Here is a 57,671-nt window from a genome sequence, read left to right as displayed (position 1 = left end):
AAATTGCCTTTTGTAAAATGCGCTGTCATCGCAATTTTAGTAGTTTCCCAAAAGTTTTCAGGTACCACCTGATGAATCCCGACATCGCCGATAATGGCAAATTTATGATCGGCATGTGCCAGATAAATCAGTACACCATTTCTTTTTGCTGTTTTATCCATGTCCAGTTTAGCAAAATATTCTGTGGCTTTTTCGTATGGATCGCCTGCGCAATGTTTATCAATAGCAATCCTAATTTCTCCGGAAGTTGCTCTTTCTGCATCGGAAATCGCGTTTGCTATTCTTTCTTGTTCAATATCTGAAAATAACGACATCTGTTTATTTTATATGAAGTAAAAAGGGTAATAAATGTTCAGTTAAACATTCACTACCCTTATATATTGTGTTAAAAATAATTAAAACTCTACTTTAGGTGCATTTTTAGCAGATGCGTCAGCCTCGAAATATCCTTTTGGTTTAAAACCGAACATTCCGGCTGTTAAATTGGTTGGAAACGATCTTATTTTGCCATTATATTCCTGTACTGCATCATTAAAATCTTTTCGGGCAACGGTGATCCTGTTTTCGGTACTTTCTAATTGTGCCGATAAATCACTGAATTGTTGTGTAGCCCTTAACTCAGGATAATTCTCTGTAATGGATAATAATTTACCCAATGCCTGACTTAATTCTCCCTGCGCAGCCTGGAATTTTTTGATGTTTTCAGGTGAAAGATCATCCGTGTTAACAGTCATCTGCGTGGCTTTTGCACGTGCCTCAGTTACCGCGGTTAATGTACCCTGTTCAAATTTAGCAGCACCTTTTACAGTTGCTACCAGGTTCGGAATCAAATCTGCTCTTCTCTGATATTGGGTTTGTACTGTTCCCCATTTCGATTTAACGTTCTCATCCAATTTAACCATGCTGTTATATCCGCATGAACTTAAAGTGCTCACTGCAATTACTGCAGCTAAAATTCCAAATATTAATCTTTTCATTTTTATGATTTTGTCTTTTTAATAGAATTGATTTATGGTCAATTTACGAATTAGATATCAAATTGCATGCCTTTGTTACAGTTTCGGTATTTATCTGACAGGTTGACAAGCTACTCATTGAATTTAACAAGGTAAAATCATGAGATTTGATTGAGTAATTTGTGTATATCGAGCCTGGTTCTTTGTTTTGGAGCGCAGGGCCTTTCGCTTTTTTAATGTTCCTCCCGCTCTCCGCTTTATCCCGATAAAAACCTGGGAAGCAAGCAAGCACACCAAAATATAACATAAACTTGTGCTTAAATCGGGATGCCCGCTCCGATCGGGGCTAGAAACTTCGGCCTGTAGCACGGAAAAACCGAAATAGTAGCAGAAAAATAACCTAATTAAATCTTAAGGATGCCCCCGATCTTTCATCCTACAGTGGGGACACAAATATTCAAGAATAGTTTAGGCATTTTGCTAACCAACTTTAATAGAATACGGATTTTAACGAAGGACGCCGTCAATCCCAGGTGGCAGAAGGATCAAAAAAACAGTTGCAGAATAGAACAAATTGCACCACCAAACCTGAAACGCAGTGGTTTTGTGAAAATACCTCTCAAACTTTCACTTAGCAGAAACAAACAAAACAAAGTGCCGCTGTTTTTTTGATGAGCGTGTGTGGTGAGAAGCCACATTGTTGGATTGACAAAGCGCTTTGGGTACTTTGGCGCTCCAAAGTACCATGCCTCCGCGGCAAAGAGCGGTAGAAAGATTTTGTAATAAAAATCCGTGTTTATCTGTGGTTAAAATCCTTTAACTAACATTGGACAATAGCTAAGGCCTATGAAATAATGCAAATAAATAATTCTGAAAGTACAAATGAATTTTATTATACAGTTGCCTATCTTTGTACTGTTCGGGATAAAAACCTGACATGATATGCAAAAAGACATCGAAATTACTTTACTCCCTGATCAGGTTGAGCAAACTGAAGTTATTAAACAAAAGCTGGCCGAAGGTCTAAAACTTTCTGAAACTAGAATTAAAGGCTACGAAATTCTAAAAAGATCGATCGATGCCCGTTCCAGAAAGGTGATTTTCCGTTTGCAGGTAAAGGTTTTTGTAGATGAAGAAGCCATTCCTGAAGTTTATACCATTAACTATCCCAATGTGAGCGGAGCCAAACCGGTAATTATTATCGGCGCTGGTCCGGCAGGCTTGTTTGCGGCTTTGCAATGCATTGAAAATGGATTGAAGCCCATTATTATTGAACGTGGTAAAGATGTAAAACAACGCCGGAGAGATTTGGCTGCCATAAACAAGCAGGGATTAGTGAATACCGAATCTAATTATAGTTATGGAGAAGGTGGCGCAGGGACCTATTCTGATGGTAAACTGTATACCCGTTCCAATAAGCGGGGCGATATTAATAAAGTGCTTCAGGTTTTTGTCAACCATGGCGCAGAACCTGATATTGCTATCGATGCACGTCCACATATCGGTACCAACAAACTTCCACACATCATTACTGCGATAAAAGATACCATTTTGAATGCCGGCGGAGTGGTGCTGTTTGATAGTAAGATGACCGACATTTTAATCGAATTCGGGAAAATAAAAGGAATTGAGATAAATTTTGAAGAAAAACTCCTTGCTGATGATATTATCCTGGCAACTGGTCATTCTGCAAGAGATGTGTATGAATTGTTAAACAGTAAAAATATCCTGATCGAAGCAAAACCATTTGCTTTAGGCGTACGGATTGAACATCCTCAGGAAATTATTGATTCAGCCCAGTACCACTGCGATATCCGCTCGGAATTCTTACCACCAGCTTATTATAGTTTGGTTGAGCAGGTTGGTGCCCGGGGGTATTTTCATTTTGTATGTGCCCGGGAGGTATTATTGCACCTTGTTCTACTGGCGAAAATGAAATTGTGGTAAATGGCTGGTCGCCATCTAAAAGGAATAATCCTTATGCCAACTCGGGAACAGTAGTTCAGGTTACGTTAAATGATGTTCAGGGTTATGATCCACTTAGAATGTTGCATTTCCAATCGGAGATTGAAAAAATGGCTTTTGAGGCCGGTGGCGGAAATCTGGTAGCGCCTGCACAGCGTATGGTCGATTTTGTGAATAATAAATTATCGATCGATTTACCAAAGAACTCCTATCTGCCTGGTACCAAAAGTTCGATGCTGGATAATATCCTTCCTGAATTTGTATCTGATAGTTTGCGCGCAGCATTGCCTCTATTTGGTAAAAAAATAAGGGGCTATTACACAAATGAAGCTATTTTGGTAGGAGTAGAAAGCAGAACTTCCTCTCCGGTAAGGATTCCACGAGATAAAGAGACTTATCAGCACCCCCAGGTAAAAGGTTTATATCCCTGTGCAGAAGGCGCAGGTTATGCCGGCGGAATCGTTTCGGCAGCAATTGATGGAATTAACTGTGCAAATGCAATATTGAACGCATCTTAACAAACTTTATAGAGTGCCCGTTGTTATTTCGTTATGTTTAATATCACGAATGAAATAAAAAAAGCTTTCAATGGTGATGCATGGCATGGCAATCATGTAATGCAAACATTGAATAATGTGAATCCGGAAAAAGCATTTAGTCATTTTATTCCCGGTGCACATTCTATTGCAGAAATTGCCTTGCATTTAACTGCCTGGACAGAAGAGGTTAGTTCTAGATTAACCGGTAAGCCAGCTGCAGAACCTGCAAGAGGCGATTGGCCTGAACCTGAATCAGGGACACCACAAGCTTGGGAGCGCATCATCTTTGATTTTAAGATTGCAAATGAAGAACTGATCCGCCTTTGCGAAAGCCTGAAAGACAACCAATGGAATGATGAAGTGAAGAGCGAGCGTAATCCTGCTTTAGGTACGGGAGTAACCAATATTGAACTGGTAAGCGGTTTGGCACAACACCATGCCTATCATTCTGGTCAGATTGCTTTATTATCCAAATTTTAATCTGTGTATCTCTCCATCTGTGTAATCAATTTTAAAATGAAAAAGACACTAATTATTGGCGCGTCGCCAGATCCATCCAGGTATGCTTACAAAGCAGCCCACATGCTTAAGCGTTTTAACCATGATATTGTCAATGTTGGCATAAAAAAGGAGAAGTGGCAGGTACTGAAATTGAAAAGCCTGGAGGAATTCACCAGGATATTGATACCATCACCTTATATATTGGTCCTGCTTTACAGCCACAATACCACGATTATATTCTGGCCACCAAACCAAAGCGGGTAATCTTCAACCCAGGGACTGAAAATTACGAACTGGAGAAACTATTGGATCAGCATGATATAGAACCTGTTGAAGCCTGCACTTTAGTATTGCTAAGTACCGGACAATATTAAAAGCGGTATACTACACCCCAATTTACAAAATCTGCCTGGGCAAAGTGCATATAGGTTTTTGCCTGTAAACCAATATGTGGTGTAATATTAAATGTAGGTCCAAATGTCCAGTACCAGGTAGCTTTGTCCATCAACCTATTGTAGTGGATGTATTTTCCAATCTGTGCCGCAACGGTTATTCGCCACAAGTTAATGTCGGCACCAATGCTGATTCCGGTGCGCCAATGGTCGTAAGAAGTACCATAGTTTTGGAAAGTTTCCCCATAATTATTAGGGTCGAAAACTGTAAAATAATAAACTGCATCAGCACCTGCCTTAAGTGTCATCATATCATTCAGATAGAAATTATAACCTGCATATAATCCACTTTTTGTACAAACTTTTATTTCTATTCGCAAATACGCCTCTTGCACCTAAGCCAGCACTAAGCTCAATTGAATTTCGCTGTAAAGTAGTATAAGTGCTTTTCTGCTCCGCAGTTAATGGCTTCTGATTGTTCAACTTCAGACCGATATAAACATTTCCAGTGTTTAAACCTCCGTTTGGAACAGTAGCCCCTCCGTTTGATACATGTAAAAAACCAAAACCCAGTAACAGATCTGCATATTGGCTCATTGGCAGCTCCATTCCTAAATCTGCTTTTATGGTTTCATTAATCGGGCTTCCCAAAAATCTGTTTTTTGTATTATTAAAGTAATACTTGTTTGTGTAACCCAAGCCAACGCCAGGCGTAAAATTAAATTTCGCTTTTCCTACTTTGAATAATTGAAAATCCATCTGGGCCACCAAACCATATACCTGCCCAAAGGCATGTTCCGAAGTATCTTTTGTTCCCTTTAATTTGCTTAGGTCTCTGAAAATAAATCCGATCCCATAAGATTTGGCTCCGCTAAACCCGATCCATTTATCACTGTTCGTGCTGATATCCTTAAAATAAGCCGCGTCAAAACCTATAATCTGGTCCTGGAACAAATGTCCTTGGTCGCTATTTACATGCGTACCGAAAATAGGTTTAAAAATAATCGAATGATTTTCTGATGCAATTTGTGCCTGGGCAAAAGTAGTACAGGTAATCAGGATGATTAGGGATAGGGATAATTTTTTCATTAGTTTTTACTAAAACGGTAAGCAAGACTATAAAAGGCATAACGGTAGCCAATGGCGCTATTTTTAACTTCGTTCGAAGTAAAGGTAGCCGTATAGTTGGCTGTCCAGCGTGCAATAGCAAAAAGTTAACCCCACCTGTGTGGTAAAAACAAAAGGTTTTGGTTTAAAGGTAATCGGTCCCTTATCATTCCTAAATAAACCACCCTGCAGGCTCGAATCAAATACCACAGCATGTAATTGTGGACTAACCGAAAGAAAAAGTTCGTATTTGCGCTGAGCTTTATAGTTGTTGTTATTATTCACCAAGCTGTTAAAAGCTGCTGAGCCTTCCATATCGTTAAATCTTCCCAAACGGAACATGGCACCAAGGTTGGCCTTTGTAATTACGTTGCCAAGCGCAGCCGAAGCCGTTCCCGTAACATCAAATACCTTATTATTGGTGGTTATTAAAAGTTTGTTGTATTCGGCGCCCAGGTTCAGTGCCAGCTCACTGTTTAAACCGTATTCCCATCCTTCAATCTGGTTTTGACCAACCAGTTTATGAAATGCTTTTTGAAACTTTTCGCCCAAGGCATCTTTTCCCGTAACGCCAAGCTGTGCCGAAACTTTTAACAGCTGTTTGTTATCATAAAACCGGCTATAATTAGCCTCTCCATATAAGTATGCTGTGAAAGGCCTGTCATGTAAAGCGGGATTAGGTACGAAACTATAATAGGGATTGTAAATTTTTTGACCAAGCTCAAAGCCTATAATCTCTTTGCTTCTCCCGGTTTTCAGGTTTTCACCGTTTAAAGCGTGCCTAAATTTAATAAAAGCACCGTTTGTATAATAGCGGTCGCTGGTAATATCAATATAAGCATCATTCTCTGAGATAATAACAAGCTCATTTTTATAATTTTGCGCGTAACTAATTTCTGCAATGCCGATAAATAGCAGAGAAAAGTATATTTTGAGCATCAACTTCATTTGTTTGGATGGTTTATTAAGGCTATAAAAGTATTAATTATTGTTCAAAATATTGATACTGCAATCCTTTGTTAAGCTTGGTTTATTTATTTAGTACATATTATGCTATTGTTTTTTCAGCAAAGCAGTTGTTGTGCTACTATATCAGCATGTTCCCGCTTTCCGTTTGTAGTGCCGGCGTGAAGCCTGCAGCTACCACTGCAATCGGGTTTAGATGGGCGGGGGCAGGGGGTAACTTACGAAGTTTCCAAAAGGGCATGTGCGGAGAACTTCGTAAGTCTTCAGATCGCAGATTTCAAAAAACCTGCGAGGTTTATAAGTAGGCTTAAACACCTTTTGCTTCAAAAAGTTTTAACTATAGTAATTTTTTTTCCTGCTGAAAACCATCAACTTACGTCAAAGCCTGCACTATTCCACAAAAACCCTTTGGAAGGAACAATATTTTTCTTACTTTTGCATCCCGCTTCGGAGGAAGGGGTTTAGTTGAAAAGGTGTTATAGAGAGAGAGGAGAGCAGGATTTATTTTAAAATAAATATTGCGGGAGAGAAAAAGATTGTTACCTTTGCAGCCCGGTTCGGAAGAGCGGAAAGCTAAATCACATTAGCATATTGAAAAGCAAACAAGGAAAGAAGAAAGCTTAAAAAATAAAATTTATTTTATTTGCAAGTTCGGAAAAAGATCCTTACCTTTGCACTCCCAACCGAAAGGAAGGGTGAAAAAAATCGGAACGGCGGATGCCGGAAAGATAGAAAAAAGATTGAAACAAATGGAAACACGTTTAAGACGAACACGACTTGAACGAACAGAAGTTTGAAGATATATAAATGACCGGCCGTGAGGTTTACCAGGTCAATAAGTTCTTAAAAGAGATGTCAATGTAGCGTAGCGAGGTAATGAAGTACCGATCAAAGTACATGATTACGTAGCTTTATTTTAAAGGTGGTGTCTAACAGACAACATAAAAAAAGAAGACTATTTTTAACAATAGTTAAAACTGGTCAGCATCTTACAACACATTTTACAATGGAGAGTTTGATCCTGGCTCAGGATGAACGCTAGCGGCAGGCCTAATACATGCAAGTCGAACGATATTTTCCAGCTTGCTGGAAGAGAAAGTGGCGCACGGGTGCGTAACGCGTATGCAACCTACCTTTATCAGGGGGATAGCCCGGAGAAATCCGGATTAACACCGCATAAAAACACAGGATAGCATTATCCAATGTTCAAATATTTATAGGATAAAGATGGGCATGCGTGTCATTAGCTAGTTGGCGGGGTAACGGCCCACCAAGGCGACGATGACTAGGGGATCTGAGAGGATGACCCCCCACACTGGTACTGAGACACGGACCAGACTCCTACGGGAGGCAGCAGTAAGGAATATTGGTCAATGGAGGCAACTCTGAACCAGCCATGCCGCGTGCAGGAAGACTGCCCTATGGGTTGTAAACTGCTTTTATCCGGGAATAAACCTCTTTACGAGTAGAGAGCTGAATGTACCGGAAGAATAAGGATCGGCTAACTCCGTGCCAGCAGCCGCGGTAATACGGAGGATCCAAGCGTTATCCGGATTTATTGGGTTTAAAGGGTGCGTAGGCGGCCTGTTAAGTCAGGGGTGAAAGACGGTAGCTCAACTATCGCAGTGCCCTTGATACTGATGGGCTTGAATGGACTAGAGGTAGGCGGAATGAGACAAGTAGCGGTGAAATGCATAGATATGTCTCAGAACACCGATTGCGAAGGCAGCTTACTATGGTCTTATTGACGCTGAGGCACGAAAGCGTGGGGATCAAACAGGATTAGATACCCTGGTAGTCCACGCCCTAAACGATGAACACTCGCTGTTGGCGATACACAGTCAGCGGCTAAGCGAAAGCGTTAAGTGTTCCACCTGGGGAGTACGCTCGCAAGAGTGAAACTCAAAGGAATTGACGGGGGCCCGCACAAGCGGAGGAGCATGTGGTTTAATTCGATGATACGCGAGGAACCTTACCCGGGCTTGAAAGTTAGTGAATGATTTAGAGATAGATCAGTCCGCAAGGACACGAAACTAGGTGCTGCATGGCTGTCGTCAGCTCGTGCCGTGAGGTGTTGGGTTAAGTCCCGCAACGAGCGCAACCCCTATGTTTAGTTGCCAGCATGTAATGGTGGGGACTCTAAACAGACTGCCTGTGCAAACAGAGAGGAAGGAGGGGACGACGTCAAGTCATCATGGCCCTTACGTCCGGGGCTACACACGTGCTACAATGGATGGTACAGAGGGCAGCTACATAGCAATATGATGCGAATCTCACAAAGCCATTCACAGTTCGGATTGGGGTCTGCAACTCGACCCCATGAAGTTGGATTCGCTAGTAATCGCGTATCAGCAATGACGCGGTGAATACGTTCCCGGGCCTTGTACACACCGCCCGTCAAGCCATGGAAGTTGGGGGTACCTAAAGTATGTAACCGTAAGGAGCGTCCTAGGGTAAAACCGATAACTGGGGCTAAGTCGTAACAAGGTAGCCGTACCGGAAGGTGCGGCTGGAATACCTCCTTTCTGGAGTAGACTCACCTACTCGCCACGCAACATGATATTTCTAATTAAGGTATATGGTAATAAGGTATAAGGCTTAAGGTCTTGATACTGGATACTAAATACTTTAAAAACACAAGAGAAAAAAGAAACACCCAGAAGAAAACGGTGGGCATACTATAAAGGTAAGCTTAACGGAGACAAGAAGGGGAAGCCAAAGGAAGCAGTAGCGGTAAGATACTATATACTGCAAACTATTGCTTACCTGAAATCAAGAAGTCCCGTAGCTCAGCCTGGTTAGAGCACTACACTGATAATGTAGGGGTCTCCAGTTCAAATCTGGACGGGACTACCATTGAAGTTGGGAGTAAAGAGAAAAGAGCCTGGGAGTTATGAATACTCCAGACTAATGACTCCAAACTCAAAACTAATACTCTGGGGGATTAGCTCAGCTGGCTAGAGCGCCTGCCTTGCACGCAGGAGGTCAACGGTTCGACTCCGTTATTCTCCACTGAAGAATGGCAACCGTTTAACGGTTCGTCCCGATAGCTATCGGGACCGTTATTCTCCACCATAAAGGTTGAGGGTCAGAAGGTAGAAGGCAAAGAGGTAAACTTTAAGCCGGTACATAGACCACAACAGAATAAATACCTTATTATCGGGATAGATAATATACATTGACATAAAGATTAAGAAAAGAAGAAACGCCAGGGGGCACATATATAGATATAATAATATCGAAATATGAAACGGTTCGAGACCGCAGTTTTTTACTAACGAAGCTGAAACGAAGCTTAGGTTGGGGACAATGAAACCCTCCGCCTTTATACCTTCGGCCTTCAGCCTCAGTAAAGTTCTTTGACATATTGGAAGAAGTTAAAAAAGAAGAGCAAACAACAATAGGCGACTGTTGTGTTTGTGCTCTCCCGACTTTACGTTGGGAATGAGACATCATAACAAGAGCAAAAAAGCATACCTTGCGGCGCAAAAGGCGCAAGAGTAGAAGAAAGTAATAAAGAGTACACGGGGGATGCCTTGGCTCTCAGAGGCGATGAAGGACGTGATAAGCTGCGATAAGCTTCGGGTATTTGCAAATAGGAATTGATCCGAAGATTTCCGAATGGGGCAACCCGGCATGTTGAAGACATGTCACATATAATGAGCAAACCTGCCGAACTGAAACATCTAAGTAAGCAGAGGAAGAGAAAATAACAATGATTTCCTAAGTAGTGGCGAGCGAAAGGGAAAGAGCCCAAACCTACTTTGTTACGGCAAAGTGGGGGTTGTAGGACTGCAACATGGCATTAGCAAACAGAAGTGGAATGGGATGGGAAGCCCAGCGATACACGGTGATAGCCCGGTACACGTATAGAATGCTAGCCTAGCAGTATCCTGAGTACCGCGAGGTCGGAGACGCCTTGTGGGAATCTGCCGGCACCATCCGGTAAGGCTAAATACTCCTGAGAGACCGATAGTGAACCAGTACCGTGAGGGAAAGGTGAAAAGAACCCCGAACAGGGGAGTGAAATAGAACCTGAAACCGTGTACTTACAAGCGGTCGGAGCGTCCAGGTGGCGTGACGGCGTGCCTTTTGCATAATGAGCCTACGAGTTACTCTTCTCTGGCAAGGTTAAGTGCTTCAGGCACGGATCCGAAGCGAAAGCGAGTCTGAATAGGGCGTATAGTCAGAGGAGGTAGACGCGAAACCTTGTGATCTACCCATGGACAGGTTGAAGGTGCGGTAACACGTACTGGAGGACCGAACCGATAAACGTTGAAAAGTTTCCGGATGATCTGTGGGTAGGGGTGAAAGGCTAATCAAACTGGGAAATAGCTCGTACTCCCCGAAATGTTTTTAGGAACAGCGTCGACGTTGAGTTATATAGAGGTAGAGCTACTGATTGGGTGCGGGGGAGTCAAATCCTACCAAATCCAGACAAACTCCGAATGCTATATAATATAGTCGGCAGTGAGGCGCGGGGTGCTAAGGTCACGCGCCGAGAGGGAAAGAACCCAGACCATCAGCTAAGGTCCCCAAGTTACAGTTAAGTTGAACTAACGAGGTCCGATTGCACAGACAGCTAGGATGTTGGCTTGGAAGCAGCCATTCATTTAAAGAGTGCGTAACAGCTCACTAGTCGAGCGATCGGGCATGGATAATAAACGGGCATTAAACTGTACACCGAAGCTATGGGATTGAAATATATCGGTAGGGGAGCATTCTATCGGCAGCGAAGGTACCTGGTAATGGGTGCTGGAGCTTATAGAAAAGCAAATGTAGGCATAAGTAACGATAAGGCGGGCGAGAAACCCGCCCACCGAAAGGATAAGGTTTCCTGATCAACGCTAATCGGATCAGGGTTAGTCGGGACCTAAGGAGAACCCGAAGGGGAAATTCGATGGACAACGGGTTAATATTCCCGTACTTTTTATAACTGCGATGTGGGGACGGAGTAGTGACACTGCCGCGATCTGACGGAATAGATCGTTAAAGGCTGTAGGTATTAGAACGGTAGGCAAATCCGCCGATCTAGCTGAACGCTGATAGTACCGCAAGCCTTCGGGTGAGTGGATAGTGCAGGTAATCAGACTTCCAAGAAAAACCGCTAAGCTTCAGGTTATAAAAACCCGTACCGCAAACCGACACAGGTATCCGGGAAGAGGATTCTAAGGTGCTCGAGTGAATCATGGCTAAGGAACTCGGCAAAATGGCCCTGTAACTTCGGGAGAAGGGGCGCTGGCAGTAATGTCAGCCGCAGTGAAAAGGCCCAGGCGACTGTTTAACAAAAACACATGGCTTTGCAAAATCGAAAGATGAGGTATAAGGCCTGACACCTGCCCGGTGCTGGAAGGTTAAGAGGGGATGTCATCGTAAGAGAAGCATTGAATCGAAGCCCCAGTAAACGGCGGCCGTAACTATAACGGTCCTAAGGTAGCGAAATTCCTTGTCGGGTAAGTTCCGACCTGCACGAATGGTGTAACGATCTGGGCGCTGTCTCAGCCATGAGCTCGGTGAAATTGTGGTCCCGGTGAAGACGCCGGGTACCCGCAACGGGACGGAAAGACCCCATGCACCTTCACTACAATTTAACATTGACATTGGATACAGGATGTGTAGGATAGGTGGGAGGCTTTGAAGCGGCGTCGCTAGGCGTCGTGGAGCCAACGTTGAAATACCACCCTTTCTGTATTCGGTGTCTAATCCCTCTAAGGGGGAGACATTGTTTGATGGGTAGTTTGACTGGGGTGGTCGCCTCCAAAAAGGTAACGGAGGCTTTCAAAGGTAAGCTCAGTACGCTTGGTAACCGTACGCGGAGTGCAATAGCATAAGCTTGCTTGACTGTGAGACAGACAAGTCGATCAGGGTCGAAAGACGGATATAGTGATCCGGTGGTTCTGCATGGAAGGGCCATCGCTCAAAGGATAAAAGGTACGCTGGGGATAACAGGCTGATCTCCCCCAAGAGCTCATATCGACGGGGAGGTTTGGCACCTCGATGTCGGCTCGTCACATCCTGGGGCTGGAGAAGGTCCCAAGGGTTCGGCTGTTCGCCGATTAAAGTGGCACGCGAGCTGGGTTCAGAACGTCGCGAGACAGTTCGGTCCCTATCTGTTGTGGGCGTAGGAATTTTGAGTGGGGCTGACCTTAGTACGAGAGGACCGGGTTGGACCAGCCTCTAGTGAATCTGTTGTTCCGCCAGGGGCATTGCAGAGTAGCTACGCTGGGAATAGATAAGCGCTGAAAGCATCTAAGTGCGAAACTAGCCACGAGATGAGAATTCCATATAGGACCGTAGCAGACTACTACGTTGATAGGCTACAGATGTAAAGCTGGCGACAGCACAGTCGAGTAGTACTAATCATCCGAAGCTTTCAAAGCAAACAGACTGTTGTTTGTTCTTCAAACTAACTTCTTTCAATAATATGTCATTTAAGGCTGGAAGGCCGAAGGTAGAAAGGCGGAAGGTATATACCCTCCCACCCTAAAACCTTCCTCCCTTTAACCTTAATTAAAAATATTCAGGTGCCTATATCGGTGGTGTCCACCTCTTCCCATTCCGAACAGAGAAGTTAAGCCCACCAGAGCCGATGGTACTGCGGTAACACGTGGGAGAGTAGGTCGGTGCCAGATCTTAAAAGAAACCCTTCAGCAGAAATGTTGAAGGGTTTTCTTGTTATATACAAGGCCTTGTGTTTAAGGTCAGCGAAATTGAAATACTGAAAGGCTAAAAGCTGAGAGACCAAAGGCGGATTACCCTCTACCTTTATCCCCTCCACCTTCTACCTCAATAAAATATTCAGGTGCCTATATCGGTGGTGTCCACCTCTTCCCATTCCGAACAGAGAAGTTAAGCCCACCAGAGCCGATGGTACTGCGGTAACACGTGGGAGAGTAGGTCGGTGCCAGATCTTAAAAGAAACCCTTCAGCAGAAATGTTGAAGGGTTTTCTTCGTTTATGGCATTTTTGAAGCATGTTTTATTTGCTATCATTTGATATTAACAGTTCCAGATTATTCTCACCATTAAGGAGTGAAGAAGGGTTAAGGTATGGGCGCTATTCTTAATGTCCTTAATCCCTTAATGGTAAAGGGAGCCATAAACTTTTTCTCAACATTAAAGAGTTAAGCAAAGTTAAGGGTTTGTTCCCGCAGATCACGCTGATCTCTGCAGAGCCCATTCCATCACCCATTTTACATCTTGCCTATTTTTCTTCTGTCTGGGGTTAAATAGCCCTGATGACAGCGGTATCCCTTTTGGGTAAAGATGATTGTTTATGTTAGCATGGTTTCCCAAAAGGATTCAGCGTACAGCAGGAGGGAACCTAGCCTACAAGCACAGGAAACTGCGCTTCAAAACTAGGAGGTTTTTTTACCATTAAGGAGTTAAGAAAAGTTAAGGGTTTGTTCCCGCTGATCACGCTGATTTCCACATAGCCTATTCCATTATCCGTTTCCCATCTTACCTGTTTTTATCTTCTGGCCAGGGTTAAATAGCCCTGATGGGAGTGAGCACAGAGCCAATTCTTCATTGGCGGAGTAAAACGTACAGCAGGGCCGAACCAAACATAATGGTTACTGCTGCTGCGCTCCAAAAAATACAGTTACTCCTTAATACAAATAGAACTCCCTAATATTAATTCCCCTCTTTCAGTTTCAACATCAATAATTTATTTCTTTTTCCAACAGTTTTAGTTTATTACTGTTATAACCCGTGTTAATAAGTATGATTTGCTTTTAAAAATGTCGGCTTACATAGTTTCAATGCACGGTATAGGTTAAAAGATTTGGTGTGTGATTATCTAAATCTAAAAAGGAATTGATATTTTGCAGCATTAATAAATTTAGATATGGCTTCGGGTTTTTTTGCAATTTTAGATGATATAGGTGCGTTAATGGACGATGTTGCTGTAACGGCAAAGTTGGCGGCTAAGAAAACGGCCGGTATTTTGGGGGATGACCTGGCAGTAAATGCCGAAAAATCTACAGGTTTCCTTTCTTCAAGGGAATTACCCGTGCTATGGGCAATCACCAAGGGTTCTTTAGTGAATAAAATCATCATTGTTCCAATCGCGTTGCTGCTTAATGTTTTTTTTCCGGTTGCGATTAAAGTAATCTTGGTATTGGGTGGCTTGTATCTGGCTTATGAAGGGGTTGAAAAAATTGTTGAATATTTTTTCCATCGGCCTAAGCCCTCGTATGTTGAAGCTAAAGAAGTGATCGAAGAAGGTGAGACAGCAGAAAAGACAAAAATAAGATCTGCTATAACTACTGATTTTATCCTGTCGATAGAAATTGTCATTATAGCATTAGGCAGTGTTTTGGATGAAAAGCTTGTTATCCAGATCATAACTGTTTCCGTTATCGCATTATTGGCAACCATTGGCGTTTATGGTATAGTGGCGCTTATTGTCAGAATGGATGATGCTGGATACCGTTTGGTGAAAGCCTCTGGCGATAAAGGTATTTTTTCAACAATCGGAAAAATCCTGGTTAAATCGCTGCCTGTTATTATTAAAATTTTAAGTATTGTAGGAACGGTTGCACTAATATTGGTATCGGGTGGAATTTTTGCGCACAATATTGCTTTTGTGCATCATATTTTCCCTTCTTTCCCTTTAATTCTCCGTGAATTTGCTTTTGGATTAATAGCTGGATTAGTTTTAGTTCTAGGTCTAAATTTGAGCAAAAAACTTGTAGCCGTTATTAAGGCCTAATAGCCAAAAGAATTATTAAGCCATTCTTTTATAGCTTTTTATTATTTTTTCAGAAAAGCAATTGTTGTGCTACTATATCAGCATGTTCCCGCTTTCCGTTTGTAGTGCCGGCGTGAAGCCTGCAGCTACCACTGCAATCGGGTTTAGGTGGGAGGGCAGGGGGTACTTATAAAGTTTCCAGGTGGCGTGTGCGCCAGGAACTCATAAGTCTTCAGATCGCAGATTTCAAAAACCTGCGAGGTTTGTAAGTGTGTGCAAACACCTTTTGCTTCAAAAAGTTTTAACTATAGTGATTTTTTTCTTACTGAAAACCATTCACTTACGTTAAGCCCTGCACTATTCCACAGGAAACCTTTGGAAGGAACAATATTTTTCCTACTTTTGCATCCCGCTTCGGAGGAAGGGTTTTAGTTGAAAAGGTGTTATAGAGAGAGGAGAGCAGGATTTATTTTAAAATAAATATTGCGGGAGAGAAAAAGATTGTTACCTTTGCAGCCCGGTTCGGAAGAACGGAAAGCTAAATCACATTAGCATATTGAAAAGCAAACAAGGAAAGAAGAAGGCTTAAAAAATAAAATTTATTTTATTTGTGATTTCGGAAAAGATCCTTACCTTTGCACTCCCAACCGAAAGGAAGGGTAAAAAAATCGGAACGGCGGATGCCGGAAAGATAGAAAAAAGATTGAAACAAATGGAAACACGTTTAAGACGAACACGACTTGAACGAACAGAAGTTTGAAGATATATAAATGACCGGCCGTGAGGTTTACCAGGTCAGTAAGTTCTTAAAAGAGATGTCAATGTAGCGTAGCGAGGTAATGGAGTACCGATCAAAGTACATGATTACGTAGCTTTATTTTAAAGGTGGTGTCTAACAGACAACATAAAAAAAGAAGACTATTTTTAACAATAGTTAAAACTGGTCAGCATCTTACAACACATTTTACAATGGAGAGTTTGATCCTGGCTCAGGATGAACGCTAGCGGCAGGCCTAATACATGCAAGTCGAACGATATTTTCCAGCTTGCTGGAAGAGAAAGTGGCGCACGGGTGCGTAACGCGTATGCAACCTACCTTTATCAGGGGGATAGCCCGGAGAAATCCGGATTAACACCGCATAAAAACACAGGATAGCATTATCCAATGTTCAAATATTTATAGGATAAAGATGGGCATGCGTGTCATTAGCTAGTTGGCGGGGTAACGGCCCACCAAGGCGACGATGACTAGGGGATCTGAGAGGATGACCCCCACACTGGTACTGAGACACGGACCAGACTCCTACGGGAGGCAGCAGTAAGGAATATTGGTCAATGGAGGCAACTCTGAACCAGCCATGCCGCGTGCAGGAAGACTGCCCTATGGGTTGTAAACTGCTTTTATCCGGGAATAAACCTCTTTACGAGTAGAGAGCTGAATGTACCGGAAGAATAAGGATCGGCTAACTCCGTGCCAGCAGCCGCGGTAATACGGAGGATCCAAGCGTTATCCGGATTTATTGGGTTTAAAGGGTGCGTAGGCGGCCTGTTAAGTCAGGGGTGAAAGACGGTAGCTCAACTATCGCAGTGCCCTTGATACTGATGGGCTTGAATGGACTAGAGGTAGGCGGAATGAGACAAGTAGCGGTGAAATGCATAGATATGTCTCAGAACACCGATTGCGAAGGCAGCTTACTATGGTCTTATTGACGCTGAGGCACGAAAGCGTGGGGATCAAACAGGATTAGATACCCTGGTAGTCCACGCCCTAAACGATGAACACTCGCTGTTGGCGATACACAGTCAGCGGCTAAGCGAAAGCGTTAAGTGTTCCACCTGGGGAGTACGCTCGCAAGAGTGAAACTCAAAGGAATTGACGGGGGGCCCGCACAAGCGGAGGAGCATGTGGTTTAATTCGATGATACGCGAGGAACCTTACCCGGGCTTGAAAGTTAGTGAATGATTTAGAGATAGATCAGTCCGCAAGGACACGAAACTAGGTGCTGCATGGCTGTCGTCAGCTCGTGCCGTGAGGTGTTGGGTTAAGTCCCGCAACGAGCGCAACCCCTATGTTTAGTTGCCAGCATGTAATGGTGGGGACTCTAAACAGACTGCCTGTGCAAACAGAGAGGAAGGAGGGGACGACGTCAAGTCATCATGGCCCTTACGTCCGGGGCTACACACGTGCTACAATGGATGGTACAGAGGGCAGCTACATAGCAATATGATGCGAATCTCACAAAGCCATTCACAGTTCGGATTGGGGTCTGCAACTCGACCCCATGAAGTTGGATTCGCTAGTAATCGCGTATCAGCAATGACGCGGTGAATACGTTCCCGGGCCTTGTACACACCGCCCGTCAAGCCATGGAAGTTGGGGGTACCTAAAGTATGTAACCGTAAGGAGCGTCCTAGGGTAAAACCGATAACTGGGGCTAAGTCGTAACAAGGTAGCCGTACCGGAAGGTGCGGCTGGAATACCTCCTTTCTGGAGTAGACTCACCTACTCGCCACGCAACATGATATTTCTAATTAAGGTATATGGTAATAAGGTATAAGGCTTAAGGTCTTGATACTGGATACTAAATACTTTAAAAACACAAGAGAAAAAAGAAACACCCAGAAGAAAACGGTGGGCATACTATAAAGGTAAGCTTAACGGAGACAAGAAGGGGAAGCCAAAGGAAGCAGTAGCGGTAAGATACTATATACTGCAAACTATTGCTTACCTGAAATCAAGAAGTCCCGTAGCTCAGCCTGGTTAGAGCACTACACTGATAATGTAGGGGTCTCCAGTTCAAATCTGGACGGGACTACCATTGAAGTTGGGAGTAAAGAGAAAAGAGCCTGGGAGTTATGAATACTCCAGACTAATGACTCCAAACTCAAAACTAATACTCTGGGGGATTAGCTCAGCTGGCTAGAGCGCCTGCCTTGCACGCAGGAGGTCAACGGTTCGACTCCGTTATTCTCCACTGAAGAATGGCAACCGTTTAACGGTTCGTCCCGATAGCTATCGGGACCGTTATTCTCCACCATAAAGGTTGAGGGTCAGAAGGTAGAAGGCAAAGAGGTAAACTTTAAGCCGGTACATAGACCACAACAGAATAAATACCTTATTATCGGGATAGATAATATACATTGACATAAAGATTAAGAAAAGAAGAAACGCCAGGGGGCACATATATAGATATAATAATATCGAAATATGAAACGGTTCGAGACCGCAGTTTTTTACTAACGAAGCTGAAACGAAGCTTAGGTTGGGGACAATGAAACCCTCCGCCTTTATACCTTCGGCCTTCAGCCTCAGTAAAGTTCTTTGACATATTGGAAGAAGTTAAAAAAGAAGAGCAAACAACAATAGGCGACTGTTGTGTTTGTGCTCTCCCGACTTTACGTTGGGAATGAGACATCATAACAAGAGCAAAAAAGCATACCTTGCGGCGCAAAAGGCGCAAGAGTAGAAGAAAGTAATAAAGAGTACACGGGGGATGCCTTGGCTCTCAGAGGCGATGAAGGACGTGATAAGCTGCGATAAGCTTCGGGTATTTGCAAATAGGAATTGATCCGAAGATTTCCGAATGGGGCAACCCGGCATGTTGAAGACATGTCACATATAATGAGCAAACCTGCCGAACTGAAACATCTAAGTAAGCAGAGGAAGAGAAAATAACAATGATTTCCTAAGTAGTGGCGAGCGAAAGGGAAAGAGCCCAAACCTACTTTGTTACGGCAAAGTGGGGGTTGTAGGACTGCAACATGGCATTAGCAAACAGAAGTGGAATGGGATGGGAAGCCCAGCGATACACGGTGATAGCCCGGTACACGTATAGAATGCTAGCCTAGCAGTATCCTGAGTACCGCGAGGTCGGAGACGCCTTGTGGGAATCTGCCGGCACCATCCGGTAAGGCTAAATACTCCTGAGAGACCGATAGTGAACCAGTACCGTGAGGGAAAGGTGAAAAGAACCCCGAACAGGGGAGTGAAATAGAACCTGAAACCGTGTACTTACAAGCGGTCGGAGCGTCCAGGTGGCGTGACGGCGTGCCTTTTGCATAATGAGCCTACGAGTTACTCTTCTCTGGCAAGGTTAAGTGCTTCAGGCACGGATCCGAAGCGAAAGCGAGTCTGAATAGGGCGTATAGTCAGAGGAGGTAGACGCGAAACCTTGTGATCTACCCATGGACAGGTTGAAGGTGCGGTAACACGTACTGGAGGACCGAACCGATAAACGTTGAAAAGTTTCCGGATGATCTGTGGGTAGGGGTGAAAGGCTAATCAAACTGGGAAATAGCTCGTACTCCCCGAAATGTTTTTAGGAACAGCGTCGACGTTGAGTTATATAGAGGTAGAGCTACTGATTGGGTGCGGGGGAGTCAAATCCTACCAAATCCAGACAAACTCCGAATGCTATATAATATAGTCGGCAGTGAGGCGCGGGGTGCTAAGGTCACGCGCCGAGAGGGAAAGAACCCAGACCATCAGCTAAGGTCCCCAAGTTACAGTTAAGTTGAACTAACGAGGTCCGATTGCACAGACAGCTAGGATGTTGGCTTGGAAGCAGCCATTCATTTAAAGAGTGCGTAACAGCTCACTAGTCGAGCGATCGGGCATGGATAATAAACGGGCATTAAACTGTACACCGAAGCTATGGGATTGAAATATATCGGTAGGGGAGCATTCTATCGGCAGCGAAGGTACCTGGTAATGGGTGCTGGAGCTTATAGAAAAGCAAATGTAGGCATAAGTAACGATAAGGCGGGCGAGAAACCCGCCCACCGAAAGGATAAGGTTTCCTGATCAACGCTAATCGGATCAGGGTTAGTCGGGACCTAAGGAGAACCCGAAGGGGAAATTCGATGGACAACGGGTTAATATTCCCGTACTTTTTATAACTGCGATGTGGGGACGGAGTAGTGACACTGCCGCGATCTGACGGAATAGATCGTTAAAGGCTGTAGGTATTAGAACGGTAGGCAAATCCGCCGATCTAGCTGAACGCTGATAGTACCGCAAGCCTTCGGGTGAGTGGATAGTGCAGGTAATCAGACTTCCAAGAAAAACCGCTAAGCTTCAGGTTATAAAAACCCGTACCGCAAACCGACACAGGTATCCGGGAAGAGGATTCTAAGGTGCTCGAGTGAATCATGGCTAAGGAACTCGGCAAAATGGCCCTGTAACTTCGGGAGAAGGGGCGCTGGCAGTAATGTCAGCCGCAGTGAAAAGGCCCAGGCGACTGTTTAACAAAAACACATGGCTTTGCAAAATCGAAAGATGAGGTATAAGGCCTGACACCTGCCCGGTGCTGGAAGGTTAAGAGGGGATGTCATCGTAAGAGAAGCATTGAATCGAAGCCCCAGTAAACGGCGGCCGTAACTATAACGGTCCTAAGGTAGCGAAATTCCTTGTCGGGTAAGTTCCGACCTGCACGAATGGTGTAACGATCTGGGCGCTGTCTCAGCCATGAGCTCGGTGAAATTGTGGTCCCGGTGAAGACGCCGGGTACCCGCAACGGGACGGAAAGACCCCATGCACCTTCACTACAATTTAACATTGACATTGGATACAGGATGTGTAGGATAGGTGGGAGGCTTTGAAGCGGCGTCGCTAGGCGTCGTGGAGCCAACGTTGAAATACCACCCTTTCTGTATTCGGTGTCTAATCCCTCTAAGGGGGAGACATTGTTTGATGGGTAGTTTGACTGGGGTGGTCGCCTCCAAAAAGGTAACGGAGGCTTTCAAAGGTAAGCTCAGTACGCTTGGTAACCGTACGCGGAGTGCAATAGCATAAGCTTGCTTGACTGTGAGACAGACAAGTCGATCAGGGTCGAAAGACGGATATAGTGATCCGGTGGTTCTGCATGGAAGGGCCATCGCTCAAAGGATAAAAGGTACGCTGGGGATAACAGGCTGATCTCCCCCAAGAGCTCATATCGACGGGGAGGTTTGGCACCTCGATGTCGGCTCGTCACATCCTGGGGCTGGAGAAGGTCCCAAGGGTTCGGCTGTTCGCCGATTAAAGTGGCACGCGAGCTGGGTTCAGAACGTCGCGAGACAGTTCGGTCCCTATCTGTTGTGGGCGTAGGAATTTTGAGTGGGGCTGACCTTAGTACGAGAGGACCGGGTTGGACCAGCCTCTAGTGAATCTGTTGTTCCGCCAGGGGCATTGCAGAGTAGCTACGCTGGGAATAGATAAGCGCTGAAAGCATCTAAGTGCGAAACTAGCCACGAGATGAGAATTCCATATAGGACCGTAGCAGACTACTACGTTGATAGGCTACAGATGTAAAGCTGGCGACAGCACAGTCGAGTAGTACTAATCATCCGAAGCTTTCAAAGCAAACAGACTGTTGTTTGTTCTTCAAACTAACTTCTTTCAATAATATGTCATTTAAGGCTGGAAGGCCGAAGGTAGAAAGGCGGAAGGTATAACCCTCCCACCCTAAAACCCTCCTCCCTTTAACCTTAATTAAAAATATTCAGGTGCCTATATCGGTGGTGTCCACCTCTTCCCATTCCGAACAGAGAAGTTAAGCCCACCAGAGCCGATGGTACTGCGGTAACACGTGGGAGAGTAGGTCGGTGCCAGATCTTAAAAAGAAACCCTTTAACAGAAATGTTGAAGGGTTTTCTTCGTTTATGGCTTTTTGCATAGCGTAAAGCGCATGGGGCATGGGGTGGTTTCACACCATTGAGGGGTTAAGGAAAGTCAAGTTAGCTGTATCCGCCGAACACACGAATATTCGCAGAGACCATCCATCATCCATTTCCATCTTACCTGTTTTTCTGCTATCTCAGGTTAAATAGCCCTGATGGGAGCAGCATCCCTTTTGGGTAAAGATGATTGTTTATGTTAGAATGGTTTCCCAAAAGGATTGAGCGGACAGCAGGACAGGACCCAGCCCATACACACAGGAAACTGCGCTTCAAAACCAAAATATTTTTACACCATCGAGGAGTTAAGAAAAGTTAAGGGTTTGTTCCCGCAGATCACGCTGATCTCTGCAGAGCCCATTCCATCACCCATTTTACATCTTACCTGTTTTCTTCTGTCCGGGGTTAAATAGCCCTGATGGCAGTGAGCACGGAGCCAATTCTTCATTGGCGGAGTAAAACGAATAGCAGGACCGAACCAAATCTAAACGCACAGGAAACTGCACTTCAAAAAACTAGAAAGTTTTTCTACCATTAAGGAGTGAAGAAAGGTTAGGGGGTGTTCCCGCAGAGCCCTTTCCATTATCCGTTTCCATCTTACCTGTTTTTCCTTCTTCTTTCCCAGGTTAAACAGCCCTGATGGCAGTGAGCACGGAGCCAATTCTTCATTGGCGGAGTAAAACGAATAGCAGGACCGAACCAAACCTAAAAGCACAGGGACTGCGCTTCAAAAACAGATTGACCGCCCTTGTTAAAAGATGTGAAAACTTTCATTCTGAAAGTAATAAAACCGTATTATTGTAGTACTACGTACATATTATGATGATGAATGTTAACCTTAAGAAATTAACTTTTCTTGCTTTTGTTTTGTGTATAAATTTTAGCCTTTTTGCTCAAAGTAAGAATGTACAACTCCCTGCAAATTGGTTTAACCTCGATTTACAGGAGAATGGATATTTTGGTATTAGCACGGAGAAAGCTTATCGTGAACTTCTAAAGGATAAAAAACCTAAACAAAATGTTATTGTGGCGGTAATTGATGGTGGTGTAGATATCAATCATCCAGATTTGCAAAGTGTGTTATGGACGAATAAAAAAGAGATTCCTGGAAATGGAATAGACGATGACGGCAATGGTTATATTGATGATATCCATGGCTGGAATTTTATCGGCTCTAAAAAAGGTAATCTGGAGTTCGATAATTTAGAACTGGTTCGTTTGTTAAGAATTTACACTCCAAAATATCAATCAACAACCAATTTAACTCCTTTAGATAGTACGCAAAAGGAAGAATTTAAACTTTATAAGAAAATGGTTGGCGATTTCGGTAAAAAATACGAAGATGCCAGCAATACTTTTTCTGTTTTAATTGCCATTAACAAAGTTTTAGATTCTGTAGCCAAGATCAGTAAAAAAGAAATCCCAGCGATGGATGATGTTGATCAGTATAAGGCTGATGATGAAACTGAAGAGCAGGTAAAAACAATCATCAGAAAAGGTGCGAGGGAAGATGGTAGTTTCGAGAAATTTTATAAGAACATAAAGGAGGGATACAAGCAATACGATGCGATGCTGAAGTATAACCTGAACCCTAAATATGATATGCGAGCTGAACTGGTTGGCGATGATTATAGCAATGCTTACCAAAAAGATTATGGAAACAACGATGTTAAAGGTCCCGATGCTTTTCATGGTACTCACGTATCGGGAATTATTGGTGCTGATCGTACCAATTCGACAGGTGTTTTGGGGGTAGCCAATCATGTAAGTATTATGGCGATCAGGGTAGTGCCCACGGGTGATGAACGCGATAAAGATGTGGCTAATGGCATCAGGTATGCAGTTGATAATGGCGCTAAGGTAATTAATATGAGTTTTGGCAAAAGTTACAAATGGGATAAAAAGGCGGTAGATTCTGCGGTTAAATATGCCGAAAGCAAAGGTGTATTATTAGTGCATGCCGCAGGGAACGATAACCAGAACAATGATATAGAAGAAAATTTCCCCAATAAGTTTTTTGACAGTAAAGAGGCAGAAACTTACAGGGAAGCTAATAAAAAACCTGGCAAGCCAGATTTCACACCACCTAAGCCTATGGCACAAAATAACGGAATGGGTATGAGGCCACCTTATAACCGATCTACATTCGTAAAGCCTGTACCGATTGACTCCGCAAAGTTTAATCTGCCACATGCCAATAATTGGATTGAAGTAGGTGCAAGCGCTTATAAAGATGATGATAATCTGAAAGCCGATTTCTCTAATTATGGCAAGTATAATGTTGATGTTTTCGCCCCAGGGTTTTTAATCAAATCGACAGTGCCAGATAATAAATATGAAGAAGCTGATGGAACAAGTATGGCTTCGCCGGTTGTGGCTGGCCTTGCTGCTTTAATCTTAAGCTATTACCCTGATTTAAAACCAGCGCAGGTAAGAGAGATTATCATGAAATCTGTTTCTAAAGTAGCACATAAGATAAAATACAAGAATGATAGAGGGGAGAATACCCGCGTACTTTTTAGCGAAATCTGTGTGAGCGGAGGGATTGTTAATACCTATAATGCGCTGAAGTTGGCAGAAAATTATAAATAAAAAGAGATTTTTATTTTGTTTTAAAGCGCAGGGCTATTACAACTATTTAAGTTTGTTCCCGTGCTCCGCTGTATCCCTTCGCTGCGCTTTCGGGGATGCCGCTTCGCCCGGGGCTAAACACTCCGGAAAATGCCCTGAATGCCAAACTAAAAAATACATTTATTAAAAACCTAAGATTCCAGGGTTTTAATAAACTCCTGAAAGGTGCCAAATGGATAATTTTTACACTTTATCCAGGAAATGAGTATTTCCATGCGTTCTATCATTTTTCTACCTGAATAAAAGAGATTTTTATTTTGTTTTGAAGCGCAGGGCTATTGCAACTATTAAGGTTTGTTCCCGTGCTCCGCTGTATCCCTTCGCTGCGCTTTCGGGGATGCCGCTTCGCCCGGGGCTAAGCACTCCGGAAAATGCCCTGAATGCCAAACTAAAAATACATTTATTAAAAAGCTAAGATTCCAGGGTTTTAATAAACTCCTGAAAGGTGCCAAATGGATAATTTTTACGCTTTATCCAGGAAATGAGTATTTCCATGCGTTCTATCATTTTTCTACCTGAATAAAAGAGATTTTTATTTTGTTTTGAAGCGCAGGGCATTGCAACTATTAAGGTTTGTTCCCGTGCTCCGCTGTATCCCTTCGCTGCGCTTTCGGGGATGCCGCTTCGCCCGGGGCTAAACACTCCGGAAAATGCCCTGAATGCCAAACTAAAAAATACATTTATTAAAAACCTAAGATTCCAGGGTTTTAATAAACTCCTGAAAGGTGCCAAATGGATAATGTTTACGCTTCATCCAGGAAATGAGTATTTCCATACGCTCGATCATTTTTACACCCGTATTTTTTCTTACATAACCAGGGAAACCAAAGCGTTCAAAATCATTTAAATCGGTAAATTCCCAGGGATGGAAATAGATATTCAGGTATTTATCTTTTTTATAAGTCCAGCTGGCTAAGGTTTTGTAAATGCTTAAAGGCAGATTGTGAAAAGAGAGCCAGAATAGCGGAAAACGGACAATTGGGCTAACGGAAGCAGGGATCTGCAGAACCTTATCTTTAATAAAATGCGTTCGCGAAATATTAAAATTATTATAGCGTCCGGGTAGGTAAGTTGGATTGATAGATGTATTATAGGTGTATCCAGCCTTCTCAATCTCCTTTTCATCAACTGGCATCATTCTCGCCATGCGGTAACCTGTAATTTCTTTACCTGAAAGTTCTTCCAGCTTTAGCTTTGACTGAAGCAAATGTTCGGGTTTAAAATCAGAATGATAATAACCGTGCGAAGCGAGTTCGTACCCTGTTTCCGTAATCCGCTTAATCAGATCCGGAATATTTTCAGCAAAAGTAACTGTGCAAAAAAAGTAGCTTTTACACTATATTTATCCAAAATGTCTAAAATAGCGATAGTACCTGCTCTCGAAATGGCAATCTGATCCTCAAAAGAGATTTCTTTCCCATATTCGAAAGGCATGTCAAACTCTTCGATATCAAAACTTAGCAGTACCATTTTATTTTTGCTGAATATTGGTTGAACGGATAATATAATTTGGGCGGTTTTTAGTTTGCATAAACATTTTACCTACGTAAATGCCTATAATACCCAATATAATGAGCTGTAGTCCACCAAAAAAGACGATGGTCATAATTACCGATGCCCAGCCAGAAACTTCTACATGGTTTACAAATGCATAAATAATATAGGGAATGTATAATACAGAGGCAAACGATAGAATAAAACCTAAATAAACTGCCGAATATAATGGCTTTATACTAAATGAGGTAACGCCATGTAATGCCAGCCTCATCATCTTTTTCAAAGTATATTTGCTGTTTCCCGAAAAGCGTGCTGCAGGATAGTAACGAATGGCAAACTGTTTAAACCCAAGCCATTTCACCAAACCACGTAGAAAAGGCTCATTTTCATGGAAATTCCTGAAAACATTTACAACTTTTTGATCAAGTAAACGGAAATCAGCTGCGCCAGGTTCGAGATCAATATCCGATAGCCAGTTTAAGGTTTTATAAAATAAGTTTGAGGAGCTTCTTTTTCCTTTTGATAAATTTTTATCTTCTTCACGAATGGTATAAACTACCTCATAACCCGTTTCCCATTTTGCAATCATATCGGGAATCAATTCCGGAGGATGTTGCATATCGCAATCCATGGAAATTACACAATCGCCAAAAGCATGGTCCATGCCTGCTTTAACCGCCAATTGGTGGCCAAAGTTCTTAGAAAACTCGAGAAAGAATATGTTGTCTGCCGTTGAAGCGTACTCTTTTATTTTTTCGAGGGTATGATCGGCGCTTCCATCATCCACCAGGATAATTTCATAATCATAATTCATGGTCGAAAAAACTTTTTTAATACCTTCGGTTATTACAAAAATGTTATCGGCTTCGTTGTAGGCAGGTATTACTATAGAAACTAATTTATTCATTTATCGGCAATCAGATAAGACTCAAAATCTTCTTTCATCATTTGATAGATTATGGTTAGCCAAATGATAACGCAAGGTAGGGCTTTAAGTGAATATAGACGAATAAATTCTTTAACCGGCCTGGGGAAAATATCGGTTGGCGATAAGCTGGTTAATATAAACGCAAAAACAAACAAGGCTATTATCCACCCTTTTTTTGGGTTTTGCTGCACCATAAACCAAATGGCGATGCCTGCAAAAGCGATAATATAAGTTGGCGATTCGGAACCGCTGCTAAATATAACGGTAAAAATAAGCGTCGATGCCAATAACATTAACCTAAAGCCAACATGTTTATATTGTTTAATCCGTAAATAGGGCAAAGCAAATAGTATTAGTCCAACTATTAAAAAAGGCGCATTCGGAATATTAACATTACCTGTTGTTCTCCTTACAATACCCATTAAAGAAATATCCTGGAATGAGGTTAATGATGCATTTAAGTCATTTTTATGGGCAAGGGAATGATACCAGTCTGCATAAGACTGGATAACAAAGCCTGGAGATGAAATTACCATTGGCAGGGCGAATAGTACTAAAAATGCAGCAAAACAACCCGCTATAAATTTTAATTTATTTTTGGTAAAGAAAAAAATGCCAATCCAACAATTCCGTAAAGTTTAACCAATGTGCCGAAGGCGATAAAAAAGCCGATTTTATTTCTTTTTGTTTAATCAGATAGGAGAAACTTAGTAATATTAATCCTGTTAATGCAATGTTAAACTGAAAACTGAAGAGTGCAGTTAATGCTTCATGTGCGCAGATCCACGCAATTATGGTTCGCTTGTTAGGTGATATGGGTAGGCTGTAAATTCCCCAAAGTAATATGGCAACATTGGCGATGTTCCAAAGTATACAGCCCAATCCATCAGGTAATAAGGCAAAAGGCGCTATGAAAATTGAAAATATGGGGCCGTAGTGGTTGCTGTCCTGGTATTCGGGATAATTATTATATAAATTCTGTAAATCGATGGTATGCCAATATACATATTTAAAAATCAGATAATTGTTGTAGGAATGGTGATGATATTGTTTAAAACCAGCTACAAGCGCCAGTATGAGGTAAACAGCAAATATACATTCCTTTTTTAAGAGCAATGAGGACAGTTTACCGAGATTAGTTTTTGTAAAAGTGTTCATTAATGATTTGGTGCCGCAATATAGCTATTTTAACAGCTCACATGGACATCCATTCTTTTAAAGCTTTGCTTTTGCTCCCGCTTGAAATGCGTATCGAAGATTAATTTTGGGTTATGGTTAAATTTCTTTTATTTAATCCAACAAAAGAGGCTGTCTCATAAATATAGAATTGTCAATCCTGAGGGGTAATTTATTTTATAAAAATCAATATTAGTGACGTGTAATTGATTTCTTTTGCCATACAGCACGGTCTTGCCTCGGCTCGCCGCCGCCGAAGGGCTCTTTCTTTTTGGCATCAAAAAGACCAGCGAAGCTAGCTTGAATGCCATTAAAAACATAAAGACACATGAAAAAACAAAAAATGCCGGCTGAAAATTTTTCTTTTGAAGCCAGTTGTGCGGCCAGAACAGTGCAGCCCGAAAAATTTGTTAGGCCGGATTTAAGTAGAACGGGGATAATGTGCTATGGCCTAGCTGGATGGAAACACGAAAGCATCTAAAGTTTTAACTAATAGTGTTTTATAAAATAACGTCAATGGTAGCTTTTCGAAGGACCTGTTTTAAATGTCTTACAGGGCGTTTCGACAGGCTCAATGTGACAAATCGATTGAATTACAATTTATGATACAGAGTCTCTTTTTAGGCTTTATTACCTGAACCTATTGCGCTTTAAATCTTAAAACGGTAAAAGAGTAAGCCGGTAGCTCAAGTTGTCTGCTTGCATCTGTATTGATTGTTGTCATAACCGGAACAGCTTTTTTATCAGCTGGATTACCTGAGATTACAGTTTTGATGGTGTTTTTTCCAAGTTGTTGTTGATTGAAATCGAGCGAGGTGTTCACGGTAACCGGAAGCAGGTTAACCAGTTTAATTATCAAATCTCCGGTTTTGGCATCTTTAACCATCGAACAGGCCATCCGTTTATTTACATTTTCCTGGTTTGAAGAAAGAACCATAGTTGATGGGATATACTCATCACCAGCATTCTGTCCGTATAATTGTTGTACAAAATAGCCTGTTGTAGGTTTTACCTCCGAATTGTTAAAATAAATCAGATCAGGATTCCATTGTGTATGCCCCTCTTTAGCTATAAGCGGGGCATAAGATGCCATACTCACCACGTCACCATTGCGTTCCAGTGAAATTAGGTACAGTGCTTCAGCGAGTGAAGTTTCCAGGTTTGTTCTATTGCCACCAGGTAAACTAGCCGCATACTCGCCCAGGTACACTTTCGATTTAGACCGATCGTAACTGTCGTAAAAATTTTGATTATTGATAAACCAACCCGGCGATTGGTAATAATGTTCGTCAATAATAGGAACGCTAAGGCTTGATGCAATTTGCCAGCCAGCTTCATAATCAGTTCCTTCGTAAAACGGACCTGCCGTACCAATAATTATAATTTCTGGATGCGATTTTTTCAGTGCTTTATAGATCATCGTAAACCGTTCAGCAAATACTTCTGTAATCTGGTCTTCATTGCCAATGCCTATATACTTCAGGTTAAATGGTTTTGGGTGGCCTGCTTCAGCACGTTTCTTACCCCATTCGGTTTTTACATCACCATTAGCGTATTCTATTAAATCTACTATATCCTGTATATATTGCCCCATTTCACTCATTGGTATACCGCCTTGTTGGCCACCACCACCTGTACCTGAATTCTGGCAGGGTACACCGGCAGCTACTACCGGAACGGGTGCAGCACCAATATCTTCACAGAACTGAAAATATTCGTAATAACCAAGTCCCATGGTTTGATGATAGCCCCAAAGGTTTCGGTCTGGTTTACGCGCAGCTAAGGGGCCTATTGAATTTTTCCATTTGTAAATGTTGGCAATGCCATCACCATGCGCAAGGCAACCTCCCGGAAAACGTACGAAACGAGGGTGTATATCTCCAATGGTTTGAGCCAGATCTGCCCTTAAGCCATTTTTTCGACCTTTAAAAGTACTTTTTGGAAACAATGAAACCATATCAATTGCAATACGCCCCGGATTACCCATCACGATTTCGAGTTTTGCATCGGTCACATCTGCAGAAGATACTAAAGTTAATGCTTCTGTTTTCCAGTTACTTGAAGTGATGTTTAAATTTGATTTAGCCAAAATTCCCTGTTTATCACTTACCAGTCTTACTTCGAGATTCATCTTTTTTATATTCAATAACTTTGATGATAAAGAAAAATCATAAGTTTCGCCTTTTTTCAATGCTATTCCATCAAAACCACTATTAAGAATGGATGCTCCGGCGAGGGGATATCTAAAACCGCATAGTGCGGATTATTGGGATGAATTGGCGAAATCGAATCTATTTTCATGGTAGCACGATCACCCTTCAATATCCAGGCATAACTGCTGTTCCAGTTTTGGTCATTGTATTCTTTATCACGGGGGTGATATTCAAAATCCCTGTTTTGAATCAGTTCAGCATACAAACCGCCATCGGCTGCATAATTTAAATCTTCGAAAAATACACCTGTTAGCATATTGCTGATCGCTTTTGCTTTATTGGGTTGGAAAGTTATTTTTGCCTCCACATTTTTAAGCCCTGCAAAACGCTGTGCATCATCCTTAGTAGTTTCTCTGTCCTGTTTGTTTTTATAATCTTTTAGTTCGTATGCTTTTTTTAAGCCTAGAATAACTTTCCATGGTAAACGATGCATTTGCCCATTGCCTGCATTGGATAGATTAGCTAATGTACTCCCATTGCGATAAGCTGAAGCAGGCACTTCTTTTACAGGGCTGTAATGGTTTAAATCTTTGGTTTTGGTTTGAAAATATTTTTCGTTAGCATCCGCATAGGTTACGGTATATTCATCAAGGTTACCATCGTATTTAATAATTGGACGTAAAACATTTTTACCTTGCTTGACATAAGGATAGTTTTGCGGACTCCAGCTTACAAGATCTTTCGAACTTGAGGTAGCAAACTGTAGTGTATGGTCGTTCAGGCTCCAGATACATACCCAAAGTCCATCTTTGCCCTGGATAAGAAAAGGTGTTATCATTTTTTTCGCTTCCCCACCGGCCATAATCGCTTTTCAGGTAGGTATAATCGTTTCCTATTGGAGTCCAGTTCTGTTTATCTAAACTCCAGGCAAACCGAAGTCCGTTTGCATTATATGCAAATAAATAAGCCGAATCAGGTTCGTTGGTTGTTCTTTTATTTATAGCCAATACATTTACTGCCACTAAGATCAGCGCTATAAGAAGCCAGGATTTTCTTTCCATTTTTTGTTAAAATTTAATTGTTAAATTCCATTTGCCGGCCAATGCCCACCAAATCAGGATCATCGCTTATCATATTATAATCAACAAGATAGGTTGTGATGTCTTTTTCGCTGGTTCATTTTACTTTGTGCTGCGCATCAGCACTTAAGGCGAAAAACACCAGCAACAAAACTATTCCGGTTTTATAAAGAGTGATCATTTTGGCTAGAAATTTTTTCTAATTTAATAATAATCGTCGTTATAACGATTATTATTTATGTTACTTATCCAGAAATAATTTGTTGAGGAGGTGACTGATCCTGATACAAAGAGAAAAACACAGGCCTATAGTCCAAGTTGGCAAATACCAATATGAAAAAAACCTTTCCAAAATGGAAGGGTTTTTTTATGTCTGAATCTGATTATGATAAATTTTATTTATTTAACTATCTGTTTATCAAATTGTTGATTGATTTTTCTGTTTTGTGGTATAAGAGTTGGCTACTGGCGTGTAAAATCATTACAATCATGACAATATTACTTTTTTAATCCTGGTGCTGCTCTGCTGGGCTACTTACAAATCGATAAACTGGTTCGAAAAAATTTAACACTATGACCGCATTATTTATTATCGCCGTCGCCGTATTTATCTATATGATCTACGTGCTGATTAAACCCGAAAAATTTTAATCCTTACCTCCTTCAACGGAGCAATTAAAAAATTAAGAAATGAATACTGAATTAACAGGCATCATTGCCACATTTCTGCTCACCCTGGTTATTGCCATCCCTTTAGGTAAGTACCTGGCCAAGGTTTTTGCAGGAGAAAAAGTCTGGACAGATTTTTTAAAACCACTGGAAACTGGTATTTACAAGCTTTCCGGAATCAATATTAAAGAACAGATGAACTGGAAACAGCAGTTAAAAGCACTGCTTACCATTAATATACTCTGGTTGTTTTACGGTTTTTTTGTACTCATCTTTCAGGATAAACTTCCATTCAATCCGGATGGAAACCCTGGAATGACACCAGATCTGGCTTTTAATACCATTATCAGCTTTGTTGCTAACTGTAACCTGCAGCATTATTCGGGCGAGAGTTGCGTAAGTTACCTTACCCAGCAATATGTGCTTATGTTTCTTCAGTTTGTGAGCGCCGCAACAGGTATCGCCGCTGCAGTAGTCCTTTTTAAAGCTTTTAGGGATAAAACGACAACCGAGCTTGGTAATTTCTGGGAATTTTTTGTAAAATCAATTACCCGTTTATTATTGCCTTTATCTTTTGTAATGGCCCTAATCTTAACTTTTAGTGGTACACCTGCAAGTTATGAGGGTAAAGATCAATTTATCTCCCTACAGGGAGACACCGTGCATGTTTCGAGGGGACCAGCTGCTCAAATGATTGCCATTAAACATTTAGGTACAAATGGTGGAGGTTATTTTGGTGCCAATTCAGCACATCCATTCGAAAACCCAAGCTACTTTACCAATATGGTTGAGCTGATTGCACAGGTCATCATTCCGATTGCCATGGTAATTGCCTTCGGCTATTTTATCCGCAGAAAAAAACTGGCCTGGACCATCTTTGGTGTAATGACCATTGGTTTGTTTATGCTGCTGCTCCCTATGTTAAGCTCAGAACTAGGTGGAAGTCCGGCTCTGGCGAAAATGGGTATTTCACAGACTACCGGAGCGATGGAAGGAAAAGAGGTTCGTTTTGGCCCCGCAGCCTCCGCTTACTGGGCAACTGTTACAACAATTATTTCTACCGGATCGGTAAACAGCATGCACGATAGCACCATGCCGATGTCGGGTACATGGCAGTTACTCGGTATGATGATTAACTCTTTTTACGGAGGTTGCGGCGTAGGTTTATTGAATTACTTCATTTACCTGATTGTTGCTGTGTTTATTTCGGCTTTGATGGTGGGCAGAACGCCGGAGTTTCTTGGGCATAAGGTTGAGGCCAGAGAAATCAAGATTGCGGCCATTATTACTTTGTTAAGCCCGTTTTTGATCCTTGCCGGAACTGCTGTTGCAAGCTACATCTTTACCAGTCATGGCAATGCAGCCTGGACTGTTCAACCTAAAAGCTGGCTTAATAATCCTGGTTTCCACGGATTCTCTGAGATGCTGTATGAAATGACTTCATCAAATGCCAACAATGGTTCGGGATTTGAAGGACTGGGAGACAACAATATGTTCTGGAATCTATCCACTGGTATTGTGATTTTCTTAGGTCGTTTCTTACCAATTATCGGCCCGGTTGCCATTGCCGGATTACTGGGAGCCAAAAAATTCATCCCTGAATCGGCCGGTACGCTTAAAACAGATACCAAAACTTTTGCACTGATGACTTTTGCGGTAATCATCGTTTTAAATGCACTTTCTTATTTCCCTGCTCTGGCCTTAGGTCCTTTGGCGGAATATTTTACCATGCTTAAATAGATATTAAAAATGAAACCCAATAATAAATTGTTCGAACCTGCCTTAGTGCAGACCGCACTAAAACAATCTTTTATCAAACTTGATCCAAGGGTTATGGTCCGTAACCCGGTGATGTTTACCGTAGAAATCGGAACGCTGGTTATGGCTTATGTTACCGTATATTCTTTCAGCCATAGCGGACAAGGCTCTCCCTTATACAATTTCTTCATCTTTTTGGTTTTATTGCTTACCGTTCTGTTTGCAAACTTCGCTGAAGCCATTGCAGAAGCAAGAGGTAAGGCACAGGCTGACAGCCTTCGTAAAACAAGGGAAGAAACGCCAGCCAAAGTGCTTTTGGCAAACGGAACCATCGAAATCCGTTCATCAAACCAGCTAAAAAAAGGAGATGTGTTTATTTGCGAAACCGGCGATACGATTCCGACTGATGGAGAGATTATTGAAGGTATTGCCACTATCGACGAATCGGCCATTACTGGTGAGTCTGCCCCGGTAATCCGGGAATCAGGAGGTGATAAATCTTCAGTAACAGGCGGAACAAAAGTTTTATCTGATGAAATTAAAGTTCAGGTAAGCACTGCGCCCGGCGAAAGCTTTTTAGATAAAATGATTGCTTTGGTTGAAGGTGCGTCACGTCAGAAAACACCAAACGAGATTGCTTTAACCATTCTGTTAGCCAGTTTTACCCTGGTGTTTATCATTGTATGCGTAACCTTGAAACCTTTTGCTGATTATGCCAATACACCAATAACCATTGCAGCGCTGATCTCCCTTTTTGTATGCTTAATCCCAACCACCATCGGCGGACTTTTATCGGCCATTGGTATCGCAGGGATGGACAGGGCATTAAGGGCAAACGTCATTACCAAATCGGGTAAAGCCGTAGAAACTGCTGGAGATATTGATGTGTTGCTATTAGATAAAACCGGAACCATCACCATTGGTAACCGTAAAGCAACCAATTTTTATCCAACAGCTGGTGTAACTGTTAAAGCTTTTACCGATGCCTGCGTATTAAGCTCATTGGCAGATGAAACCCCGGAAGGAAAATCAATCATTGAATTGGCTGCCGAACAAGGTTTCAAATCTGCCGGAACACCGGAGGGATCAACATTCATCAAGTTTACAGCCGAAACCCGTTCGAGCGGATTGGATACGGTAGATGGAAGACGGATCAGAAAAGGTGCCTTCGATTCGATCAGGAATATGGTACAAAAAAGTGGAAATCACTTCCCTTCTGATATTGAGGACCATGTAAAAGCTATCGCTACGAATGGCGGAACACCTTTAGTGGTAGCTGAGAATGAAAAAGCCCTCGGCGTGATCGAATTGCAGGATATTATTAAGCCGGGTATCAGCGAGCGTTTTGAACGCTTAAGGAAAATGGGCGTAAAAACAGTAATGGTTACCGGTGATAACCCGTTAACAGCTAAATACATTGCAGAAAAAGCAGGTGTTGATGATTTTATCGCAGAGGCTAAACCTGAAGATAAAATGAACTACATCAAAGATGAGCAAGCACTGGGTAAACTGGTAGCCATGATGGGCGACGGTACCAATGATGCTCCTGCTTTGGCACAGGCCGATGTGGGTGTAGCCATGAACAGTGGGACACAGGCGGCGAAAGAAGCAGGTAACATGGTTGATTTGGATAATGACCCTACCAAGCTGATCGAGATCGTAGAAATCGGTAAACAATTGCTGATTACCCGCGGTACATTAACCACTTTTTCCATTGCGAATGATGTGGCTAAGTATTTTGCAATCGTTCCGGCTTTGTTTATCGCATCAATTCCTGCGCTGCAAAGCCTGAATATTATGGGACTGCATTCACCAGAATCAGCGATTATGTCCGCTGTGATTTTCAACGCGATCATCATTCCAATCCTGATCCCACTGGCTTTAAAAGGTGTGGCCTACAAACCTATCGGTGCAACTGCCTTATTACGTAGAAACCTTTTTATATATGGTATCGGCGGTGTAGTAGCTCCATTTATAGGGATTAAAATAATCGATTTATTGGTCGGATTATTTGTATAACGAAAAATGTCATTCTGAGTGCAACGAAGAATCTGCAAGCGATAAAGAGCTACTCAAAACAATCACAGCCAGTAGATTAGAGATGCTTCGTTCCTTAGCATGACAGTAAAGAGAAATTTAAAAAATAAAAAGATGAAAAAGTACATCATTCAATCCATCCGCTTAACACTTGTATTATTGGTACTGTTATGCGTAATATATCCTGTTACTGTTGCCTTTATCGGTAAAATGTCTAAAGGAAACGGGGGAGGAGAAAAAGTCACCAAAAATGGTAAAACAGTAGGTTATGCATTATTGGGTCAGTCGTTTACCAAACCTCAATATTTCTGGGGAAGACCATCAGCAGTTGCCTACAATGCAGCGGGTTCTGCAGGTTCTAATAAAGGACCATCCAATCCTGATTACTTAAAAGAAGTGCAATCGCGTATTGATACTTTATTGAAATACAATCCGGGTATCAAAAAATCAGATATCCCTGCTGATATGGTTACTGCATCAGGAAGCGGACTTGATCCAAATATTTCTGAGCAGGGTGCAGCCATTCAGATCGACAGGGTTGCTGCAGCCCGTAAAATCGATGTGAAAAAGGTAAAAGAACTGGTTGCCATGAATACACTTAAACCATTTATGGGTGTATTCGGCCCTTCATCAGTAAATGTGCTGAAATTAAATCTTGCTCTCGATGCACTTTAGTTAGTGACTTTGCAGTCTGTCCAAATGCGTTTGCCAAAACTAAAAGGATAGATAATGACGATGATAGGTTGCGAGGGATCGTCATTCTCAACTTGATTGAGAATCTTAATGCTAATGTATGGTGCATTAAGATTCCCGCCTGCGCGGGAATGCAATGTCATTAAGTTAAGGGTTTTTAACCACAGATGTACACAGATAACCACAGATTTTTATATCTGTGTGCATCCTTTTATCTGTGGTTAAATTATGCATGCCTGAGTCGAGGGCTTAAATAACGGCTTTGCGCGGGAATGACGAACAATTTAGCAATCTATCAATACGAACAATTTAAATAAACAATTTCCCAAAACAATAACAACGGCAATGCTTTAAGGCCTGGTGACAAACGAGCCTGGGCCTTAGGCTTTACCTAATACAAAACAGTCAGATAAAATGAAAAAAATACTATTACTTGCCGCTACACTCACTACTGGATTCTTCGCTAAAGCACAGGAAGAACCAAAAATTAAAGTAAGTGGTTACCTTGAGACTTATTACGGATACGATTTTAACAAACCTGCTGACCATAACCGCCCGGGTTTTATTTATTCCCACAACCGCGCAAACGAAGTAAACCTAAACCTTGGTTTTATCAAGGCAGCTTATGATAGCGGAATGATCAGGGCTAATTTAGCGGTAATGGCCGGAACTTATGCCAATGCCAATCTTGCTGCGGAGCCAGGGGTTTTGAAAAATATCTTGGAGGCTAATGCCGGGGTAAAATTATCCAAAACAGAAAATCTTTGGATTGATGCCGGAGTCTTTTCTTCGCATATCGGTTTCGAAAGTGCGGTTTCGAAAGATTGTTGGGTACTTACCAGAAATATTTCTTCAGAAAATACACCTTATTACGAATCGGGTGCCAAAATTACTTATGGTTCCAAAGATGGAAAATTTACGGCTACCGCATTGTACCTGAACGGTTGGCAGCGCATTACCCGCCAGAATGGAAATAATAAACCGGCTGGCGGACTTCAGCTGACCTGGAAACCAACAGATAAAATTACGGTAAACTACAGCAATTATCTTGGTACAGAAGGGGCTGATTCGGTTAGGGTAAACAGGTTTTACCACAATGTTTATGGAATTTTTCAGCTTACCGATAAATTTGGTGTAACCCTTGGGTTGGATTATGGCACACAACAGAAACAAAAAGGCAGCAGCGATAAAAACGAAGTCATTTCTCCGGTAGCCATTGCACAATATAAATTTGCACCAAAATGGGCCGTTGCCGGAAGGTTTGAATATTATGAAGATAAAAGCGGAATTTTTATCGCTACTGACACACCGCAAGGTTTTAAAACCAAAGGTTACTCTTTAAATCTTGATTACTCGCCAATCGCCAATGCTGTTGTGAGGTTGGAAGGAAAAGCCTACGATAGTAGAGACAAAATATTTGCCAGAGAAGGTGCTGCGGTTAATGCCAATGCAAGTTTAACAGCAAGTATTGCGGTATCGTTTTAAAAAATAAGTGCCGTCATCTCGACCGCAGTGGAGAGATCTGTTGAGTATCTTTTATATAGATCTCTCCATTTCGTTGCACTCCAGTCGAGATGACGACGCTTAGAAATGAATTTTTTGCAAAAACAAAAAACAATGCATCCCTACATAGAAATCATATTCAGCCTGTTTTTAGCGTTCTTAGGAGTATTAATGATGCGAAAATTGAATTCGTTAAAAAGGAATAAAACAGGTGCAAAAAAAGAAGTTATGCCACAGAAAAATACTTCAAACTGCTTTATAATAAAATCTCTTTTAGGTTTATGATCGTATTATTTACGTTGGTTATGATTGTTGCAATTACTATATTGATCGAAGAAGGAGTAATGAAGGTTTCCTGGTAAAGATGATGGAAGAAGAGCAAAAAGAAGAATCTGTCAGACACTTTTTAGATCTGGTTAAAAAATCCAGGCGCGGAAAGCTCAAAATCTATATTGGCATGAGTGCTGGTGTGGGTAAAACTTACCGTATGCTTCAGGAATCGCATGCATTACTGCGAAATGGCGTAGATATTTGTATCGGTTATGTGGAGACCCATAAAAGGGCAGAAACAGAAGCCCTTGTTGCAGGCCTTCCGTTTATTCCGCTGCGCAAAATTTTTTACCGGGGCAAAGAAATATCGGAAATGGACCTTAAAGGGATCATGAATCGTCATCCGGAGATTGTTATTGTGGATGAACTTGCCCATACCAATGCCGAAGGCAGTAAAAACACCAAACGCTGGCAGGATGTTTTCGATCTGCTTGAGGCAGGGATCAGCGTAATCTCTGCAGTAAATATTCAGCACCTGGAAAGCATCAATGAAGAAATTGAGCAGATTACAGGTATAGCTGTGACGGAACGGATCCCGGATAAGATCTTGGAGATCGCTGATGAAATCGTAAATATCGACCTTACGGCTGATGAACTGGTTACCCGCCTTAAAGAAGGCAAAATTTACGATCAATCAAAAATCGAAAAAGCATTAAGTAATTTTTTCAAGCTGATAAAATTCTTCAGCTGCGCGAGCTGGCCTTAAAAGAGGTGGTGCACCAGGTAGAACGGAAAATCCAGACCGAAATTCCCAAGTCAATTAAACTTAGGCCCGAACGCTTTTTGGCCTGTATTTCTTCCAACGCCGAAACCGCAGGAGTTGTGATCCGGAAAACAGCAAGACTTGCTTCCTATTACCGGTCGCCATGGATGGTGCTGTACGTGCAAAGCGATAGTGAAAGCATGGAACGCATTAAACTGGATAAACAGCGCCATCTGATTAACCATTTTAAACTGGCTACCGAACTGGGTGGCGAAGTCATTAAAATAAAAAGTAATGCCATTACCAAAACCATCATCGATATCGCTGCCGAAAAGGAAATTACCACAATTTGTATCGGCAAGCCCCATCTTAATATTTTTCAGGTAATTTTACGTACAGCGGTTTTTAATGGACTGTTGAAAAATCTGGCGATGAAGGATATTGATCTGGTGATTTTATCATAAGATTTCTATCACCCCACATATCCTGAAAATTAAACGCTGATTTGTTTGGATATTTGATTTTTTAGACGCTGAAATTTACAGCGTTATCGTTCTACGCCGTAGTTTTTCAAAGCAAGCTGGTATGATGCTGAAAAATATTCTAAAGGGGTGCATACTTACGACAGGAATTTTTATCGGGACTTTAGCGAATGGTACGATTGCTGGCCTCGAAGAACAAAGAGCCACTCACTTCCTTCAATAAATATTATCTTTCCTGGTGTGTAAGGCTATTCAACTTTTCTCAAATTTATCAAAACTATATCCTTTAAGCGGGGTTGAAATAATAGAACCTATGGAAAGTGATATGGAAAAAAAGAGACTAAAACACGTTTGATTAATGAGATTGCCACTACAGGATTACAAAATGCTGCTAAAAAACTGGGTACTTCGGCAAGCAAAAAACAGATTAGAAAAGGTGTTTCAAAAAACATCAGTTTAATAGATGAGCTATTGCATATTGCTTTAATCAAAAATAAAGATTCATCGAAAAGGTTGCAACGCAATATTGAGTTTGTTGGCCTGGGTATTATGGCAGCGCATACTTTTTATCGTGGTTTTAAAAAGAAAAAAGATTATTGATTTTCGAAGGCGTTTTCTTAACTGCGGCACTTGGTGGCGTATTACTGGCTACACAAGTTAAAGCCATAAAGTTGAAAATTAATCAATAGTGCCGTTTATGGAACAGCCCAAAGGCTGTTCGTGTTTGCAATTAACAACTTCACAATAATTATATCAATTCTGATCATCTAATCATTAATGAGATGGAGAAAATAACTTTTTGTCTCTGCCTGGCAGTTTATTTTTAGCATATTTATATGAGATTTTTTAGCTGGAAAATTGTTCAGTTTGTATAACGTACATGATAATAGCTATTTTTATTAAAAACTTTATTTTAAAAAGTAAAAATGGATTTACAATTAAAGCATAAAACAGCTTTTATAAGTGGCTCTACTGCTGGGATCGGATTTGCAATTGCCGAAAGTTTATTAAAAGAAGGTGTAAAAGTGATTATCAATGGCAGGTCGCAAAGCAGTGTAGATGCTGCCGTGAAATTGCTGCAAGGTATTGCCGGGGAAGAGTTTATTTCTGGCATCGCTGCTGATTTTTCGAAAGCTGATGAAGTAAGTAACCTGATTGATAAACTACCGGAGATTGATATACTGATCAATAATGCCGGCATTTTTGAGCCTAAAGCTTTTGAAGACATCAGTGATGAAGATTGGTTTAGGTTTTTTGAAGTCAACGTAATGAGCGGAATCAGGTTGTCGCGGCACCTATTCCCTAAAATGTTAAAGAAAAATTGGGGAAGGATTATTTTTATCTCCAGCGAATCGGCAGTATTTATTCCGGATGAAATGATCCACTACGGGATGACTAAAACTGCACAGCTGGCGGTTAGCCGTGGCCTGGCAGAATTAACTCAAGGTACAGAAGTAACCGTCAATTCAATTTTGCCCGGCCCAACCAAATCAAAAGGGGTTGGTGGTTTTATTGAAGATTTAGCCAAAAATGGAAACATTACCATTGCTGAGGTAGAAGCCGATTTCTTTAAGAACATGAGACCTACTTCATTACTGCAACGCTTTCTTGATGTTAGTGAGATAGCAAATGCAGTTGCTTTTTATGCAAGTCCATTAGCCTCGGGAACCAATGGTGCTGCCATTAGGGTAGAAGGCGGTTTGGTAAGATCGATATTGTAGTGTGTTATGGATCCTTTTTGCAGGCATAAGTAGGCTAATGAGCTTTAAGTTTATTTTTTTAGCTATTTAAATGCTGGTAATATATAGAGAATACGGCCAGTGTTTATGAAAAAACTGCTTCAGGCTGCGCTTACTGATAAGAATGTCTTCACTTTAATTAAGTCGCTACATTTAGATTACCAATTTATCCAGTAATGAAGGAGAGTTTTATCAAACTGAATAAAAGATGTTTTAATTAAGGTAATGGTTTCTTTAAAACGGATTTAAAATTTTAAAAATAAATATTAATGGCGCAACAATTAGAAGTTTGGCAAAGAGGGCCACTGCCTGAAATTATCCCGATGTTACAACCTGTAGTACATGCCTTATTACAAGCAAGAGAAGAGATTAATGAGTATATGGTCGAATTCCCAATCGAACTGCTTTGGCAACGCCCCGCCGGAATGGCATCTACAGGTTTTCATCTTCAGCATTTAAGTGGAGTGCTTGATCGGGTATTTACTTATGCCAGGGCAGAAAGTCTTTCTGAATTTCAGTTTGCCCAGTTGGCTGAAGAGGGTAAAGATTCGGCAGCGGGATATACCGTGGCAGATCTTGTTAACCGTTTCAATAAACAGGTAGATCTTGCATTAGCGCAGATCAAAAGTACAGATGCGATCACATTGCCCGATTATAGAGGCGTAGGTCGCGCCGGACTTCCTTCAACTGTTATCGGTTTGTTGTTCCATGCAGCAGAGCATACTATGCGCCATGTAGGGCAACTGATGGTTACCGTAGCCGTAGTGAAGAATTATAAAGAAGTTTAAAATCGCCACTGCCATAGGGTTGTCACTCTACCTGCTAAATTTGCTGCATAATTTAATAATCGATGTACAATCTGTTCAGAGAAATTATTTTATGGATTGCGAAATAGCGGAAAATAAAGTAAAGGATATAGAAACTTTTCGTCCAGGGAGCATTGAAGAATGGCGGAACTGGCTGATGGAGCATCACGATTTTAAATCGTCGGTTTGGCTTGTTTACAGCAAGAAAGGTTCCGGTTTGCCAAGCATTACCTGGAGCGAAGCTGTAGATGAGGCCCTTTGTTTCGGTTGGATAGACAGTTTAAAAAAGTCAATAGATAGCGATACGTTTATGCAGTTTTTCTGTAAACGGAAAGCCAATAGCGTTTGGTCGAAAATCAATAAGGAAAAGGTAAAGCGCCTGTTGGCACAAAAACTTATCGCAAAAGCAGGTTTAGAAACCATTAAAAAGGCCAAAAAAGATGGGTCATGGGTAGCTTTAGATGTAGTAGAAACACTTAAAATACCTAAAGATTTAGCCTTAGAATTTAAAAACAGTAAAGACGCGAAGATTTTTTTCCTTAGCTTAAGTAAATCTGCTAAGAAAGCCATCTTACAGTGGATCGTAATGGCAAAAAAAGCAGAAACCCGGCAAAACAGAATTCTTGAACTTGTAAAATCCTCATCAGAAAACGTATTGCCAAAGCAATTTCTCCGCTAGGAGGCAAATAATCTAATTTAGCTGTAAACATGGATATTACCAAAAGATTTGACCGGATACTACAGATATTTTTTCTATTGCAATCTAAATCTGTAGTCACTACAGATGAATTACAAAAGCGATTCGAAATCAGTTTAAGAACGATTTACAGGGATTTAAAAGCCCTGGAGATTGCCGGTATTCCGATCGTAAATGAATCAGGATCTGGCTATTCGATTATGGAAGGGTTTAGGCTGCAGCCATCAAGGTTTAGTCAGGAAGAGATTCTCAGTTTAATGGTTGCCGAAAAAGTGATGCAGAAACACGAAACCCAATTTGTTAAAAAACATTTTGAGGCAGCACTTATCAAAATAAAAAGCTCTTTTCAGGTGAATCAAAAAAGAGATTTCCTGCATTTAGAAGACACCATACATCTTAAAAACGACTTAAAATCTAAGGATTATCTGCCCAACATTATTGATGTTTTACTCAACAGCACCTTAAGGAAAAAGATAACCCATATCGATTACCTCAAAAGTGGTGATATTCATACGGTTGGCAGATCTGTTGAACCCATCGGTGTATTCTACGAACATAGTCTTTGGTATCTTTTAGCCTATTGCCATTTGAGGAAAGATTACCGCAATTTTAGATTAGACAGGGTTAAAAAAGTTATGATGCTTGAAGAAAACTTCACCATTGCACACCCGCCAATTAACGAATTCAGGGATAAAGACATATGCGAAAATATAACTAAAATCGAAATCAGGGTAGACCGGAAGTATGCCCATTTTCTATATTGGGAACGACAGATTTTCGGATTTACAAGCGAAGAAATTTCGGATGATTTTGTGGTCATGTATTTCGACTGTTCTCTTTCTGAAGTTTCTTTTGTGCGCTGGTTTGTTAAATTTGTTGATGCGGCCGAAATTATAGCACCAGCCCATTTGAATAATGAACTGGTTGAGATAATGGAATCTGGTTTGAAGAGAATAAAAAACAAAGAGGTTATATCGTAATATAGAATTGTCATCCTGAGGGATAATTTATTTTATAAAAATCAATATAAATGACAGTACTTAATCTACATGTAAAAATTCTCTCGCTTTACCGTCATTTCGAGCGGAGTGCTACCTGTACCGATTTTACATCGGTAACGCAGTTGAGAACCCGAAGACTCTGCGAGGCAAAATCTGTTTTGATAAATCTCTCCACTTCGCGTTGCTTCGGTCGAGATGACGATCTTTTTTGGGTGTCGGTCAATGGTAGTGAGCTTGTATTGAGCGTAGTCGAAGTGAAGGACCTGTTTTAATGTCTTAAAATGCGTTTCTACAGGCTCAACATGACAGCATCTGAGTTGAAATAACCTTTATGATACAGTCTCTTGCTTTTTAATAACGGTCCCAGAAAAATGGAGGCTCAATGCCTAATGCCCTTAAATATACAAAGCCTTGTCCGCGGTGGTGTATTTCGTTATCAATGAAATACAAAAGGTGGCTAATGATCGAAAACTCGTATTGCCCGAATAATTTAATTGTTTCGTGAAGCTGATCCTCAGAGATTTGGTTAAAGTATTCCACAATTTTTGGGGTATCCTCATCCCATTTTGTTAGTAGTTCTTCTTTACTATTAAGCGGAAGATCATGACTAAAAGGAGCTGTCTCTCTGGTCACCATTTCTTTTAAACCAGGAACATCAATCGATAATAACTCTTTAATTAATGCCGAAAAAGGTCTCATCTCGCCGATTGAAAATTCAAATAATTCTTTTTCAGGAAATTTTTCAATGGTTTTTCGGGTTAGTTTTCTATGGCCTAACCAATGTTGTAGTAATTCGCTTTTAGTAATCATAGTTGCTGACATATTGTTTTATTATTTAATAGAACAAAGCTAAAACTGGCTTATGACAACTGTTTGTCAGTCGAAAAATGATATATTACATTTTTTTAAAATTTCTATTTATATTATGGTTTAAGAATTAGTTAAAAACCTTAAATGATGACCGCAGTTATGCAAACTTTTTTCGCAACCATTTGCGCATCGGCTCGTCGTACCACTTTAAGGCTGTGTATGCCAAAACAATGCTGCCAGCTAAAATAAGTAAGGCATACGGCCAGGCCTGTACAATTGTAGTGCCTTTATGGTTACTGATCCAGGCCACGTAAATATAAACCAAAGGACAATGTACCAGGTAAAGTGGATAAGATACATCACCTAAAAATTTGCATATCCTTTGCTCTCTTTGCGTTTGCAGTACGCCGCTGGCGCCAAGGTACACGATAAGCGGAAAAACAATGATAATACATACAGACTCATAAATTCCGTTCATCCAAAGATGTTCAGCGCCTCCAATACGTGGCATATAAAGTACCAGCACTACTAAAAGGCCGCACCATAAAAAGGCATTTTTAATTCGGGTGGGTTTCGCGATACGCGAAAGTAATAAACCAGCAAAAAAGGGTAAAGGGTACGGGTAAGTCCAATACGTACCTGTTCTATATTTAGTGTCCAGCCGCCACTTACATCGCCGTTTGTAATGGCTAGCTGTGCCAATGCGATAGCGGCGATAACCACTAAGATACCTAATGCTGTTTTAGAAAATTTCCTGATCCATAACGCATAAAGAATATTGGCAATGTATTCAAAGAACAACGACCAGCCCACGCTGTTCATGGGGTGCATTTCTTGCCAGCCACGTATATCAAGCGATAATGGTACAGGAAGGATGGTATAGCCAATTAATAGTACGAATAACATCTTCCAGAGCGGAATAGTATGAATGAGCGGCCATATAGCAGAATCTGTATAATAGAATCCGATGGCGCCGAGGGTCATCCCCAAAATCACCATCGGTTGCAGGCGTACGATGCGGCGTTTGAAAAAACTGCCTACACTCATTTTGTTCCATCGGTCGTCATAAGCGTAGCCCATTACAAAACCAGATAATAAAAAGAAAAAATCTACAGCCAGATAACCATGGTTCACCAGGATGTCGAGATGCCCGGTTCCTAAGGGCTCGGTTAAATGAAAGGTGACAACAATAATAGCTGCGACACCGCGGAGGCCATCTAATATAGGGTAATGTGGCTTGGTGGCCAGCTCATTATTTAGGTTAATACTCATGGAAGGCTTGTAAAAATAGCAAACCGTAAAAATAACCAACATTCTTTACTCCATACTTTTGCATCTACAATGATACGTAAGGCATTAGGCCTGGTAGAACTAGACGTTTTTAACCGTCAAAACAGAGCAGGAATTTAATAAAAGCAGGCTTTATGAATTAAAAACTTTAATCATTACATTTGCCCCTGGTGAAAAACTTTGTATTCCTTTTTTCTATTTATCTGATCCTTCTGGGCCTAATGCCCTGCCAGGACAAGGAAGATATGGTTTCCAGGTCTCACATCGAAAGCATTGTGCACAGCGATCAATCAAAAGCTGGACATACGCATGGCGAATCCTGTCCGCCATTCTGCAGCTGTGCCTGCTGCTCGGTCGGTCAGCACTTCCCATCCGAAAAGTTAACAAACCTTATTGTTCCGGTATTCCGGAAACCATACCCGGTTTTCCAGTGTTCGGCATTGAAAAAACAACCACTCGATATTTGGCAACCGCCCAAACTCATTTAATCAATCTTTCATTTCATGGCGATGTCCATGAAAAGTATGCTATTCACATGCATCTTTTGTAACATAAGTGCAATGATGCCTGCTATTTATTGATTTTTGATTTAACCGACAATGCTGAACAGAATAATACAGTTCTCCATCAGGCAGAAACTGCTGGTGGGAATTATGATGCTGGCGCTGATCGCCTGGGGCATATACTCCCTTAGGCAGCTGCCCATAGATGCCCTTCCCGATATTACCAATAACCAGGTTCAGATTATTACCTCCTCGCCAAGTAACGGCGCGGAAGATATTGAGCGCTTTGTCACCTACCCGGTAGAGCAAACCATGGCCACTATTCCAGGAATAGAGGAAGTCCGCTCCTTTAGCAGGTTTGGCCTTTCAGTTGTGACAGTAGTGTTTAAGGAAAATGTAGAGATTTACTGGGCCCGCCAACAGGTAAGTGAAAGGCTTGCCGAGGTAGAAAGGACCATTCCTAAGGGAATCGGTACCCCTGAGATTGCGCCGTTAACTACCGGACTTGGAGAAATTTACCAATATGTAATCCACCCTAAAAAAGGATATGAAAAAAATATGATGCCACAGCGCTCCGCACCATTCAAGACTGGATTGTACGCCGCCAGCTCCTCGGCGTAGAGGGCATAGCAGATGTGAGCAGCTTTGGAGGGTACCTTAAGCAATATGAAATTGCCCTTAATCCCGACAAGCTTAGAAGTATGGATATATCCATCAGCGATATTTTTAAGGCGCTTGAAAAAAATAATCAGAATACCGGCGGATCTTACATTGATAAAAAACCCAATGCCTATTTTATCAGGAGCGAGGGATTGATCAACAGTATGGAAGACATTGAGAACATTGTTGTACGGACCAATGAAAACAGTATTCCGGTGCTGATCCGAAATGTAGCTGAAGTGAGGATCGGTGCGGCCACCAGGTATGGTGCCATGACCAGAAACGATCAGGGCGAGGTAGTAGGAGCAGTAGTGATGATGCTAAAGGGCGCCAACTCTTCCAAGGTTATTGCGAACGTAAAAACCCGGATGGATCAGATCGCAAAGAATCTTCCTGAGGGCGTGGTGATCGAGCCATTTCTCGATCGCACAAAATTGGTAGACAGTGCCATTGGTACGGTGACTAAAAACCTGGCAGAAGGCGCATTGATTGTGATCTTTGTACTGGTGTTGCTTTTGGGGAATTTCCGCGCCGGACTGATTGTGGCCTCGGTTATTCCACTTGCCATGCTTTTCGCAATATGCCTGATGAACCTTTTTGGTGTCAGCGGAAACCTGATGAGCCTTGGCGCTATAGACTTTGGGCTAATTGTAGATGGAGCGGTAATCATTGTAGAGGCATCTCTCCACCATTTGAATACCCGAAAAAATAAGAGCAGGTTAAGCCAGCAGGAAATGGATGCTGAGATTTTTGAATCTGCTTCCAGGATTCGTAACAGTGCTGCTTTCGGCGAAATCATTATCCTTATCGTTTACCTGCCGATTCTGGCCCTGGTTGGCATAGAAGGTAAGATGTTCAGGCCAATGGCCCAAACGGTGGCCTTTGCAATCCTCGGTGCTTTTATCTTATCATTAACTTATGTGCCGATGATGAGTGCACTGTTTCTAAATAAAACCATCAGCACCAAAAGAAATATCTCAGACAGGATCATGTCCTTTTTTCAAAGGGTGTATACCCCAATGCTCAATTTTGCACTTAAGGCAAGGGTGGCCGTTGTGGGCATTGCAATAGGGTTATTTGCCATTTGCCTAATTATTTTCAATTATCTGGGTGCCGAATTTATTCCTACACTAGAGGAAGGCGACTTTGCCGTAGAAACCCGGGTACTTACCGGGAGCAGTCTTTCACAAACCATTGAAGCCGCTACACGGGCTGCAAAAGTGTTAAAAGCAAATTTTCCTGAGGTAAAAGAGGTTATCGGAAAGATCGGTTCCAGCGAGATTCCTACCGACCCCATGCCGGTAGAAGCCTGTGATCTGATTATTATCTTAAAGGATAAGGGGGATTGGACAAATGCTTCTACGAGAGATGAGCTTGCAGGCAAAATGCAGGCCAGGCTTGAACAGTATATTCCAGGGGTTACTTTCGGGTTCCAGCAGCCCATCCAGATGCGCTTTAATGAACTCATGACAGGCGCCAGGCAAGATGTGGTCATTAAGGTCTATGGAGAGGATTTTTCGAAGCTAAGTGCCTATGCAGCTAAAATTGGTGCTATAGCCAGAAAAATAGAAGGTGCCCAGGATATTTATGTGGAACAGGCTTCAGGACTTCCACAGGTTATTATCAAATTTCATAGAGAAAAGATTGCCCAGTTCGGATTGAACATCGAGGATGTGAATACGGCTATCCGCTCAGGCTTTGCCGGTGAGGTGGCTGGCCTTGTATTCGAAGGCGAAAAACGATTCGATATGGTTGTCCGCCTGGAAAAAGAAAACAGGCAGTCGCTTGATGATGTGAAGAACCTGTTTGTAACTGCACCTAACGGCAACCAGATCCCGCTGGAACAACTGGCTGATATCCAGTACAGGGAAGGTCCAAACCAGATCCAGCGGGACGATGCAAAGCGGCGGATCACCGTTGGATTTAACGTGAGAGGCAGGGATGTGGAAAGTATTGTAAAGGAAATCCAGCAGAAGATTGATGCAGAGGTTAAGTTTTCACCGGGATATTACCCAACATTTGGCGGCACTTTTGAGAATCTGCAGGCTGCTACTAAAAGATTGGGTATTGCGGTACCACTGGCTTTATTGCTCATTTTACTATTGCTTTATCTTACTTTTTCATCAATTAAACATGCACTTTTAATTTTTACCGCAATTCCACTGTCGGCCATTGGTGGCATATTTGCTTTGTGGGCACGGGCCATGCCATTTAGTATCTCCGCAGGCATCGGCTTTATTGCGCTTTTTGGTGTGGCGGTACTAAACGGCATCGTACTGATCAGTGAATTTAACAGGTTAAAAAAAGAAGGAATGAAAGATATTCTCGAAATTATCAGAACTGGAACTTCGGTCAGGCTTCGTCCGGTTATTATGACGGCCCTAGTAGCCTCTCTGGGCTTTCTTCCAATGGCTATCTCGGGCGGAAGCGGGGCTGAAGTGCAGCGCCCATTGGCAACGGTTGTTATCGGTGGACTAATTTCAGCAACATTGTTAACCCTTTTGGTACTTCCGGTGCTTTATATCTGGGTAGAAAAAATGGGCAGAAAAAAGTAAAAATAGCTCCGGTAGCGGGAATAATTGTAGTTTTTGTTACGCTGCTTGGATTTCAGTCTGCTAAAGCCCAGACTGTGTTAACCCTTAAACAGGCGGTATCTTCGGCGCTGGAAAACAACAGGGCGATTAGCGGTGCTAATCTTGGTGTAGGGTTGCAACAGGCACTCAGGAAAAGCGCTTTCGAAATGCCCAAAACTGAAGTCTCTATGCTTTATGGACAGTATAATAGTCTGGTTAAAAACGACAACAACTTTACCGTTTCGCAAACCATTCCTTTCCCAACACTTTTCACCGCAAATGCGGCATTAGGTAATGAACGCATCAGAGCGGGCCAGCATCAGGTCGCTTCAAGTAAAAACGAGCTTATTTTTCAGGTTAAAACAGTTTATACCAATCTTCAGTACCTATATTCGAAGGAGAAACTGTTGCTAGAGCAAGACAGCATTTATAAGGGTTTTGTAAAATCGGCTTCGCTAAAGTACAAAACAGGCGAGGGCAACCTGCTTGAAAAGGTAGCTGCCGAGACACAGCTCAAGGATGTACAGAACCTGCTTGATCAGGACCGGTCTGACATCGAAATTTATAAAGCGCAGCTTGCTACGCTTTTAGGCAGGGGTGGTCTACCCTTAATCGCCGACAAGTTTTTAAAAGAAGCACCCGGGATTTCGATAGGAGATACGGCACTTCTAAATGAAAATCCAGCCATTGCTTATTTCAGGCAGCAGGTTGTGATTGCTGAAAAACAGCGGAAGGTAGAACTTGCCAAATCATTACCCGATTTCACTCTGGGTTATTTCAACCAGTCGCTAACCGGTTTTCAAAACGTTAATGGCAATGATGTTTTCTTTGGCCGCGACAAACGTTTCCAGGGCTTCCAGGTAGGACTTTCCGTTCCGCTATTTTACAGGGCTTATTCAGCAAAGGCTAAGGCTGCATCAATTAACCGCGATATTGCTTCGAACGATCTGGAACTTCAGCAGCGAAAACTAACAGGCCAGTACCAGCAGGCCCTGGGCGAATACCTGAAAAACAGGAAACGTTACGATTATTTTATCACCTCGGCTCTGGCCAATGCGGCGTTGATCTTAAAAAACAGCCGGATTGCCTACCAGAACGGAGAAATAGGCTATTCCGAATACCTGTTAAACCTTAAACAGGCGAACGGTATTTACGAGGGCAGCCTGATGGCCCTGCTCCAGTTAAGCCAGAGCATTAACCAGATTGAATTTTTAACCGGTAATAACCAACCATTTTAAGCATAAATCTCATGAGATCCATATATAAATATCTTATCCTGTTATCTTTCCCGTTTTATTTGGCTGGCTGCGGCCGTCCAGGTGCCGAAAAGGAACCTGGGAAAGAAACCGTTCACGAAAAGAGCGATATCATAACCCTTACTCCGGAGCAGCACAAGCTATCGGAAATTACCCTGGGAGATATTGAGTTGAAGGAATTAAGTGGCACAACAAAAGTAAACGGGATGCTCGACCTTCCACCACAGAGCCTGGTATCAATTTCCACGCCGCTGGAAGGGATTGTAAAAAGCACCAATATGTTGCAGGGAAAACGTGTAGCCAAAGGGGAACTTGTAGCCGTAATGCAGAATCCGGAATTCATTCAGATGCAACAAGACTACCTGGATTATAAAAGCCAGCTGCAGTTTTTAAAGCAGGAACTCGACCGCCAGGAAGAACTAGCAAAAGAAAATGTGAATTCCAAAAAAGCATTACAGAAAGCAAGGAGCGAATACCAGAGTGTAAGTGCAAGATTGCTGGGACAGCGTTCAAAACTTTCCATTATGAATATCAGTTTTTCGGCACTGGAAAAAGGACAGATCCAGAAAACCTTTAACCTCTATACACCAATGGCGGGCTACGTTACTCAGGTTAACACCAATATTGGCGCCTTTGCCAGTACCACCGATGTGCTGTTCAAAATTGCCGATACTGAGCACCTGCATGCAGAGCTTACCGTATTTGAAAAAGATGTACCCAAGCTTAAGCTGGGGCAGAAAGTCCGCTTTGTGCTGGCCAACGAGGAAAAAGAACGTATGGCTACTGTTTATCTCATTGGCAGGGAAATCAGTAAAGAGCGTACCGTACAAATTCACTGCCACCTGGACAAGGAGGATACACAGTTACTTCCGGGCATGTATCTTAAAGCCTATGTAGAAAGTGGAATGAACAAGGTTGAAGCACTACCCGATGCCGCAATTGTTGAATTTGAAGGCAAAAAATTCGTGTTTATAAATCAGCCAGCTGATAAGGGTAATAATACTTACCGCTACAGGATGATGGAAGTAAAAACAGGAATTGCCGAGAATGGTTACACCCAGGTTTCTTCTGCGGAGCAGATTAATAATGCGAAGGTGGTGATAAAGGGCGCCTATGATCTGTTAAGCAAGGTAAAGAATGCCGAAGAGGAAGGAGAAGGGCATTAATCAGCACTGCAGTCGTCAGTCTGAGCATAGCCGAAGACTTCTTGTAAATCGCCCTTCGACTACGCTATCAATGACATACTTCAAAAGGTCGTCATTTAAAGTCAAATTGATTATAGATAGACATTAACATAAATGCCCATCTTTCGATGTGCTTTTAATTAGTAACAATTAATTTTATTGTTAATTAAGAATCGTTTAATTGATCTGAAACTGCGAATCTTCCACATCAGTCTAAAGTTGTCTGCTAACCTGTAAAAAATGTCTGAAATGGACGGCATTACGGAGTAATTTAATTCCAAATGCTTCAAAAATACCTAAAAACCGGTATAGATTGCTGTTTGCAAGGATTTTATCTTTGCCTAACCTTTTGGAAAGCTTTATGAGGCTGTCTAAAAGAAGAATTTCATTCTTTAATCAAGTTTAATTTTATCTACATGAAAAAACAATTATTTGTGATGGCTGTCTTTATGGCTACGTGCGTTGTTGCAATGGCCCAGTCAGCATCAAAAGGCAAAGTATTGCCCAAAACTAAAGTTAAACAGGAAAACAAGGTTTCTGCAAAAAATACGACTTCAATTAGGGTATACGGAAAAGGCGATCAATTGCTGAATGTTGGTATCGGTATTGGCAGTCCGTTTTTTGGTTCGGGTTACGCTGCATCGCTGCCGGTAAATCCCAGTGTTTCTTTCGAAAAAGGTATTACCGACGAAATTAGCGTAGGTGGACAATTGGCTTATGCCAGTTCGAAATATGATTTAAATACGGCAGGCGCAAACTATAGCTTCAAACAGAACGCGTTTTACATTGGTGCGCGAGGTTCCTACCATTTTAACGAATTGCTCGAGCTCGCACCTAAATTTGATGTGTATGGCGGGGCGAGTCTGGGCTACGTTATTGCCAGTGTAAGTAACAGCGAGGGTTTTAATGGTGCTACAGGCAGCGGCATTGGCTTTGGTTTGTTTGCGGGCGGTAAGTATTACCTTTCTAACCATACAGCTCTTTTTGCAGAACTCGGCTACCAGAGCCTGGGATTGCTTAACGTGGGTGTGGCTTTTAAACTTTAACGATTAAGAACATTTATACAAATTACTGGCGCTATAACTATAGTCAAACTAGTTTACATCGATAATAACCACAAAAGCCCATCTTTCGATGGGCTTTTGTGGTTATGAAAAAAAGCCAGGTAAGCAACTTTTCTTCATATTTTTATTGATCATTTTGAGCGTAGCCAATAAGATCACCAATATAATTGTTTAATTCCTTGTTGGTTAACGTAGTTGTTTTAGAAAGATCTTCTATTGCCCAGAGAAAGTTGTTACGGTTCGGATTCGGAGTGTGTAGAAATAAGGCATCATGATAACTGTCAAAATCGATCAACGTTGCCCATATCTGATAATTTATCTGTAATAACCACTACTTAAATTGACATTGTACTTTTGCTACACTCAGTTGTTAAATTTCCATGATCTGATTGGTAGCCCGCTCCAATATTTCAAATGCCGCCTCTGCCATTTTGTTGCCTTTTCTGTCCAGTAACGGATTTACTTCTACAACTTCCAGGCAGATAACCTTATTTGATGCCAGGATCCGATCCATTATCTCGAGGATCTCAGATATATCAAAACCTTTAGGCACGGGGGTACCTGTGCCATCAGATATTCTATCGCTGTCCATACTGTCAACATCAAAAGAGATGTAGATAATCTTGCAATGGCTCAATCTGTTTAACGCTTCCTGAACACATTGCTTAATGCCGAGATACCTTATCTCTTCAACTGAAAAATTTCTTATAGATTTTTGCTTTATCAGTGCCAGTTCTGCCTGCTCCATATCCCTTACACCAAAATAGACCAGGTTATCGGGAGCAATTTTTTTCTCGTTCATCCCAATTTCCTTCATTCGGTTCCATAATTCAATGGTTTCATCTTCGAGGTTGTTGACCTGATTTTCTTTATTATCTATTCCAAGTGCAGCTGCCAATGGCATCCCATGGATATTACCGGATGGGGAGGTAAATGGGGAATGAATATCTGCATGTGCATCAATCCAGACTACGCCTAAATCTTCTTCAGGATTTGCCATCCGGATGCCACTGATGGTGCCAAGTGCAGAGGAGTGATCGCCTGACAGCACAATCGGAAACTCATCATCCATCAATGTCACTGAAACGGCCTGGGCTACTCTTTCACATTGTTCTAGCACTTGTGCAATCCTTTTCGCAAAAGCGTTTCTGTCTTTATTGTAAATTGACTCGTTATGGGTTTTGACGTCCAAAAATGCATATTGGTTAAAATATTCGCTGCCCTTATTTATTGCAGCAATCTCAATCGCATCAATCCCTAAATCTGAACCACGAGTTCCTGCACCAATATCCGATCTGTTTTTAATCAGTTTTATAACTTTTCCCATCTTTATGATTTAAAGTTTTCTAATGCTTCAGCAATAATTTTAAGGCTCGTTTGCACTTCCTCTTTTGAAATAATTAACGGTGGCGCCAATCGTATTTTGTTACCATGGGTAGGTTTGGCCAGCAATCCGTCCTCCATTAGTTTTACACAAATTTCCCATCCCATCTTCGAATGTTCATCGCAATCTATTTCAATTGCATTTAAAAGTCCTTTGCCCCGAACCTTTTTAATGATGCTGTTGCGTTTCGCGATGTCCTGCAAACCATCCCGAAAGATAACGCCCATTGAAGCCGCATTAGCGGGCATGTTTTCATCTATGATGACCTGCAAAGCAACTTCGGCTACTGCTGCTGCTAAGGGGTTACCGCCAAAGGTCGAGCCATGTTCACCAGCTTTGATGGTCAACATAATTTCATCATCAGCAAGCACGGCAGATACAGGTAAAACTCCTCCGGAAAGGGCTTTGCCAAGGATGATCATATCAGGTCTGTTTTCCAAAGTCTGAACGTCGTAAGATGCCATTAAGCGACCAGTCCTGCCCATACCGGTCTGAATTTCATCCGCAATATACAATACGCCATGGTTTTTGCATATCCTGGAGACATTAGCAAGGTAGTTATCGTCTGGAATGATTACACCAGCTTCACCCTGTATAGGTTCAACCAGGAAACCGGCAATGTAAGGGTCTGACTGTAACAACCTTTCCAAGGCATCAATATTATTGTAAGGAACCTGCAGTATACCATCTAAAAATGGACCAAAACCATCCTTCGCACTTCGGTCACTGGATCCTGAAATTATAGATATTGTTCTGCCATGAAAGTTATTGGAGGCAAATGCAATCTTTGCGTTCCCGGCTGGGATTTTCTTTTTTGATAGGCCCACTTTCTGCACAGTTTAATCGCAGTTTCCACTGCTTCTGCGCCTGAGTTCATTAATAACACTTTATCAAACCCAAACGTTGTCGATAATTGCTCTTCCAGATGGCCAAGTTTATTATTATAAAAAGCCCTGGAGGTCAGGGTTAACCTGCTGGCCTGGTCGATTAATGCGTCGATAATTTTTGGGTGACAATGCCCCTGGTTGACCGCAGAGTATGCGGATAAAAAATCAAAATAACTGTTTCCTTCTACGTCCCATAGCTTTATTCCACTTCCTTTCTCTAAAACAACAGGTAGGGGGTGATAGTTATGCGCCCCGAATAATAATTCTCTATCGATATATGCTTTGCTGATTTCCGACATGATATATTGGTTAGTTTATTGGTCAAAAATATTAGAATTAACTATTTCAGTCAACAATAGCTTATTATTGTTTATTTTTGGTGTATTATAAATTATAATTGACTTCTTTTATTCGTAAATACAATGGTTATAGATAAATTTGACACCGAGCTACTGAAACGCCTGGAGAAAGATGGCCGTATCGCATTCTCGACGGTAGCGTTGTCACTTGGGGTTTCCAATACGATGGTTCATCAACGATTTTCGAGATTGTTGCAACGGGGTGTTTTGAGTGGGGTTAAGCCTGTATTAAATGAGAAGAAAATGGGCTTTGACTGGGGGAGTTTTACTGGCCTTACGCTGGATAAAGATTACGATTCAGCCAGGGTAATTGAAGCTTTGCGCGAGATAGAGGAAGTAACTGAATGTTATTTTATTACGGGAAGATATACCCTTTTCATAAAAATTGTGGCCCGGAATCATGAGCACATGCGCGAGGTTCTTTATAATAAAATTGATTCAATTCCCGGAATTATAAAAACAGATTCCATTATTGAGCTCGGATGCGCTTTCAAGCGAAATGTTAATATTGCCTAAATGAGCTTTTTGTGTATCCACAGGTGGATTCAATTCGAAAACAAGTGAATAATCTGGAAATAAAAGTTTTAAGTTTTCTTTGGCAAAATGGACCAGCAGTTGAGAAGGAAATTTTTGCAGGAATCTCGGTGGTCTTGATTTCAGTTATCCACCACAGGATTTAAAAGCGAAGAATTCTGCCTTCTTAACCTTGCCTTTTAGCTCATTTCATTTTCCTGTTAATTCCAACCTGTCCATGTTTATATATTTAGATTGGATTCATGTTCTTAGTTGTTATTCCTTATTTAATTATTGAATCGATTAGTGTCCCGATTAAAATAGCGAGCATATAATAGCTCATCATTCCAAGGAGATAGGCAAATAGTGCTTTTAGGTAACTGGCTATTTTTCCAGGATTAAAGAAATGTCCAATAGCCCAGGTGCAATAGCCAATGGCGAGAATGCTTGAGGTGATCTTAAAGTCGACATGGGTTACACCTTCCAGAAAGGCGAACAAGGCGAATATCAGCATGCCAAAGCCCATTACGAAACAAAGCAGTATCAGGATCTCAAAATAGTTATAGGTGTATTTTCTGAAGAAAAGCTTGATAAAGAGCGCAATCAATGCGCCAATTAATATATTTGAATATCCCATGTGTGACTCCGTCCAGTCCATAAATTTTGCGGCGGTAGACTGGGCTGCAAGGTCATGGCTTACCATGCTTTGGATATGGAAAAAATGAGATATTATGCTGTAGATAAGCGAGGTAATAATGATAAAGATTACAGGCTTAACCAATCTGCTCCTGTCTTCTGAGAAAAAATGCTTAATGTTGGTGCCTGGCCTCAGCAGCAGTTCCCTCATGGTATAAAGAATGCCTCTTTCAAAGTGCAGTACATGTTCGATTTCATGTAGGAGATAATGAGCATTAATTCTTTTTAAGCTAACAGGATGTCCGCAGTCCGGACAATATTTTTTTTCTACTTCCGAGTTACAGATTTTGCAATTTATCATTTGAGCTGAAGTTAATTTGAATGGTATGCTGTTTTTTTCTATTGATGAAAATCGGCTGGCAATTTAATAAAAATTATTATGTGATGTTTTGGTTTTTTGAGCAAGCTTTTGTTCCAGTTTTAATACGATTGTCGATAGAACTTCTGTTCTGTTAATTTCTCGATGATCAACTCAAATGTGAACTGTTCATGCATAACCTGACTTGATTTAATGACAAAAATGCTCATTTCTTCTAATGTGGTTTTAATCTTTTTGTTAAATCATTCCACATTTAAGGAATATTGGTCGAAAACATGTTTTTTCCTAAAACATAGTTTAAATAAAAGCTGTTAGATGTTGGATTTATGAAAAAACACCGTAATGCGCTTAGTCCCACGCCGTGGCAGCGGCTTGTCGAGATGCTTCATGTGGAGCGCTCGACCATCAACTATATATTTCTTTACGCCGGCCTTATTGGGGTCATTGGACTTTCCCTTCCGCTTGGCACGGCTGCAGTTTTTAATCTGCTCTCCAACGGCTCGATGTATAGTTC

General features: G+C 41.7%; 41 protein-coding genes, 4 tRNA genes, 7 rRNA genes and 4 pseudogenes (2 of these 56 running past the window's edge). 36 read left to right on the top strand and 20 right to left on the bottom strand.

Annotation, left to right across the window (positions count from 1 at the left end; all coding sequences use genetic code 11):
• Together ACQ86H_RS24540 and ACQ86H_RS24535 are read right to left on the bottom strand one after the other, a co-directional pair.
• On the bottom strand, window positions 1-314 hold the 5' portion of the coding sequence (locus tag ACQ86H_RS24540; RefSeq protein ID WP_431292798.1) for a TPM domain-containing protein. The gene continues 130 nt to the left of window position 1, outside the view; the window shows 314 of its 444 coding nt (coding positions 1-314); its start codon is at window positions 312-314; its stop codon lies beyond the left edge, outside the window.
• Between the two features lie 81 nt (window positions 315-395).
• A complete protein-coding gene (locus ACQ86H_RS24535) occupies window positions 396-977 on the bottom strand; it encodes a LemA family protein (RefSeq protein ID WP_132403466.1) in 582 nt (193 codons plus the stop codon).
• A 921-nt stretch (window positions 978-1,898) separates the two neighbouring features.
• On the opposite strand from ACQ86H_RS24535, the pseudogene ACQ86H_RS24530 reads away from it, so the two are divergent.
• The 3 genes and pseudogenes from ACQ86H_RS24530 to ACQ86H_RS24520 all read left to right on the top strand — a co-directional run bounded on the left by ACQ86H_RS24530 (window position 1,899) and on the right by ACQ86H_RS24520 (window position 4,335).
• Window positions 1,899-3,439: pseudogene (locus tag ACQ86H_RS24530) on the top strand (NAD(P)/FAD-dependent oxidoreductase).
• Window positions 3,440-3,472: 33 nt separating this feature from the next.
• Window positions 3,473-3,940, top strand: coding sequence for a DinB family protein (locus ACQ86H_RS24525; protein WP_431292797.1), 468 nt, complete (start codon window positions 3,473-3,475; stop codon window positions 3,938-3,940).
• Between the two features lie 36 nt (window positions 3,941-3,976).
• Window positions 3,977-4,335 (top strand): annotated as a pseudogene (locus ACQ86H_RS24520) (CoA-binding protein).
• Here the strand turns inward: ACQ86H_RS24520 and ACQ86H_RS24515 are convergent.
• From ACQ86H_RS24515 to ACQ86H_RS24505, 3 genes are all read right to left on the bottom strand, one after another.
• Window positions 4,332-4,664, bottom strand: coding sequence for a hypothetical protein (locus ACQ86H_RS24515; RefSeq protein WP_431292796.1), 333 nt, complete (start codon window positions 4,662-4,664; stop codon window positions 4,332-4,334). The pseudogene ACQ86H_RS24520 and the gene ACQ86H_RS24515 sit on opposite strands and share 4 nt — an antisense overlap.
• Window positions 4,665-4,680: 16 nt before the next feature.
• Window positions 4,681-5,442 carry an acyloxyacyl hydrolase gene (locus ACQ86H_RS24510; RefSeq protein WP_431292795.1) on the bottom strand — a complete coding sequence of 254 codons (762 nt, stop codon included), beginning with the start codon at window positions 5,440-5,442 and terminating at the stop codon, window positions 4,681-4,683.
• Between the two features lie 63 nt (window positions 5,443-5,505).
• Window positions 5,506-6,399: a lipid A deacylase LpxR family protein gene (locus tag ACQ86H_RS24505; RefSeq protein ID WP_431292794.1), complete on the bottom strand. Its 894-nt coding sequence runs from the start codon at window positions 6,397-6,399 to the stop codon at window positions 5,506-5,508.
• 1,030 nt (window positions 6,400-7,429) lie between these two features.
• On the opposite strand from ACQ86H_RS24505, the gene ACQ86H_RS24500 reads away from it, so the two are divergent.
• From ACQ86H_RS24500 to ACQ86H_RS24440, 13 genes are all read left to right on the top strand, one after another.
• Window positions 7,430-8,951, top strand: a 16S ribosomal RNA gene (locus ACQ86H_RS24500).
• Window positions 8,952-9,204: 253 nt separating this feature from the next.
• Window positions 9,205-9,282, top strand: a tRNA-Ile gene (locus ACQ86H_RS24495).
• Window positions 9,283-9,364: 82 nt separating this feature from the next.
• Window positions 9,365-9,438: transfer RNA gene (locus ACQ86H_RS24490), tRNA-Ala, on the top strand.
• Window positions 9,439-9,930: 492 nt separating this feature from the next.
• Window positions 9,931-12,805 (top strand): 23S ribosomal RNA (locus ACQ86H_RS24485).
• 141 nt (window positions 12,806-12,946) lie between these two features.
• Window positions 12,947-13,058: ribosomal RNA gene (gene rrf / locus ACQ86H_RS24480) — 5S ribosomal RNA — on the top strand.
• 166 nt (window positions 13,059-13,224) lie between these two features.
• Window positions 13,225-13,336 (top strand): 5S ribosomal RNA (rrf, locus tag ACQ86H_RS24475).
• Together the 16S, 23S and 5S rRNA genes with 2 tRNA genes alongside form the textbook arrangement of a ribosomal RNA operon.
• A 938-nt stretch (window positions 13,337-14,274) precedes the next feature.
• Complete coding sequence (locus tag ACQ86H_RS24470) at window positions 14,275-15,141, top strand: DUF808 domain-containing protein (RefSeq protein WP_431292793.1); 867 nt, start codon at window positions 14,275-14,277, stop codon at window positions 15,139-15,141.
• Window positions 15,142-16,086: 945 nt separating this feature from the next.
• Window positions 16,087-17,608: ribosomal RNA gene (locus ACQ86H_RS24465) — 16S ribosomal RNA — on the top strand.
• Between the two features lie 253 nt (window positions 17,609-17,861).
• Window positions 17,862-17,939 (top strand) — tRNA-Ile (locus tag ACQ86H_RS24460).
• A gap of 82 nt (window positions 17,940-18,021) precedes the next feature.
• Window positions 18,022-18,095: transfer RNA gene (locus ACQ86H_RS24455), tRNA-Ala, on the top strand.
• Window positions 18,096-18,587: 492 nt separating this feature from the next.
• A 23S ribosomal RNA gene (locus ACQ86H_RS24450) occupies window positions 18,588-21,462 on the top strand.
• Window positions 21,463-21,602: 140 nt separating this feature from the next.
• A 5S ribosomal RNA gene (rrf, locus tag ACQ86H_RS24445) occupies window positions 21,603-21,714 on the top strand.
• A gap of 888 nt (window positions 21,715-22,602) precedes the next feature.
• Complete coding sequence (locus ACQ86H_RS24440; protein ID WP_431295469.1) at window positions 22,603-24,369, top strand: S8 family peptidase; 1,767 nt, start codon at window positions 22,603-22,605, stop codon at window positions 24,367-24,369.
• 730 nt (window positions 24,370-25,099) lie between these two features.
• Here ACQ86H_RS24440 and ACQ86H_RS24435 read toward each other — a convergent pair.
• From ACQ86H_RS24435 to ACQ86H_RS24415, 5 genes are all read right to left on the bottom strand, one after another.
• The gene (locus tag ACQ86H_RS24435; protein ID WP_431292792.1) at window positions 25,100-25,615 is read right to left on the bottom strand and encodes a hypothetical protein; all 516 of its coding nucleotides are present in this window, start codon (window positions 25,613-25,615) and stop codon (window positions 25,100-25,102) included.
• A gap of 74 nt (window positions 25,616-25,689) precedes the next feature.
• Entirely contained in the window at window positions 25,690-25,878 is a 189-nt protein-coding gene (locus ACQ86H_RS24430; protein WP_431292791.1) for a hypothetical protein, read from the bottom strand.
• Window position 25,879: 1 nt separating this feature from the next.
• Window positions 25,880-26,812 (bottom strand): glycosyltransferase family 2 protein, encoded by a 933-nt coding sequence (locus ACQ86H_RS24425; RefSeq protein WP_431292790.1) that lies wholly within the window; start codon window positions 26,810-26,812, stop codon window positions 25,880-25,882.
• Window positions 26,809-27,414 (bottom strand): glycosyltransferase 87 family protein, encoded by a 606-nt coding sequence (locus ACQ86H_RS24420; RefSeq protein WP_431295468.1) that lies wholly within the window; start codon window positions 27,412-27,414, stop codon window positions 26,809-26,811. The genes ACQ86H_RS24425 and ACQ86H_RS24420 overlap by 4 nt, the downstream gene beginning before the upstream one ends.
• Before the next feature lie 10 nt (window positions 27,415-27,424).
• Complete coding sequence (locus tag ACQ86H_RS24415; protein ID WP_431292789.1) at window positions 27,425-27,991, bottom strand: glycosyltransferase family 87 protein; 567 nt, start codon at window positions 27,989-27,991, stop codon at window positions 27,425-27,427.
• 346 nt (window positions 27,992-28,337) lie between these two features.
• Between ACQ86H_RS24415 and ACQ86H_RS24410 the strand changes: the two genes are divergently transcribed.
• Window positions 28,338-28,490, top strand: coding sequence for a hypothetical protein (locus ACQ86H_RS24410; protein ID WP_168202345.1), 153 nt, complete (start codon window positions 28,338-28,340; stop codon window positions 28,488-28,490).
• A 159-nt stretch (window positions 28,491-28,649) separates the two neighbouring features.
• On the opposite strand, the gene ACQ86H_RS24405 is transcribed toward ACQ86H_RS24410, so the two are convergent.
• From ACQ86H_RS24405 to ACQ86H_RS24395, 3 genes and pseudogenes are all read right to left on the bottom strand, one after another.
• The gene (locus ACQ86H_RS24405; protein ID WP_431292788.1) at window positions 28,650-30,140 is read right to left on the bottom strand and encodes an alpha-L-arabinofuranosidase C-terminal domain-containing protein; all 1,491 of its coding nucleotides are present in this window, start codon (window positions 30,138-30,140) and stop codon (window positions 28,650-28,652) included.
• Between the two features lie 62 nt (window positions 30,141-30,202).
• Window positions 30,203-31,000 (bottom strand): hypothetical protein, encoded by a 798-nt coding sequence (locus tag ACQ86H_RS24400; protein ID WP_431292787.1) that lies wholly within the window; start codon window positions 30,998-31,000, stop codon window positions 30,203-30,205.
• Between the two features lie 82 nt (window positions 31,001-31,082).
• A pseudogene (locus ACQ86H_RS24395) lies at window positions 31,083-31,223 on the bottom strand (hypothetical protein); the annotation flags it as partial.
• Window positions 31,224-31,814: 591 nt separating this feature from the next.
• Here ACQ86H_RS24395 and kdpF point away from each other — a divergent pair.
• The 11 genes and pseudogenes from kdpF (at window position 31,815) to ACQ86H_RS24340 (ending at window position 43,638) form a co-directional block, all read left to right on the top strand.
• Window positions 31,815-31,892, top strand: coding sequence for a K(+)-transporting ATPase subunit F (kdpF, locus tag ACQ86H_RS24390; RefSeq protein ID WP_138820818.1), 78 nt, complete (start codon window positions 31,815-31,817; stop codon window positions 31,890-31,892).
• A 39-nt stretch (window positions 31,893-31,931) separates the two neighbouring features.
• Window positions 31,932-33,650 carry a potassium-transporting ATPase subunit KdpA gene (kdpA, locus tag ACQ86H_RS24385; RefSeq protein WP_431292786.1) on the top strand — a complete coding sequence of 573 codons (1,719 nt, stop codon included), beginning with the start codon at window positions 31,932-31,934 and terminating at the stop codon, window positions 33,648-33,650.
• Window positions 33,651-33,659: 9 nt separating this feature from the next.
• On the top strand, window positions 33,660-35,687 hold the full coding sequence (gene kdpB / locus ACQ86H_RS24380) for a potassium-transporting ATPase subunit KdpB (RefSeq protein ID WP_138820111.1): 2,028 nt from the start codon (window positions 33,660-33,662) through the stop codon (window positions 35,685-35,687).
• A gap of 132 nt (window positions 35,688-35,819) precedes the next feature.
• Complete coding sequence (locus ACQ86H_RS24375; protein ID WP_138820113.1) at window positions 35,820-36,380, top strand: K(+)-transporting ATPase subunit C; 561 nt, start codon at window positions 35,820-35,822, stop codon at window positions 36,378-36,380.
• 432 nt (window positions 36,381-36,812) lie between these two features.
• Window positions 36,813-37,883: a porin gene (locus ACQ86H_RS24370; RefSeq protein WP_431292785.1), complete on the top strand. Its 1,071-nt coding sequence runs from the start codon at window positions 36,813-36,815 to the stop codon at window positions 37,881-37,883.
• Window positions 37,884-38,268: 385 nt separating this feature from the next.
• A pseudogene (locus ACQ86H_RS24365) lies at window positions 38,269-39,398 on the top strand (sensor protein KdpD).
• Window positions 39,399-39,767: 369 nt separating this feature from the next.
• Entirely contained in the window at window positions 39,768-40,016 is a 249-nt protein-coding gene (locus ACQ86H_RS24360; protein ID WP_431292784.1) for a hypothetical protein, read from the top strand.
• A gap of 326 nt (window positions 40,017-40,342) precedes the next feature.
• A complete protein-coding gene (locus tag ACQ86H_RS24355) occupies window positions 40,343-41,137 on the top strand; it encodes an SDR family NAD(P)-dependent oxidoreductase (protein ID WP_431292783.1) in 795 nt (264 codons plus the stop codon).
• A 287-nt stretch (window positions 41,138-41,424) separates the two neighbouring features.
• Complete coding sequence (locus ACQ86H_RS24350; RefSeq protein WP_431292782.1) at window positions 41,425-41,943, top strand: DinB family protein; 519 nt, start codon at window positions 41,425-41,427, stop codon at window positions 41,941-41,943.
• A 91-nt stretch (window positions 41,944-42,034) separates the two neighbouring features.
• The gene (locus ACQ86H_RS24345; RefSeq protein ID WP_431292781.1) at window positions 42,035-42,640 is read left to right on the top strand and encodes a YdeI/OmpD-associated family protein; all 606 of its coding nucleotides are present in this window, start codon (window positions 42,035-42,037) and stop codon (window positions 42,638-42,640) included.
• A 29-nt stretch (window positions 42,641-42,669) separates the two neighbouring features.
• Window positions 42,670-43,638, top strand: coding sequence for a helix-turn-helix transcriptional regulator (locus tag ACQ86H_RS24340; RefSeq protein WP_138820127.1), 969 nt, complete (start codon window positions 42,670-42,672; stop codon window positions 43,636-43,638).
• A 372-nt stretch (window positions 43,639-44,010) separates the two neighbouring features.
• On the opposite strand, the gene ACQ86H_RS24335 is transcribed toward ACQ86H_RS24340, so the two are convergent.
• The 3 genes from ACQ86H_RS24335 to ACQ86H_RS24325 form a co-directional block, all read right to left on the bottom strand.
• Window positions 44,011-44,481, bottom strand: coding sequence for a DinB family protein (locus tag ACQ86H_RS24335; RefSeq protein ID WP_138820128.1), 471 nt, complete (start codon window positions 44,479-44,481; stop codon window positions 44,011-44,013).
• Window positions 44,482-44,626: 145 nt separating this feature from the next.
• Entirely contained in the window at window positions 44,627-45,049 is a 423-nt protein-coding gene (locus tag ACQ86H_RS24330; protein WP_431295467.1) for an acyltransferase family protein, read from the bottom strand.
• Window positions 44,998-45,741 carry an acyltransferase family protein gene (locus ACQ86H_RS24325; protein WP_431292780.1) on the bottom strand — a complete coding sequence of 248 codons (744 nt, stop codon included), beginning with the start codon at window positions 45,739-45,741 and terminating at the stop codon, window positions 44,998-45,000. The genes ACQ86H_RS24330 and ACQ86H_RS24325 overlap by 52 nt, the downstream gene beginning before the upstream one ends.
• Before the next feature lie 239 nt (window positions 45,742-45,980).
• Here ACQ86H_RS24325 and ACQ86H_RS24320 point away from each other — a divergent pair, with 239 nt between their 5' ends.
• The 6 genes from ACQ86H_RS24320 (at window position 45,981) to ACQ86H_RS24295 (ending at window position 52,981) form a co-directional block, all read left to right on the top strand.
• A complete protein-coding gene (locus tag ACQ86H_RS24320; protein ID WP_431295466.1) occupies window positions 45,981-46,247 on the top strand; it encodes a hypothetical protein in 267 nt (88 codons plus the stop codon).
• A 111-nt stretch (window positions 46,248-46,358) separates the two neighbouring features.
• A complete protein-coding gene (locus tag ACQ86H_RS24315; protein ID WP_431292779.1) occupies window positions 46,359-46,883 on the top strand; it encodes an efflux RND transporter permease subunit in 525 nt (174 codons plus the stop codon).
• The gene (locus tag ACQ86H_RS24310; protein ID WP_431295465.1) at window positions 46,844-49,477 is read left to right on the top strand and encodes an efflux RND transporter permease subunit; all 2,634 of its coding nucleotides are present in this window, start codon (window positions 46,844-46,846) and stop codon (window positions 49,475-49,477) included. Before ACQ86H_RS24315 ends, ACQ86H_RS24310 begins: the two co-directional genes overlap by 40 nt.
• A gap of 74 nt (window positions 49,478-49,551) precedes the next feature.
• Window positions 49,552-50,733: a TolC family protein gene (locus ACQ86H_RS24305; protein ID WP_431292778.1), complete on the top strand. Its 1,182-nt coding sequence runs from the start codon at window positions 49,552-49,554 to the stop codon at window positions 50,731-50,733.
• 11 nt (window positions 50,734-50,744) lie between these two features.
• Window positions 50,745-51,917 (top strand): efflux RND transporter periplasmic adaptor subunit, encoded by a 1,173-nt coding sequence (locus ACQ86H_RS24300; RefSeq protein ID WP_138820131.1) that lies wholly within the window; start codon window positions 50,745-50,747, stop codon window positions 51,915-51,917.
• A gap of 434 nt (window positions 51,918-52,351) precedes the next feature.
• Complete coding sequence (locus tag ACQ86H_RS24295) at window positions 52,352-52,981, top strand: hypothetical protein (RefSeq protein ID WP_431292777.1); 630 nt, start codon at window positions 52,352-52,354, stop codon at window positions 52,979-52,981.
• A gap of 388 nt (window positions 52,982-53,369) precedes the next feature.
• On the opposite strand, the gene rocF is transcribed toward ACQ86H_RS24295, so the two are convergent.
• Genes rocF through ACQ86H_RS24280 form a run of 3 tightly spaced genes read right to left on the bottom strand, consistent with a single transcriptional unit; the run spans window position 53,370 to window position 55,569 of the window.
• Window positions 53,370-54,326: an arginase gene (gene rocF, locus ACQ86H_RS24290; protein ID WP_431292776.1), complete on the bottom strand. Its 957-nt coding sequence runs from the start codon at window positions 54,324-54,326 to the stop codon at window positions 53,370-53,372.
• 2 nt (window positions 54,327-54,328) lie between these two features.
• Entirely contained in the window at window positions 54,329-55,210 is an 882-nt protein-coding gene (gene rocD, locus ACQ86H_RS24285) for an ornithine--oxo-acid transaminase (protein ID WP_431292775.1), read from the bottom strand.
• Entirely contained in the window at window positions 55,123-55,569 is a 447-nt protein-coding gene (locus tag ACQ86H_RS24280) for an aminotransferase class III-fold pyridoxal phosphate-dependent enzyme (RefSeq protein WP_431292774.1), read from the bottom strand. Before ACQ86H_RS24280 ends, rocD begins: the two co-directional genes overlap by 88 nt.
• Before the next feature lie 123 nt (window positions 55,570-55,692).
• Between ACQ86H_RS24280 and ACQ86H_RS24275 the strand changes: the two genes are divergently transcribed.
• Window positions 55,693-56,145: an Lrp/AsnC family transcriptional regulator gene (locus ACQ86H_RS24275; protein ID WP_431292773.1), complete on the top strand. Its 453-nt coding sequence runs from the start codon at window positions 55,693-55,695 to the stop codon at window positions 56,143-56,145.
• A gap of 280 nt (window positions 56,146-56,425) precedes the next feature.
• On the opposite strand, the gene ACQ86H_RS24270 is transcribed toward ACQ86H_RS24275, so the two are convergent.
• Window positions 56,426-57,139 carry a DUF3667 domain-containing protein gene (locus tag ACQ86H_RS24270; protein ID WP_246862704.1) on the bottom strand — a complete coding sequence of 238 codons (714 nt, stop codon included), beginning with the start codon at window positions 57,137-57,139 and terminating at the stop codon, window positions 56,426-56,428.
• A 344-nt stretch (window positions 57,140-57,483) separates the two neighbouring features.
• On the opposite strand from ACQ86H_RS24270, the gene ACQ86H_RS24265 reads away from it, so the two are divergent.
• Window positions 57,484-57,671: the 5' portion of a hypothetical protein gene (locus tag ACQ86H_RS24265; protein WP_431292772.1), read on the top strand. Its footprint extends 160 nt past the window's final position; the window shows 188 of its 348 coding nt (coding positions 1-188); it begins with the start codon at window positions 57,484-57,486; the stop codon falls past the right edge of the window.

The sequence above is a fragment of the Pedobacter sp. P26 genome (assembly GCF_050632135.1).
Lineage (GTDB): Bacteria > Bacteroidota > Bacteroidia > Sphingobacteriales > Sphingobacteriaceae > Pedobacter.
Note: the sequence above shows the minus strand (reverse complement) of the source record. Positions and strands in the feature narration are given on the sequence as shown.

Excerpts from the sequence above, each read along its gene's own strand:
- ACQ86H_RS24355 (WP_431292783.1), top strand. The coding sequence starts at position 40,343 with ATGGATTTACAATTAAAGCATAAAACAGCTTTTATAAGTGGCTCTACT.
- ACQ86H_RS24270 (WP_246862704.1), bottom strand. The coding sequence starts at position 57,139 with ATGATAAATTGCAAAATCTGTAACTCGGAAGTAGAAAAAAAATATTGT.
- ACQ86H_RS24505 (WP_431292794.1), bottom strand. The coding sequence starts at position 6,399 with ATGCTCAAAATATACTTTTCTCTGCTATTTATCGGCATTGCAGAAATT.
- ACQ86H_RS24425 (WP_431292790.1), bottom strand. The coding sequence starts at position 26,812 with ATGAATAAATTAGTTTCTATAGTAATACCTGCCTACAACGAAGCCGAT.
- ACQ86H_RS24375 (WP_138820113.1), top strand. The coding sequence starts at position 35,820 with ATGAAAAAGTACATCATTCAATCCATCCGCTTAACACTTGTATTATTG.
- ACQ86H_RS24405 (WP_431292788.1), bottom strand. The coding sequence starts at position 30,140 with ATGAATCTCGAAGTAAGACTGGTAAGTGATAAACAGGGAATTTTGGCT.
- ACQ86H_RS24510 (WP_431292795.1), bottom strand. The coding sequence starts at position 5,442 with ATGAAAAAATTATCCCTATCCCTAATCATCCTGATTACCTGTACTACT.
- ACQ86H_RS24315 (WP_431292779.1), top strand. The coding sequence starts at position 46,359 with ATGCTGAACAGAATAATACAGTTCTCCATCAGGCAGAAACTGCTGGTG.
- ACQ86H_RS24400 (WP_431292787.1), bottom strand. The coding sequence starts at position 31,000 with ATGATAACACCTTTTCTTATCCAGGGCAAAGATGGACTTTGGGTATGT.
- ACQ86H_RS24350 (WP_431292782.1), top strand. The coding sequence starts at position 41,425 with ATGGCGCAACAATTAGAAGTTTGGCAAAGAGGGCCACTGCCTGAAATT.
- ACQ86H_RS24345 (WP_431292781.1), top strand. The coding sequence starts at position 42,035 with ATGGATTGCGAAATAGCGGAAAATAAAGTAAAGGATATAGAAACTTTT.
- ACQ86H_RS24430 (WP_431292791.1), bottom strand. The coding sequence starts at position 25,878 with ATGGTACTGCTAAGTTTTGATATCGAAGAGTTTGACATGCCTTTCGAA.
- rocF (WP_431292776.1), bottom strand. The coding sequence starts at position 54,326 with ATGGGAAAAGTTATAAAACTGATTAAAAACAGATCGGATATTGGTGCA.
- kdpA (WP_431292786.1), top strand. The coding sequence starts at position 31,932 with ATGAATACTGAATTAACAGGCATCATTGCCACATTTCTGCTCACCCTG.
- kdpB (WP_138820111.1), top strand. The coding sequence starts at position 33,660 with ATGAAACCCAATAATAAATTGTTCGAACCTGCCTTAGTGCAGACCGCA.
- ACQ86H_RS24470 (WP_431292793.1), top strand. The coding sequence starts at position 14,275 with ATGGCTTCGGGTTTTTTTGCAATTTTAGATGATATAGGTGCGTTAATG.
- kdpF (WP_138820818.1), top strand. The coding sequence starts at position 31,815 with ATGACCGCATTATTTATTATCGCCGTCGCCGTATTTATCTATATGATC.
- ACQ86H_RS24410 (WP_168202345.1), top strand. The coding sequence starts at position 28,338 with ATGAAAAAACAAAAAATGCCGGCTGAAAATTTTTCTTTTGAAGCCAGT.
- ACQ86H_RS24525 (WP_431292797.1), top strand. The coding sequence starts at position 3,473 with ATGTTTAATATCACGAATGAAATAAAAAAAGCTTTCAATGGTGATGCA.
- ACQ86H_RS24300 (WP_138820131.1), top strand. The coding sequence starts at position 50,745 with ATGAGATCCATATATAAATATCTTATCCTGTTATCTTTCCCGTTTTAT.
- ACQ86H_RS24320 (WP_431295466.1), top strand. The coding sequence starts at position 45,981 with ATGCCCTGCCAGGACAAGGAAGATATGGTTTCCAGGTCTCACATCGAA.
- ACQ86H_RS24295 (WP_431292777.1), top strand. The coding sequence starts at position 52,352 with ATGAAAAAACAATTATTTGTGATGGCTGTCTTTATGGCTACGTGCGTT.
- ACQ86H_RS24370 (WP_431292785.1), top strand. The coding sequence starts at position 36,813 with ATGAAAAAAATACTATTACTTGCCGCTACACTCACTACTGGATTCTTC.
- ACQ86H_RS24335 (WP_138820128.1), bottom strand. The coding sequence starts at position 44,481 with ATGTCAGCAACTATGATTACTAAAAGCGAATTACTACAACATTGGTTA.
- ACQ86H_RS24340 (WP_138820127.1), top strand. The coding sequence starts at position 42,670 with ATGGATATTACCAAAAGATTTGACCGGATACTACAGATATTTTTTCTA.
- ACQ86H_RS24535 (WP_132403466.1), bottom strand. The coding sequence starts at position 977 with ATGAAAAGATTAATATTTGGAATTTTAGCTGCAGTAATTGCAGTGAGC.
- ACQ86H_RS24515 (WP_431292796.1), bottom strand. The coding sequence starts at position 4,664 with ATGATGACACTTAAGGCAGGTGCTGATGCAGTTTATTATTTTACAGTT.
- ACQ86H_RS24275 (WP_431292773.1), top strand. The coding sequence starts at position 55,693 with ATGGTTATAGATAAATTTGACACCGAGCTACTGAAACGCCTGGAGAAA.
- ACQ86H_RS24325 (WP_431292780.1), bottom strand. The coding sequence starts at position 45,741 with ATGAGTATTAACCTAAATAATGAGCTGGCCACCAAGCCACATTACCCT.
- ACQ86H_RS24415 (WP_431292789.1), bottom strand. The coding sequence starts at position 27,991 with ATGAACACTTTTACAAAAACTAATCTCGGTAAACTGTCCTCATTGCTC.
- ACQ86H_RS24280 (WP_431292774.1), bottom strand. The coding sequence starts at position 55,569 with ATGTCGGAAATCAGCAAAGCATATATCGATAGAGAATTATTATTCGGG.
- ACQ86H_RS24440 (WP_431295469.1), top strand. The coding sequence starts at position 22,603 with ATGAATGTTAACCTTAAGAAATTAACTTTTCTTGCTTTTGTTTTGTGT.